At 61.7% G+C, this 57,671-nt stretch carries 45 protein-coding genes, 7 pseudogenes and 1 riboswitch (2 of these 53 cut by a window edge); of the genes and pseudogenes, 38 read left to right on the plus strand and 14 right to left on the minus strand.

From position 1 onward, the window contains the following. The 7 genes from GLR48_RS24150 to GLR48_RS24180 all read right to left on the minus strand — a co-directional run. A protein-coding gene (locus GLR48_RS24150) for an ABC transporter permease (protein WP_237066614.1) crosses the window boundary here: on the minus strand, positions 1-318 show its 5' portion. 717 nt of this gene lie to the left of the window's left edge; the window shows 318 of its 1,035 coding nt (coding positions 1-318); it begins with the start codon at positions 316-318; its stop codon lies beyond the left edge, outside the window. Next, entirely contained in the window at positions 315-1,832 is a 1,518-nt protein-coding gene (locus GLR48_RS24155; protein ID WP_237066615.1) for a sugar ABC transporter ATP-binding protein, read from the minus strand. The genes GLR48_RS24150 and GLR48_RS24155 overlap by 4 nt, the downstream gene beginning before the upstream one ends. Before the next feature lie 93 nt (positions 1,833-1,925). Beyond that, entirely contained in the window at positions 1,926-2,879 is a 954-nt protein-coding gene (ytfQ, locus tag GLR48_RS24160; RefSeq protein WP_237066617.1) for a galactofuranose ABC transporter, galactofuranose-binding protein YtfQ, read from the minus strand. A gap of 279 nt (positions 2,880-3,158) precedes the next feature. Next, entirely contained in the window at positions 3,159-3,908 is a 750-nt protein-coding gene (locus GLR48_RS24165; protein ID WP_237066619.1) for an SDR family NAD(P)-dependent oxidoreductase, read from the minus strand. Continuing rightward, on the minus strand, positions 3,905-5,221 hold the full coding sequence (locus GLR48_RS24170; RefSeq protein ID WP_237066620.1) for a TRAP transporter large permease: 1,317 nt from the start codon (positions 5,219-5,221) through the stop codon (positions 3,905-3,907). Before GLR48_RS24170 ends, GLR48_RS24165 begins: the two co-directional genes overlap by 4 nt. Beyond that, positions 5,214-5,705, minus strand: a complete 492-nt coding sequence (locus GLR48_RS24175; RefSeq protein ID WP_237066622.1) for a TRAP transporter small permease — start codon at positions 5,703-5,705, stop codon at positions 5,214-5,216. The genes GLR48_RS24170 and GLR48_RS24175 overlap by 8 nt, the downstream gene beginning before the upstream one ends. A 57-nt stretch (positions 5,706-5,762) precedes the next feature. Next, complete coding sequence (locus GLR48_RS24180; protein WP_237066624.1) at positions 5,763-6,767, minus strand: DctP family TRAP transporter solute-binding subunit; 1,005 nt, start codon at positions 6,765-6,767, stop codon at positions 5,763-5,765. A gap of 133 nt (positions 6,768-6,900) precedes the next feature. On the opposite strand from GLR48_RS24180, the gene GLR48_RS24185 reads away from it, so the two are divergent. The 4 genes from GLR48_RS24185 to GLR48_RS24200 are packed head-to-tail and all read left to right on the plus strand — an operon-like array spanning position 6,901 to position 11,261. Continuing rightward, positions 6,901-7,728 (plus strand): IclR family transcriptional regulator, encoded by an 828-nt coding sequence (locus GLR48_RS24185; protein ID WP_237066626.1) that lies wholly within the window; start codon positions 6,901-6,903, stop codon positions 7,726-7,728. Continuing rightward, positions 7,725-8,894, plus strand: coding sequence for an acetyl-CoA acetyltransferase (locus tag GLR48_RS24190; RefSeq protein WP_237066627.1), 1,170 nt, complete (start codon positions 7,725-7,727; stop codon positions 8,892-8,894). The genes GLR48_RS24185 and GLR48_RS24190 overlap by 4 nt, the downstream gene beginning before the upstream one ends. Continuing rightward, positions 8,891-10,453: an acyl-CoA synthetase gene (locus GLR48_RS24195; protein WP_237066629.1), complete on the plus strand. Its 1,563-nt coding sequence runs from the start codon at positions 8,891-8,893 to the stop codon at positions 10,451-10,453. Before GLR48_RS24190 ends, GLR48_RS24195 begins: the two co-directional genes overlap by 4 nt. 10 nt (positions 10,454-10,463) lie before the next feature. Next, positions 10,464-11,261, plus strand: coding sequence for a hypothetical protein (locus GLR48_RS24200; protein ID WP_237066632.1), 798 nt, complete (start codon positions 10,464-10,466; stop codon positions 11,259-11,261). Between the two features lie 35 nt (positions 11,262-11,296). On the opposite strand, the gene GLR48_RS26180 is transcribed toward GLR48_RS24200, so the two are convergent. Further along, a complete protein-coding gene (locus GLR48_RS26180; RefSeq protein ID WP_442915875.1) occupies positions 11,297-11,812 on the minus strand; it encodes a hypothetical protein in 516 nt (171 codons plus the stop codon). Between the two features lie 389 nt (positions 11,813-12,201). Next, positions 12,202-12,287: riboswitch (glycine riboswitch) on the plus strand. Positions 12,288-12,450: 163 nt separating this feature from the next. On the opposite strand from GLR48_RS26180, the gene gcvT reads away from it, so the two are divergent. The 24 genes and pseudogenes from gcvT (at position 12,451) to GLR48_RS24325 (ending at position 36,203) form a co-directional block, all read left to right on the plus strand. Continuing rightward, the gene (gcvT, locus tag GLR48_RS24210; protein WP_237066634.1) at positions 12,451-13,572 is read left to right on the plus strand and encodes a glycine cleavage system aminomethyltransferase GcvT; all 1,122 of its coding nucleotides are present in this window, start codon (positions 12,451-12,453) and stop codon (positions 13,570-13,572) included. Between the two features lie 17 nt (positions 13,573-13,589). Beyond that, positions 13,590-13,949, plus strand: coding sequence for a glycine cleavage system protein GcvH (gene gcvH, locus GLR48_RS24215; RefSeq protein WP_237066636.1), 360 nt, complete (start codon positions 13,590-13,592; stop codon positions 13,947-13,949). 14 nt (positions 13,950-13,963) lie between these two features. Further along, the gene (gene gcvP, locus GLR48_RS24220; protein ID WP_237066638.1) at positions 13,964-16,807 is read left to right on the plus strand and encodes an aminomethyl-transferring glycine dehydrogenase; all 2,844 of its coding nucleotides are present in this window, start codon (positions 13,964-13,966) and stop codon (positions 16,805-16,807) included. 490 nt (positions 16,808-17,297) lie between these two features. Continuing rightward, on the plus strand, positions 17,298-19,475 hold the full coding sequence (locus GLR48_RS24225) for a heavy metal translocating P-type ATPase (RefSeq protein WP_237066639.1): 2,178 nt from the start codon (positions 17,298-17,300) through the stop codon (positions 19,473-19,475). Further along, a pseudogene (gene ccoS / locus GLR48_RS24230) lies at positions 19,472-19,606 on the plus strand (cbb3-type cytochrome oxidase assembly protein CcoS); the annotation flags it as partial. The gene GLR48_RS24225 and the pseudogene ccoS, both read left to right, overlap by 4 nt. A 59-nt stretch (positions 19,607-19,665) precedes the next feature. After that, positions 19,666-21,318, plus strand: coding sequence for a cytochrome-c oxidase, cbb3-type subunit I (ccoN, locus tag GLR48_RS24235; RefSeq protein ID WP_237066643.1), 1,653 nt, complete (start codon positions 19,666-19,668; stop codon positions 21,316-21,318). Between the two features lie 4 nt (positions 21,319-21,322). Continuing rightward, positions 21,323-22,099, plus strand: coding sequence for a cytochrome-c oxidase, cbb3-type subunit II (ccoO, locus tag GLR48_RS24240; RefSeq protein WP_237066645.1), 777 nt, complete (start codon positions 21,323-21,325; stop codon positions 22,097-22,099). Positions 22,100-22,102: 3 nt separating this feature from the next. Further along, positions 22,103-22,309: a cbb3-type cytochrome c oxidase subunit 3 gene (locus GLR48_RS24245; protein ID WP_237066647.1), complete on the plus strand. Its 207-nt coding sequence runs from the start codon at positions 22,103-22,105 to the stop codon at positions 22,307-22,309. Next, positions 22,300-23,172 (plus strand): cytochrome-c oxidase, cbb3-type subunit III, encoded by an 873-nt coding sequence (ccoP, locus tag GLR48_RS24250; RefSeq protein WP_237066649.1) that lies wholly within the window; start codon positions 22,300-22,302, stop codon positions 23,170-23,172. The genes GLR48_RS24245 and ccoP overlap by 10 nt, the downstream gene beginning before the upstream one ends. Before the next feature lie 33 nt (positions 23,173-23,205). Then, a pseudogene (locus GLR48_RS24255) lies at positions 23,206-23,670 on the plus strand (SDR family oxidoreductase); the annotation flags it as partial. 81 nt (positions 23,671-23,751) lie between these two features. Further along, positions 23,752-24,726, plus strand: coding sequence for an ABC transporter permease (locus GLR48_RS24260; protein ID WP_237066652.1), 975 nt, complete (start codon positions 23,752-23,754; stop codon positions 24,724-24,726). Positions 24,727-24,737: 11 nt separating this feature from the next. Further along, positions 24,738-25,739, plus strand: coding sequence for an ABC transporter permease (locus GLR48_RS24265; RefSeq protein ID WP_237066654.1), 1,002 nt, complete (start codon positions 24,738-24,740; stop codon positions 25,737-25,739). Continuing rightward, positions 25,736-27,271, plus strand: a complete 1,536-nt coding sequence (locus tag GLR48_RS24270; RefSeq protein ID WP_237066655.1) for a sugar ABC transporter ATP-binding protein — start codon at positions 25,736-25,738, stop codon at positions 27,269-27,271. Before GLR48_RS24265 ends, GLR48_RS24270 begins: the two co-directional genes overlap by 4 nt. Positions 27,272-27,343: 72 nt before the next feature. Then, the gene (locus GLR48_RS24275; protein WP_336886674.1) at positions 27,344-28,708 is read left to right on the plus strand and encodes an amidohydrolase family protein; all 1,365 of its coding nucleotides are present in this window, start codon (positions 27,344-27,346) and stop codon (positions 28,706-28,708) included. 1 nt (position 28,709) lies between these two features. Further along, a complete protein-coding gene (locus tag GLR48_RS24280) occupies positions 28,710-29,618 on the plus strand; it encodes an NAD(P)-dependent oxidoreductase (protein ID WP_237066659.1) in 909 nt (302 codons plus the stop codon). Between the two features lie 15 nt (positions 29,619-29,633). After that, on the plus strand, positions 29,634-30,494 hold the full coding sequence (locus GLR48_RS24285; protein ID WP_237066661.1) for a dioxygenase family protein: 861 nt from the start codon (positions 29,634-29,636) through the stop codon (positions 30,492-30,494). Between the two features lie 63 nt (positions 30,495-30,557). Next, entirely contained in the window at positions 30,558-31,550 is a 993-nt protein-coding gene (locus tag GLR48_RS24290; RefSeq protein ID WP_237066663.1) for a quinone oxidoreductase family protein, read from the plus strand. Positions 31,551-31,642: 92 nt separating this feature from the next. Further along, positions 31,643-31,830: pseudogene (locus GLR48_RS24295) on the plus strand (3-keto-5-aminohexanoate cleavage protein); the annotation flags it as partial. 386 nt (positions 31,831-32,216) lie between these two features. Next, positions 32,217-33,023: an SDR family NAD(P)-dependent oxidoreductase gene (locus tag GLR48_RS24300; protein WP_237066665.1), complete on the plus strand. Its 807-nt coding sequence runs from the start codon at positions 32,217-32,219 to the stop codon at positions 33,021-33,023. A gap of 106 nt (positions 33,024-33,129) precedes the next feature. Continuing rightward, positions 33,130-34,197 (plus strand): maleylacetate reductase, encoded by a 1,068-nt coding sequence (locus GLR48_RS24305; protein ID WP_237066667.1) that lies wholly within the window; start codon positions 33,130-33,132, stop codon positions 34,195-34,197. A gap of 316 nt (positions 34,198-34,513) precedes the next feature. Next, positions 34,514-34,654 (plus strand): annotated as a pseudogene (locus GLR48_RS26185) (hypothetical protein); the annotation flags it as partial. Positions 34,655-34,840: 186 nt separating this feature from the next. Continuing rightward, positions 34,841-35,011 (plus strand): RSP_7527 family protein, encoded by a 171-nt coding sequence (locus GLR48_RS24315; RefSeq protein ID WP_237066741.1) that lies wholly within the window; start codon positions 34,841-34,843, stop codon positions 35,009-35,011. 199 nt (positions 35,012-35,210) lie between these two features. Then, positions 35,211-35,441, plus strand: coding sequence for a DUF1127 domain-containing protein (locus GLR48_RS24320; RefSeq protein WP_237066669.1), 231 nt, complete (start codon positions 35,211-35,213; stop codon positions 35,439-35,441). 384 nt (positions 35,442-35,825) lie between these two features. Further along, the gene (locus GLR48_RS24325) at positions 35,826-36,203 is read left to right on the plus strand and encodes a response regulator (protein WP_237066671.1); all 378 of its coding nucleotides are present in this window, start codon (positions 35,826-35,828) and stop codon (positions 36,201-36,203) included. A 30-nt stretch (positions 36,204-36,233) separates the two neighbouring features. Here GLR48_RS24325 and GLR48_RS24330 read toward each other — a convergent pair whose 3' ends face one another. After that, positions 36,234-37,268, minus strand: coding sequence for a sensor histidine kinase (locus GLR48_RS24330; RefSeq protein ID WP_237066673.1), 1,035 nt, complete (start codon positions 37,266-37,268; stop codon positions 36,234-36,236). Between the two features lie 292 nt (positions 37,269-37,560). After that, positions 37,561-37,815: a hypothetical protein gene (locus tag GLR48_RS24335; protein WP_237066675.1), complete on the minus strand. Its 255-nt coding sequence runs from the start codon at positions 37,813-37,815 to the stop codon at positions 37,561-37,563. A 155-nt stretch (positions 37,816-37,970) separates the two neighbouring features. Between GLR48_RS24335 and GLR48_RS24340 the strand changes: the two genes are divergently transcribed. From GLR48_RS24340 to GLR48_RS24375, 9 genes and pseudogenes are all read left to right on the plus strand, one after another. Further along, positions 37,971-38,729, plus strand: coding sequence for a Crp/Fnr family transcriptional regulator (locus GLR48_RS24340; RefSeq protein ID WP_237066677.1), 759 nt, complete (start codon positions 37,971-37,973; stop codon positions 38,727-38,729). Beyond that, positions 38,699-39,007, plus strand: coding sequence for a transposase (locus tag GLR48_RS26190; protein ID WP_442915876.1), 309 nt, complete (start codon positions 38,699-38,701; stop codon positions 39,005-39,007). Before GLR48_RS24340 ends, GLR48_RS26190 begins: the two co-directional genes overlap by 31 nt. Further along, positions 39,004-39,354, plus strand: coding sequence for an IS66 family insertion sequence element accessory protein TnpB (gene tnpB / locus GLR48_RS24345; protein WP_237066679.1), 351 nt, complete (start codon positions 39,004-39,006; stop codon positions 39,352-39,354). The genes GLR48_RS26190 and tnpB overlap by 4 nt, the downstream gene beginning before the upstream one ends. Positions 39,355-39,413: 59 nt before the next feature. Beyond that, a complete protein-coding gene (gene tnpC / locus GLR48_RS24350) occupies positions 39,414-41,060 on the plus strand; it encodes an IS66 family transposase (RefSeq protein WP_237066681.1) in 1,647 nt (548 codons plus the stop codon). Then, the gene (locus tag GLR48_RS24355) at positions 41,057-41,659 is read left to right on the plus strand and encodes a plasmid pRiA4b ORF-3 family protein (RefSeq protein WP_237064713.1); all 603 of its coding nucleotides are present in this window, start codon (positions 41,057-41,059) and stop codon (positions 41,657-41,659) included. Before tnpC ends, GLR48_RS24355 begins: the two co-directional genes overlap by 4 nt. A 35-nt stretch (positions 41,660-41,694) precedes the next feature. Then, positions 41,695-41,862 (plus strand): annotated as a pseudogene (locus GLR48_RS24360) (helix-turn-helix domain-containing protein); the annotation flags it as partial. Between the two features lie 99 nt (positions 41,863-41,961). After that, entirely contained in the window at positions 41,962-42,114 is a 153-nt protein-coding gene (locus GLR48_RS24365; RefSeq protein ID WP_237066684.1) for a hypothetical protein, read from the plus strand. A gap of 105 nt (positions 42,115-42,219) precedes the next feature. Beyond that, on the plus strand, positions 42,220-43,164 hold the full coding sequence (locus tag GLR48_RS24370; protein WP_237066686.1) for an extracellular catalytic domain type 1 short-chain-length polyhydroxyalkanoate depolymerase: 945 nt from the start codon (positions 42,220-42,222) through the stop codon (positions 43,162-43,164). Between the two features lie 81 nt (positions 43,165-43,245). Continuing rightward, a complete protein-coding gene (locus tag GLR48_RS24375; protein ID WP_237066688.1) occupies positions 43,246-44,343 on the plus strand; it encodes a DUF2254 domain-containing protein in 1,098 nt (365 codons plus the stop codon). A gap of 198 nt (positions 44,344-44,541) precedes the next feature. Here the strand turns inward: GLR48_RS24375 and GLR48_RS25880 are convergent, their stop codons facing one another. Further along, the gene (locus GLR48_RS25880; RefSeq protein ID WP_272911721.1) at positions 44,542-44,988 is read right to left on the minus strand and encodes a fatty acid desaturase; all 447 of its coding nucleotides are present in this window, start codon (positions 44,986-44,988) and stop codon (positions 44,542-44,544) included. Between the two features lie 93 nt (positions 44,989-45,081). Between GLR48_RS25880 and GLR48_RS24385 the strand changes: the two are divergent. Beyond that, positions 45,082-46,326 (plus strand): annotated as a pseudogene (locus tag GLR48_RS24385) (IS3 family transposase). A gap of 351 nt (positions 46,327-46,677) precedes the next feature. Here the strand turns inward: GLR48_RS24385 and GLR48_RS24390 are convergent. From GLR48_RS24390 to GLR48_RS24400, 3 genes and pseudogenes are all read right to left on the minus strand, one after another. Then, positions 46,678-47,025: pseudogene (locus GLR48_RS24390) on the minus strand (IS6 family transposase); the annotation flags it as partial. Between the two features lie 365 nt (positions 47,026-47,390). Continuing rightward, entirely contained in the window at positions 47,391-50,789 is a 3,399-nt protein-coding gene (locus GLR48_RS24395; RefSeq protein WP_237066690.1) for an outer membrane beta-barrel protein, read from the minus strand. Positions 50,790-50,802: 13 nt separating this feature from the next. After that, on the minus strand, positions 50,803-57,671 hold the 3' portion of the coding sequence (locus tag GLR48_RS24400) for a beta strand repeat-containing protein (RefSeq protein WP_237066692.1). It continues 1,774 nt past the right edge of the window; only the last 6,869 of its 8,643 coding nucleotides appear in the window; its start codon lies beyond the right edge, outside the window; its stop codon occupies positions 50,803-50,805.

Genomic DNA, 57,671 nt, shown 5'->3' on the forward strand with positions numbered 1-57,671 from the left:
GACGGCCAGCGCACCGGCCACGGCCGTCAGGAAATGGTGCCCGTCCACGACGAGAGACGCGGCCGTCGCGCCAGCGATGGCCATTACCGCGCCGACGGACAAATCGATCCCCTTGGTCGCGATCACCAGGGTCATGCCAAGGCACAGCAGCGCCGTCGGCGCACCCCGGTTCAGCACGTCGATCAGGTTGCCGAACAGCCGACCGTTCTGCAGTTCGACCTTCAGGAAATCGGGAAAGACCAGCAGGTTGAGGCCCAGCACGATGGCCAAGATGATCAGTTGCGGCGCGATCCGCCGCATCAGGGCGCGGCCCATCATGCCACCGCCTCCCGCACCGGGTCCGCCGCGATGGCGCGGATGATGTTGTCGGAGGTCACGTCTTCGCCGACCAACTCTCCGACCTGTTTGCGGTCGCGCAGCACGACGACGCGGTTGGCATAGGCGACCAGCTCCTCCATCTCGGAGGAGGCGACCAGCAGCGCCATGCCGTCCTGCTGCAGGCGGCCGATCAGGGCAATGATCTCGGCGTGGGCGCCGATGTCGATGCCACGGGTGGGTTCGTCGAGGATCAGGAAATCCGGGTCGGTGGCCAGCCAGCGGGCCAGCAGCGCCTTCTGCTGATTGCCCCCCGACAGCAGCCGGATCGGCATGTCGAGGTTCGCCAGCCGGATGTCCAATGTGCGGACGTAATGCTGGGCGATGGCATCGACCTTTTTGCGGGGCACCGGGCGCATCCAGCCTTGCCGGGCCTGCAGCGCCAGCACGATGTTGTCGCGCACGGACAGATCGCCGACGATGCCTTCGGTCTTGCGATCCTCGGGGCAAAGCGCGAAACCGTGGGCGACGGCGTCGCGAGGATTGCGGATTTGAATGTCCTGTCCGCGCAGGCGCAAACGGCCCTGATCCGCCCTGACCGCGCCAAAGATCAGGTTGGCCGTCTCGGTCCGGCCCGATCCCAGTAGCCCGGCCAGACCCACGACCTCGCCCTCGCGCAGGTCGAGCGTGAAGGCGTCCAGCATCCCGGTCTTCTGCAGACCCTCGATCTGCAACAGCGTGCGTCCGTCGACCTTGGGCGCGGGGGCACGCACGCGGGCGGCCAGCTGGCGGCCCAGCATCAGGTTGATGACGTCGTTGCGCGTGGCACTGGCAAGGTCGAGGCGGCCCACAACCTGCCCGTTGCGCAGAACGGTGGCGCAGTCGCAGATCTCAAAGACCTGATCAAGGAAATGGGTGATGAAGACGACGGCGAGGCCGCGTTTCTTCAGCTGGCGGATCACGCCGAACAGCAGTTGCACCTCGTCATGGTCGAGGCTGGCGGTGGGTTCGTCGAGGATCAGCACTTTGCCCGACATCTCGACCGCGCGGGCGATGGCCACGACCTGCTGGATCGCGACGGAAAAGGTGGACAGCGGCTGCGTCGGATCGATCCGGATGCCGAACCCCCGCAGCGACTCGCCCGCGGCGGCATTCATCCGGCGGCGATCCACGAAGGGGCCGCGCATCGGCTGGCGGCCAAGGTAGAGGTTTTCGGCCACAGTCAGGTTCGGCAGCAGGTTGACCTCTTGGTAAACCGTGCCGATGCCCAGCGTCTGGCTGTGATGTGTCGATTTCGGATCGATGGGGGTGCCGTCGAGCACGATCTCTCCTCCGTCGCGGCGATACACGCCGGTCAGACATTTGATCAGAGTCGACTTGCCGGCGCCGTTCTCGCCCAGCAGGGCATGGATCTCTCCTGCCTGCAGGGTCAGGTCGACGTTGTCCAGCGCGACCGTGCCGGGAAAGAATTTCGAGATGCCCTTGGCGTGCAGCACCGGGCGCGGGGTGTCGGTCATGGAGTCGTCCTCGGGCAGGAAGGAGGGGACGACACCCTGCGCAAGTCGCAGGGTGTCGTCCGACTGATCGCGGGCCGCGGTGGCCCGCTTACATCAGTAGCCCAGACCCTTCTTTGTTTCGTAGACCGCCTGGTTGTCGTCGGCCGCAGTATAGAGCCGCGATTCCGTCTGGATCCACTTCGGCGGCATGGTGCCGTCGGCCTTGTAGGCTGCAAGGGCGTCCAGCGCGGGGCCGGCCATGTCCGGCGTCAGCTCGATCGTGGCGTTCATCTCGCCATTGGCGATGGCGAGGTGGGCGTCCGGCACGCCATCGATCGACACGATCTTGATATCTGTGCCGGGTTTCAGACCCGCTTCCTTGATCGCCTGTATCGCGCCAACGGCCATGTCGTCGTTGTGGGCGTAAAGTGCGCAGATGTTTGCACCGCCTTCGGCCTTGAGGAAGCTTTCCATCACGACCTTGCCCTGACTGCGGGTGAAGTCGCCGGTCTGAGAGCGCACGATCTTGAGGTTGTCATGCCCGGCGATGGCGTTCTCGAAGCCCTTCTTGCGGTCGATGGCGGGCGACGATCCGGTCGTGCCCTGCAACTCCACGATCTTGCAGTCGGCGCCGGCCTCTTCGTCCACCAGCCACTGGCCGGCGACTTCGCCTTCGTGCACGAGATCTGAGGTCACGGCGGTCAGATAGAGGTCCTCTGGCGCATCGACGGTGCGGTCGAGCAGGATGACCGGGATGTCCGCATCCTTGGCCTCCTCCAGCACGCCGTCCCAGCCTGTCGCGACGACCGGTGCGATCAGGATCGCATCGACACCCTGCGCGATGAACGACCGCAACGCAGAGATCTGGTTTTCCTGCTTCTGCTGCGCATCCGCGAACTTGAGGTCGATACCGCGCTTTTCGGCTTCCTGCTTGGTCACGGTCGTCTCGGCGGCGCGCCACCCGGATTCCGAGCCAATTTGCGAGAAGCCGATGGTCATGTCCTGCGCCGCGGCGGCAAGCGGGGACAGGGCAACGGCGCTGGCAAGCAATGCTGATCTGATAGACATGGTGTTCCTCCCAAAACATGATGTTAGGTCATTAAGTATTACTTTAATACTTTTGTAAAGATATTGGTGCGGGGGGAGTTTGCCCGAACATGCTTCTGACGAGACAGCGGGACAGGGTCATGCGCCAGACGGTCAGAGATCTTTGAAGAGAAAATCTATACCCTACGCCGCTTGGCCAGTCCGCTGCATGCGATGCCGCGGCAGGCGTCTCGGTTCGTCAAGGTTCACTGACGGAGTCTGCCGGGCGCTGATCTTCGCGGTCATCTGCGCCGGGCTGCTTTACCGCAATGCGGGCAGGCCGACGCCGGTGGATTCGAATCCGCCATCTGCCGCCACGACCTGACCCGTGACGTAGCTGGCCCGTTCACTGGCAAGGAAGCAGATGACGTCCGCGATCTCGCGCTCGGTCCCGTAGCGGTTCAGGGGAATCGCATCGTGATAGGCGGCGCGGATTTCGGGCGAATGGACCGCGAGCGCCAGTTTCGTGTTCACCGGGCCGGGGCAGACACAGTTGGCACGGATGCCGACCTCGCCCAGTTCCGCCGCCTGCTGTTTGGTCAAGTGGATGACGGCGGCCTTCGACGTGCCGTAGGCGATGCGCAGGGTGGACGCCCGCAGGCCCGAGATCGAGGCGATGTTGACGATGGCACCGCCGCGGGCGGACAGCAGCGGGAGGCAGGCCTGCGACATGAGGAAGACGCCGTCGAGGTTTGTCTCCATCACGCGGCGCCAACGGGCGAAGTCCGTCTCGGCCAGCGGCCCGAAGTCCGCAACGCCCGCGTTGTTCACAAGTATGTCGAGGCGGCCACAAGACTGCTCGATTTCCGCCACCGCCTGCGCCACCTGCAGCGGGCTGGAGACATCGCAGGTGACGGCGAGGGTGCCGGGCAGGGTTGCAGCGACCTTTTCCAATTCCTCGGCGTCGCGGTCCAGCATGACAACGCGGCGGCCCTCGGCGTGAAAGAGGGTCGCTGTGGCGAGGCCGATGCCGCGGGCGGCACCGGTGATCAGGGCAACGGTTTGGGTCATTTCAGCATCTCCGGCAGGAACAGGGACAGGGCTGGGATGGCTGCCACGATGGCGAGGCCGATGACGCTGATCGCCAGGAACGGCAGCGCCGCACGGGCGATACGTTCCAGCGGCATGCGCGTGATATTGGCCGCGACATACAGGTTGATGCCCACGGGCGGCGTGATCAGGCCGATGGCGAGGTTCACCATGACCAGCACGCCAAACCAGACCGGGTCCCAGCCCAGTTCGCGGACGACCGGCATGAAGATTGGGAGAGAGATGAACATGACCGTCACCGGGTCCATGAACATGCCCGCAATCAGCAGGATCAGCATGATGACCATCAGGATCACGGCACCGTTGTCCGACAGGCCCAACAACTGCCCGGAATACTGGCCAACGAGGTCTTCGACCGTGACGACCCAACCGAAGAGGCTCGCGTAAGCCACGACCAGCATGACGACGGCAGAGGATGCGGCAGCCTCTGTCAGTGCATCATACAACGTGCGGACAGTCAGCGTGCGATAGGCGAAGGCGCCGACGGCGATGGCGTAGACGGTGGCGACCAGCGCCGCCTCGGTCGGGGTGAAGATGCCGGAGTAGATGCCGCCAAGGATCACGACGGGGGTCATCAGGCCCCAGAAGGATTCCCGGAAACTGCGGCCCAGATCGCGCCAGTAGCCGTCGCTTGCGGGCGCGGGTGCCAGCTTGTCGAGGCCCGCGCGGCCACGCGGCTTGATGAAGGGCAGGACGACCAGCATCAGCAGGCCCATGAACAGCCCCGGCACGATGGCGGCGGTGAAGAGGGCGGAGATCGAGGTTTCCGCAATCACGCCATAGATCACGAGGCCGATGGAGGGTGGGATCACGATGGAAAACGCGGCCCCGGTGCAGACGAGCGCGGCGGCGGCGGCGCGGGGATAGCCGTCCTCCTCCATCCCCTTGATGATCATCGGACCGATGGCGGCGACGGAGGCCGGGCCGGAGCCGGAGACGGCGCCCCAGAACAGGCAAACGACAGTGCCGACGACGCCCATGCCGCCGGGCAGATCGCCGATCAGGATGCGGAAGAAGCGGATCATGCGCTCCGCGATACCCAGTGTCCCCATCAGCGTGCCGGCGAGGATGAAGAACGGGATCGCCAGCAGCGCGTATTTCGAGATGCCGGTCGCGATCAGGTCGCCGGCGAGGTCAAAGCCGAAACCGATCAGCCACATAGCATACATCGCCGAGAGGCCGAGGGCGAAGGCCACGGGGACCCGCAGGGCCATCAGCAGAAAGAAGACGACGATCATCTGGGTGCCGGCACCCATGCCAAGAATGTCAGACACTGGGGGTCGCCTGAGGTTCGGCGCGGGGCGCGTGCCATGTCTCGGACGCGTGTTGCAGGTAGCGAATGATGATGAGGGCAAAGCCGAAGGGCAGGCCGATCTGATACCACCAGGCGGGCAGGCCAAGGGCATAGCTGCGCATGCCGCTCTCGATCTGGTTCATCGCCGTAACCCAGGAAAACCACGCCGACGCCGCCAGCAGGATCACGGAGAGGATGACCGACAGGATGAAGACCGCCTGTGCCGCGCGTCGGGGCAGGGCGTCCTGCACCAGCGTTACGGCCAGATGCTCGCCCCGCCGGGCGGCGATCGCTGCACCGAAGACCGTCAACAGCAGGAAACCGTTGGTCAGCACTTCCTCTGACGCGGCGAAGGAATAGTGGGTGGCGTAGCGCACCACGACGTTGACGAAGCCGATCAGCGTCATAGCCAGGAACAGCAGGGCGCAGACGATCTTCTCGAATTCTTGCAGCACGAAGCGCACGTTTCTCTCCTCCCCGGATCGGCGCGACCCCTTCCCAAGGGTCGCGCCGCAGTGGTCTTAGTTGGCGGGCGTCGCGGCGATGGCGTCCTGAAAGCTGCCGACGATGTCCGTGCCGACCTTGTCGGCCCATGTGTCGAAGGCGGGCTGAGTCGCGGTGCGGAAGGCGGCAAGTTCCTCCTTGGAGGGCTCGTAGACCTCCATCCCCTTGTCGCGCAGGAAGGCGACGCCGTCCTCGGTGCCCTTGCGGGTAATCTCGCGCTGGTATGCCATCGCCTCGGTTGCGGCGGCGCGCATGTCATCCTGTGTCGCGGCGTCGAGGCCGTCCCACACCTTGGTCGACACGCCAAGGAAGATCGGGTCGTAGGAGTAGTGCCACGTCGTCAGATACTTCTGCACCTCGAAGACCTGCTGCGGGATAATGACGGCGCCGATCGGGTTTTCCTGACCGTCGACGACACCCTGCTGAAGTGCGGTCATCGTCTCGCCCCACTGCATCTGCTGGGGGTTCGCGCCGAGGGCGTTCATCACGTCGATATACATCGGCCCCGCGACGCGCATGTTCAGGCCCTTCATGTCGTCGGGCGACTTGATCGGGCGGACGTTGTTGGTGACTTCACGAAAGCCGTTTTCGCCCCAGGCGAGGACTTCGATCCCCTTTTCGCGCAGGATGTCCTCCAGCAGCTTGGCGGGCTCGCCTTGCGTGGTGGCATCGACCTGCGCGTAGTCCTTGTAGAGGTAAGGAAGAGAGAAGACGGCCATTTCAGGCACCAGCGGTGTCACGTTGATCGCCGAGGTCACGACGAGGTCGAGCGCACCGCGGCCGACCATCTCGGCCTGCTTCATCTGGTCGCCACCGGAGAGCTGTGCGTTCGGAAAGACGCGGACGTCATAGGCGCCGTCGGTCTTTTCCTTCAGTAGTTCCGCGAACTTGTCCGCGCCCTTTTGCCAAGTCGTCGTGTCGCCGGTGTTGTGCGACAGGCGCAGGGTTTCGGCATGGGCCGCCCCGGATAGTGCGGTGGTGGCAAGTATCGCGGCCAAGGTGGCCTTCAAGATCATGTTCATTACAATTCCTCCCTCAAGACTGCACAATGTGGAACAGACATCATGTCGCAGAGCAAGATATTTCTTGCTTTATATGCAGTAATGGGCAGGTCTTGGGGTGAAAGCCGGTGAAGCCAGATAAATGAAACGAAGGATGGTCCATATCGTGAAAGACCTGGAGGCTGGTCCCGTCAGCGGCACGCAATCCGTGGACCGGGCGCTTGTCCTGTTGCAAACGGTGGCCCGCGCGGGGACGCTGGGCGTGTCGCTGTCCGGTCTGATCGCAGGGTCCGGTCTTGGCAAGCCGACGGTGCGGCGGCTGATGCTGGCGTTGATCCGGGGCGGACTGGTGGAACAGGACGCGGGGACACGCCGCTATCATCTGGGCGAGGAAAGTTACGTGCTCGGGACGTTGGCCACACCGCGCCACGGCCTGCTGGAAATCGCGGCGGACGCGGTCGTGCGGCTGGCGCGGGACAGCGGCGACACGGCCTTTGTTAACATGCGGCGCGGGTCCGCGGCCGTTTGCCTGCACCGCGAGGAAGGATCATTCCCGATCCGCACCCATGCGCTGGAGACGGGGGCGCAGCACCCGCTCGGCATCGGGGCGGGATCGCTTGCCATGCTGAGTGCCTTGCCGGATGGGGAGATCGAGATCGTGCTGGCGGACAATGCCGCCCGGATGATGGCGGACTATCCGACCTACGACGCGGACCTGCTGCGCAGCGACGTCACCGCAACGCGGACACGGGGATTCGCGTTGAACCCCGGTCGCATCGTCGGGGGCAGTTGGGGCGTGGGCGTGGCCTTGCGACGGCCGGACGGATCGATCGCAGGTGCCTTGTCCATCGCGGCAATCGACAGCCGGATGCAGCCGCCGCGCGATACGGAACTGGCTGCGCTGCTGAAGCGCGAGGCGCGTGATATCGAGACAAGATTGGCGCGGCGGATGCCGCAGCCCCCATTGGAGGACAAGACATGACCGACCCCAATATCGTGGGCTGGGCCCACACCGCCTTTGGCAGCAGTGACGCGGCGGATACTGAAGCCCTGATGGCTGAGGTCACCGGCCCCGCGCTGGATCACGCCGGTGTCGCGGCAGAGGACGTCGACGGCATTTTTGTCGGTGTGTTCAATAACGGTTTCTCGGATCAGGACTTTCAGGGCGCGCTGGTCGGCATGGGTAACGATGCGCTGAGCCGCGTGCCCGCGACGCGATATGAAAACGCCTGTGCCACGGGGTCCGCCGCGTTGCATGGCGCGATGGATTTCATCGCCAGTGGGCGGGGCAAGATCGCGTTGGTCGTGGGGGCCGAGAAGATGACCGCCACGCCGGGGGTGGAGGTGGGTGACATCCTGCTCGGCGCCTCCTACCGGCGCGAGGAATCGGGCGTGGGTGGCGGATTTGCCGGACTGTTCGGTCAGATTGCCGCAAACTACTTTCAGAAATACGGCGACCGGTCGGAAGAGCTGGCGATGATCGCCGCCAAGAACCACCACAACGGCATGCAGAACCCCTTCGCCCACATGCGGCGCGATTTCGACGTGGCCTTCTGCAATGCCGTGTCCGAGAAGAACCCGCTTGTCGCGGGTCCGCTGCGGCGCACCGACTGTTCGCTGGTGTCTGACGGGGCGGCGGCGCTGGTGCTGGCGGCACCGGAGGTCGCGGCGGAGCTGCATCGCGCGATCCGGTTCCGGGCGCGCAGTCATACGAACGAACCTTTGGCGCTGTCACGCCGCGACATGACCCGGTTCGACGGTGCGCGACGGGCGTGGGATCAGGCCTATGCCACCGCCGGCGTGACCATCGACGACCTGAGCCTCGTCGAGACCCACGACTGCTTCACCGTCGCGGAACTGCTGGAATACGAGGCGATGGGGCTGACAGCACCGGGGCAGGGCGGGCGCGCGATCCGCGAAGGTTGGACCGCCAAGGACGGGCGGCTGCCGGTGAATCCCTCTGGCGGGCTGAAGTCCAAGGGCCACCCCATCGGGGCCACCGGCGTGTCGATGCACGTCATGGCCGCGATGCAGCTGATGGGTGAGGCGGGGGGGATGCAGATTCCCGACGCAAAGCTTGCGGGCGTGTTCAACATGGGCGGGGCGGCGGTGGCGTCCTATGCCTCGATCCTCGAACGGGTGTCATGATGCCCGTCTCGACCCGCGTGATGAACCTGTCGCAGTTCCTGACGGAGTCCGCGCGGCGCCACCCGGAGGACGTGGGCCTCGTCTGGGGTGATGCGACATGGAGTTGGGCCGGGATCGAGGCCCGGTCGACCGCCTTCGCGGCCGCCCTGCGCGACCGCTACAGGATGAAGAAGGGCGACCGCCTGCTGGTGCAATCCGCCAACTGCAACCAGATGTTCGAAGCGGCCTTCGCCTGCTGGAAACTCGGCTGCGTCTGGGTGCCCGCCAACTTTCGCCAGACGCCAGAGGATGTAGCTTGGCTGGCGGCGTCCTCGGGCGCCAGAGGGCTGTTGGCGGGGGCAGAGTTCGCAGAACATATTGCCGCCTGCGACGTGGCGTTTACCGTCACCATCGGAGGTGAGGGCGCGGATGACTACGACACGCTGGTCGCGGAACACGCGGAGGCGACGGTGGTGCCCGCAGCGGTGGACCGGGACGATCCGGCGTGGTTCTTTTTTACCTCCGGCACGACCGGCAAGCCGAAAGCGGCTGTGCTGACCCACGGGCAGATGGCGTTCGTCGTGACGAACCACCTGTGCGACCTGATGCCGGGAACGGGTCCCGACGATGCCTCCATCGTCGTGGCCCCCCTGTCGCATGGGGCGGGGATTCACCAGTTGGCGCAGGTGGCGCACGGGGTGAAGACGATCCTGCCGGGCGGTACGAAGTTCGACGCAGCCGAGGTCTGGCGTCTGATCGCCAGGTGGCGTGTTACGAATGCCTTCACCGTGCCGACCATCGTGAAGTTGCTGGTGGAACATCCCTCCGTGCACGACCACGATCATTCGTCCTTGCGCTACCTGATTTACGCGGGTGCGCCGATGTATCGCGCCGATCAGGTCCGCGCGCTGAAAGTGCTGGGGCCGGTGCTGGTGCAGTATTTCGGGCTGGGCGAGGTTACGGGCAACATCACCGTGTTGCCACCCGCGCATCATTCTGCCGATGATGCGGCGATGCGCATCGGCACTTGTGGCTTTGCGCGCACAGGGATGCAGGTGCAGGTGCAGGATGCCGAAGGCCGCGCGGTGCCAGCGGGCGAGACGGGCGAGGTCGCTGTCATTGGCCCTGCGGTCTTTGCAGGCTACCACGACAATCCGGAGGCCAACGCCAAGGCGTTCCGCGACGGATGGTTTCTGACGGGAGATCTCGGGCACATGGATGCGGAGGGGTTCCTGTATCTGACCGACCGGGCCTCGGACATGTACATTAGTGGCGGGTCGAACATCTATCCGCGCGAGATTGAGGAGAAGATCCTTCAGCACCCGGGCATCAGTGAATGTGCCGTGCTTGGCATGCCCGACCCGGTCTGGGGCGAGGTGGGGATCGCCGTCTGCGTCGCTCGGGGTGATGCGCCGGAGGGGGCTGCCCTGCTGGACTGGCTGGCGGCCAAGGTGCCGCGCTACAAGATGCCGAAAACGGTGGTGTTCTGGGAAGCGATGCCGAAATCGGCCTATGGCAAGATCACCAAGAAGCTGATCCGCGCCGAGCTTGTCGCACGGGGTGACGCGGCCAGTGGCTGAGGGTCGCCACTTGGTCCATCCCGGCCCGGTGGCCGGGGACCGGATCACCGCCGTGCCCTGCGTGGCGACACACCGGCGCGTCAGGTTGCGCGCCGGATCGACCCTGTTGCAGGCCATGACCGACGTGGCAGGCGATATGGGGGCGTGGTTCGACCTGCGCGATCTGCCGGTGGCCACGCTGACCTTCGTTCGCCCTGCCCCTGCGCCCGACGACACCCATGTCGCGTGGTACAGCGACGCCATGACTCTGCCCAATGCCACGATCCGGCGAGCCGGGGCGCATCTGGGCCGGCGGGACGGCGCGTCATTTGCCCATGTCCACGGCTTGTGGTCCGACACTCAGGGCGGCCATCACGCCGGCCATCTGCTGGCCGAGGCGACGGTGCTGTCACAGGATCACGTGGTAGACGTCTGGATCCTGACAGGCGCTCTGATGGACAGCCTGCCGGACGCGGAGACGGGCTTCACTTTGTTCTGTCCCGTCCGGACCGGATGTGTCGCGCGGCCGAACGCCGTGCTTGCCGCCATCAGGCCGAACATGATGATCGAGGACGCTCTTGCAGAGATCACCGCGGCGATGGATGAGCCTGCCGTTGCGGTCAAAGGTCTTGGCAGCATTATAGGCACGCGACTAGAGAGGGGAACCGGACTGGACGACCACGCGACGGAGGTGCTGCTGACTGATGACACGGGCAGGCATGTGGTGTCCGTTGGCTTTGCCGGGCCGGCCGTCGCAGGAGCGCTGGCCAAGGGGGTCAATCGGGTCTGCGTGACTTTCGAGGTTCTGATGCTAGCTAGTTTTGGCTGACGACCGCTGCACCAGGCGCTGGATGTGTAATCCATTCACAATGACGCACTCCGACCTCCAACGACACTCTGGCGCCGCACCGCGCTTTCTGCAGCTGCCAGGACATGCTGGCGCATGAGCGCAACCTTGTGGACGGGCACTTTGATCTGGTGACCATCGCGACGTCCGACGCCAACCACTAAGAGATTACCAAGGCGTCCCTGAACGCAGGCTTCTATTTCTTGTGCGAAAAGCCGATGACCATGACCGAAGAGGAAGGCGAGGACATCGTCGCAAGCGTGCGCGACACCTGCCGCATCTGCGCCGTGAACTAGAGCTATACCGGTTAGAGCCTTGTGTGTCACATGCGGACGATGGTGGCGCGTGATGATCTGGGGGGCGTCCGCGTCGTGTTCGCCGAATTCTCCCATGGTCACCAATCCGGCGCCGCCGAAGCAGACAATCCGCGCGTTCGCTGACGGTATAACCAAGCGCAGGCAGGCGTGTCTGCACAGTTTGCAGACTGCGGCATTCACCCGCTGCACATGGCCATCTTTGACCCGTTTTTTCATGTGGCGCTGATCCATCTGACAGATGAAAAGCCTGACGTCCTGCGCAGACAAATCCGGGACAGCGACGTTCGCATTCTGTCTGAAACTGGAAAGAGAGACGATGCTGGCAACCAGCGCCTCACGTCCCGGACCCGGGGGGTGGCGGGTCCGTTTGACATGTGACGCAGATGGAACTGTTGTGAAGCAGTCCCGCGCCCGGGTCGGTCTGCGACTGAGGCGAATTTGATGGCGGCATGCGAGAGAGCACGGATTATAGACAAATCAAAGGGCATTGCCGGGCCAATATCCCAGGTGCCTTATGCTTGGCGTGCTGCACGTAATGATCCACCCGAATACCCGGTGCCGCGAATAATACCGCTTGCCTGCGACCTTTTGGACAGCTTACTAATCCATAGACGTCGGGAGAATCAGCATAGCTGATGCCGAAGGAGCAACCGCCCCGGAAACTCTCAGGCCCATGGACCGACGTCAAAACGAAGACTCTGGAGAGTGGCATACATAGTGTGCCCGCCGACGGGATAGCAATCTCAGGCACATGGACAGAGGGGGCATCACGCGTGAAAGCCTGGCTTTCACATTGAAGTGGTGCCGCAAGATACCTCAGGTATCTGGACGGCCCGTAGCCGAGAGGGCTGCCGATGTCGGACCTACTGCGTACCCCGCTACATGATCTGCATATATCGCTTGGCGCCAAGATGGTGGAATTTGCCGGGTATTCGATGCCAGTGCAGTACCCGATGGGCGTGATGCAAGAACACACCCACACCCGCGAAAAGGCCGGTTTATTTGACGTCAGTCATATGGGTCAGGTCATCATCAAGGGACCTGATTTCCAGTCGGCTGCACAAGCGCTGGAGACTCTGATCCCCGTCGATATTATGGGCTTGGCGTTGAACCGGCAGCGGTATGGTTTCTTGACCAATGATGCGGGCGGGATCATGGATGATCTGATGCTGGCCAACCGCGGCGATCACATTCTAGTCGTTGTGAATGCTGCATGTAAATCCGATGACATCGCGCACCTGAAAGCCAACCTGAGCGATTGCGCCGTGAGTGAAGTCACGGATCGCGCCTTGCTTGCCATACAGGGCCCAGCATCAGCGGCGGTATTGGCAGCACTCGACCCTGCGGCCGCTGAAATGCGATTTATGGATGTCGCGGTGTTGTCGTTCGACGGTGTTGCGTGCTGGGTTTCACGGTCCGGGTATACTGGCGAAGATGGATACGAAATTTCGGTGCCGGCCCATCAAGCGACAGCTCTTGCTGAACGGCTGCTGGCTCATCCTGATGTGGCACCAATCGGTCTTGGGGCCCGCGACAGCCTGCGCCTTGAAGCTGGGCTATGCCTCTATGGTCACGACATCGATACGCTGACGACACCGACACAAGCGGCACTGAATTGGGCAATCCAGAACGTGCGGCGCCGCGACGGCGCGCGGGAAGGGGGCTTTCCCGGCGCACCCGTTATTCTGGACGAATTGCAGGACGGTGCTGAACGTAAACGGGTCGGATTACGGCCAGACGGGCGCGCGCCGATGCGGGAAGGCGTGACACTTTTTTCTGGAATCGACGATGCTGCGCCTATTGGACAGATCACGTCCGGGGGGTTTGGTCCGACAGTCGGGCGCCCGATCGCGATGGGCTATGTGCCTGTCGCCCACGCCCAAAACGGTACGATTATTTATGGCGAACTAAGAGGTAAACGTCTGCCACTGACGGTCGTGGCCCTACCGTTCACGCCGCACAGTTTCAAACGCTGAATCGACGGAGAGACAAAATGAAATTCACTGAAGAACACGAATGGCTACGTCCAGAGGGCGATGTTGTGGTTGTTGGGATCACTGCACATGCGACCACCCAGTTGGGCGATATCGTCTTTGTGGAACTGCCAGAAGTCGGGGCGATCGTCGCGAAAGATGACGAGGTCGTCGTGATCGAAAGCGTCAAGGCCGCGTCTGACATCATGGCGCCGCTTGATGGTGAAATCGTCGAGGTGAACACCGCCTTGGCTGAAAACCCAGCCCTTGCCAATGAAGCCAGCGGCGACGCGGGTTGGTTTTTCAAGATCAGGCCGTCGAACCCGTCACAGATGGACGCTTACATGGACGAAGCCGCCTACAACGCAATGATTGCCTGAACGCCGGAGCTGACATGACTTTCGCCCCCACAGACTACTTGCCGTATGACTTCGCAAACCGGCGTCACATCGGACCATCCCCTACGGAAATGGCCGAGATGCTCAACGTCGTGGGGGCGAAAGATCTTGAGGCTCTCATGGATGATACCCTGCCGCAAAAAATAAGGCAGAAAGCACCGCTTGATTTCGGCAAACCGTTGTCCGAGCGCGAACTGCTGCATCACATGAAGGTCACCGCGTCCAAGAACAAAGTGCTGACCTCTTTGATTGGACAAGGCTATCACGGCACGGTTACGCCACCTGCGATTCAACGCAATATTTTCGAGAACCCGGCGTGGTACACGGCCTATACGCCGTATCAGCCTGAAATATCCCAGGGGCGGCTGGAGGCGCTGCTGAACTTTCAGACGATGGTGTCCGACCTGACTGGACTGGAAATTGCAAACGCGTCGCTGCTGGACGAAGCCACGGCCTGCGCCGAAGCGATGACGATGGCCCAACGCGTCGCCAAGACAAAAGCGAAAGGGTTCTTTATCGACGAAAACTGCCATCCGCAGAACATCGCCGTGATGAAAACCCGTGCGGCCCCTTTAGGAATAGAGGTGACAGTCGGTAATCCAGACGATCTGGACGCCACTGCTGTGTTTGGCGCGATCTTTCAGTTTCCGGGGACCTTTGGGCACCTGCGGGACTTTACCGCGGCGATCGCCAAACTGCACGAGGCCGCAGCGATCGGTATTATCGCCGCGGACCCATTGTCGCTGACGTTGTTCAAGGAACCCGGCGCAATGGGGGCTGACATTGCGATTGGCAGCACACAACGCTTTGGTGTGCCTGTCGGTTTTGGTGGTCCGCACGCGGCCTATATGGCCACAAAGCGCGGCTACGCCCGGTCGATGCCGGGGCGTATTGTCGGTGTGTCCATAGACAGTCATGGCAACCGGGCGTACCGATTATCACTGCAAACCCGCGAACAGCATATCCGGCGTGAAAAGGCGACGTCGAATGTTTGCACGGCGCAGGCACTGCTGGCAGTCATGGCAGGATTCTATGCGGTCTTCCACGGACCAGAGGGTTTGCGCGCCATCGCCCAGCGGATTCACCGCAAGGCGGCTCGTTTGGTTGACGGTCTGAAAGAGGGCGGCTTTGACGTGCGCCCGGCGACGTTCTTTGACACGATTACTGTCGACGTCGGCCCGTTGCAGGCGGCCGTGATGAAATCGGCGGTGGACGAAGGTATTAACCTGCGTGCCGTAGGCACGACACGTGTCGGCATCACTGTGGACGAACGGACGCGTTCAGCAACGATAGAGGCAGTCTGGCGCGCCTTCGGCATCACCCGCGAGGATAAAAATTATACGCCGCACTATCATGTGCCGGGAAAATTGCTCCGCACGACGGATTACCTGACGCACCCGGTCTTTCACATGAACCGGGCCGAAACCGAGATGATGCGCTATATGCGCCGCTTGGCTGACCGTGACCTTGCACTTGACCGGGCGATGATCCCTTTGGGATCCTGTACGATGAAGTTGAATTCTGCTGCTGAAATGATGCCAGTCAGTTGGGATGAATTTTCTTTGTTACACCCCTACATCCCGCGCGATCAGGCGGCGGGATACATGGAAATGATCGACGACCTGTCCGCCAAGCTTTGTGAAGTGACGGGGTATGATGAAATATGCATGCAGCCCAATTCTGGTGCGCAGGGTGAATATGCCGGTCTGCTGACCATTGCAGGTTACCACCGGGCGAACGGTCAGGGGCAGCGCAATATCTGCCTGATCCCGATGTCCGCGCATGGCACAAATCCCGCCTCGGCCCAGATGGTCGGCTGGACAGTTGTGCCAATCAAGTCGGACGCTAAGGGTGACATCGATCTTGCGGATTTTCGTGCGAAGGCAGCGGAACATGCAGACAACCTAGCAGGCTGCATGATTACCTATCCGTCGACACACGGCGTGTTTGAAGAGACGGTGATCGATGTCTGCCAGATCGTGCATGATCATGGCGGGCAGGTCTACATCGACGGCGCAAATATGAATGCGATGGTCGGCCTGTCTCGGCCCGGCGATCTGGGGGGTGATGTGAGTCACCTGAATCTGCACAAGACGTTTTGCATCCCCCACGGCGGCGGCGGCCCCGGCATGGGGCCGATTGGGGTCAAGAAACACCTCATCGCGCATCTGCCGGGCGATCCAACCTCGGGCGAAGGTGCGGTATCCGCCGCCCCCTTTGGTTCACCGTCGTTGCTGCCGATTTCGTGGGCCTATTGCTTGATGATGGGCGGCGAAGGTCTGACGCAGGCGACGCGCGTTGCGATCCTGAACGCTAACTATATCGCCAAGCGCCTCGAAGGAGCGTTCGATGTCTTGTACAAAGGCCCTACCGGGCGCGTTGCCCATGAATGCATCATCGACACCAGGCCCTTTGCCGATAGTGCCCATGTGACGGTCGATGATATTGCAAAGCGGTTGATCGATTGCGGCTTTCACGCCCCGACGATGAGCTGGCCCGTGGCGGGCACGCTGATGATCGAACCTACGGAATCTGAAACCAAGGCTGAACTTGACCGCTTCTGCGACGCGATGCTGGCAATCCGGGCAGAGATTTCTGACATCGAGAGCGGTAAAGCCGATCCCCACAACAACCCCTTGAAAAACGCGCCCCATACGATGGAAGACCTCGTAAAGGACTGGGACAGACCCTATTCGCGCGAAACCGGTTGCTTTCCCCCCGGAGCGTTCCGGGTCGATAAATACTGGCCTCCCGTCAATCGGGTGGACAACGCGTGGGGTGACCGGAACCTTAACTGCACTTGCCCGCCGATGTCGACTTATGCAGACGCCGCGGAGTAGAGAACTGCCAAAGTCGTGTTGCCGACGATTTTAGCTGCGGGCCGACAGCGTTTCTAGAATCCTGTGTGACAGGCCTCCGTGGCACAGGGGTCGTACGGGATCGCGTTTGCTATGCGTATTTTCGTCCGTGCGACGGCTGATGGCAGGATAAAACCGCAAGGTTCAAGACTGGCCGACTAAAAGATGAAGCTCAGCGCAAACATTGCACAGATCTTTCAGGTGAATTCAAACCGCATATGCGGGGCCTGCGGGCTTTGCACTGTGCCTGACCGGACGGTACCGGACGGACTGTCAGCCTTCTGTCATATTCTGTGACGGCGTTGATCCACATCAATCGGTGCTCCGATCCTTCGTGTAAAACTTGAGGTCACATATCACGTAATCAGGAATAAACGGGGTGTCAGGGATCGGAACACATCCGCGAACATGCAGCGACGACATCTTGCAGTTGTCTTCGCGTGCATGGCGGGAAGCCGAGGCCCGTTCCACTGTGCGCACGCTGTCCGACGGTCGGGGGCAGTGCGTCCTGTCGATCCCGGACTTGCGATGCGGGGGGTGCGTCGCCACGATCGAGCGTGCCCTGAATGCACGCACGGATGTCGCATCTGCGCGGGTGAACCTGACCCTGAAGCAGGCGGTTGTGACCTTCGCCGATGCAGACACTGATCCCACATCCGTCATCTCTGCGCTGACCCTGCTTGGATATCCTGCAATCCCTGCGGATCAGGGCCAATCGCAGGAAGGCGATACCGACACCGTCGGTCGCGGCCTGTTACGCGCGATCGCCGTGGCCGGGTTCGGTGCGATGAACATCATGATATTGTCGGTCGCCGTCTGGTCAGGTGCCGCTGGTGAGACGCGAGACACGTTTCACCTGATCTCTGCACTGATCGCCGTCCCGGTCGTGGCCTATGCCGGTCAACCGTTCTTCCGGTCAGCGTTGCAGGCATTGCGGGTGGGGCGGCTCAATATGGATGTGCCGATCGCTGTCGCCGTCATTCTGGCTTTGGCATTGAGCCTGGTCGAGACGATGCGGGGCGGCGAGCAGGCCTTTTTCGACGCTGCCGTGACCCTGCTCTTCTTTCTTCTGTCGGGCCGTTACCTTGATCATCTGATGCGGGAACGAGCACGCAGTGCGGTATCCGGGCTCGCGCGATTGTCGCCACGCGGGGCGATGCTGCGCCAGTCCGGTGGGATGCTGACCTATGTGCCGCTCAGCGCGATTTCACCCGGTGCGATCATAGCGATTGGCCCGGATGAACGTGTACCGGTCGACGTGCGGATTGTCGCGGGCTTCACCGATCTGGACCGGTCCCTTGTGACCGGCGAGGCGATGCCGGTGCCGGCTGGCTTTGGTGACACGCTGGAGGCCGGAACGCTGAACCTGACCGGTGCCGTCGAGGCCGAAGTCCTGCGGTCTGCGGAGCAGTCATTTCTTGCACAGATGATGCACATGCAGTCAGAGGCCGAGACCGGTCGTGGCACCTACGTGCGCATCGCCGACCGCGCCGCGCGTCTTTATGCGCCGGTCGTGCATCTGCTGGCACTGGCGACATTCGTCGGATGGGTCCTTGCCACAGGGGACTGGCACACGTCGGCCTTTGTCGCGATCAGCGTTCTGATCATCACCTGTCCATGTGCACTGGGTCTGGCTGTGCCGGTGGCGCATGTGGTGGCCGCCGGACGACTGATGCGCATGGGCATCCTGATGAAAGATGGATCCGCGCTGGAGCGGCTCGCCGATATCGACCGCGTGGTTTTCGACAAGACGGGGACGCTGACCATAGGCACGTCAGCTGTCGGTTTAGGCCCCGATGATCCGGCACTCCGCCCCGCAGCCAAGGCCTTGGCTTCGAAGTCGGTCCATCCTGCCGCCCGTGCGATCGAGATGAGTATCGCTGAACGGCCCTGCCAGCTGGACGATGCAACCGAAGTGCCGGGGTTCGGCATCGCTGGTTGCGTGGACGGACGTGCCGTGAGGCTGGGTCGTGCGGACTGGGTCGCGGACATCAGTGTGCAGGCCAAAGGTCGTGCAAGTCCCGTCTTCGCCTTTGCGGATGGACCTGCGATGTCGTTCGACCTGACAGAGACTCTGCGCCCCGGTGCAGTCGATGCGATCAGGTCATTTGCCGCGGCACGGATTCCCGTTGCCATGCTGTCTGGCGATATCGCGGCGCGGGCAAACAGCATTGCGAACCAACTGGACATCTCCGACGTGAAGTCGGGTCAAACACCCGCCGATAAGATTGCGGCGCTCAATGACCTGCGGGACGGTGGTTCTCGTGCGCTGATGGTCGGTGACGGATTGAACGATGCGGCGGCGCTTGCGGCCGCGCACGTGTCAATGGCACCCTCCAGCGCGTCGGACGCCGGACGGACGGCCGCGGATTTCATTTTCCTGCGGGATGGGCTTGATGCCGTGCCGGCCGCCTGGCGCATGGCACGCGCTACCGCGCGGATCGTGCGGCAGAACTTCGCGCTCGCCATCGCCTACAACTGCATCGCGATCCCACTGGCCATGGCTGGTCTGGTGACGCCCTTGATTGCAGCACTCGCGATGTCGGCGTCGTCGCTTCTTGTGATCGGCAACGCCCTTCGGCTGAACCGCGCCGCACAGCCGCGCCAAACGCCTGCACCCCGCCTTGGCGGGTCGCAGGTGCCCGCATGACAATTCTGGCGTTCCTGATCCCGATTACGCTGGGCATGGGGGCTGTCGGGCTGTGCGTCTTCTTCTGGTCGCTGCGCAGCAACCAGTACGACGACCTGTCAGGCGACGCTGAACGCATTCTCTTCGACGACGACTACCCGCTTCCGGCTGCATCTGCACGCCCGTCCAACACGACCAAGGAGACCGCGCCATGATGTCCAACCTCACCAGCACCGAACGCGCGAGGGCCATGCTGATCACGGGCGCGGGCGTGCTGATCGGCCTGACGATGGCCGCCGTGGGCCGCAACGATCCCATGGGTGCACATGGCTGGATCATCCTGCTGTTCTGCGGCGTGCTGTTCTTCCTCGTAGGCCAGAAGCTTTACGATGCAGAGCCTGTCGAGGATCGCAGCACATCCTATTACGACGATCCCACGAAGGTCGGAATCCTTCTCGCCCTGTTCTGGGCCGTCGTCGCGATGGGCATGGGTGTGTGGGTGGCGTCGCAGCTGGCCTGGCCGGATCTGCGGTTCGACGCGGCCTGGTCCAGCTTTGGCCGCATCCGCCCGGTGCATACGTCCGGCGTCATCTTTGGCTTTGGCGGCAATGCCCTGATTGCCACATCCTATCACATCATGCAGCGCACCAGCCGTGCACGGATGCCGGACCAGGTCTCGCCCTGGTTCGTGTTGCTGGGGTTCAACCTGTTCTGCGTGGTTGCCGCCAGCGGCTATCTGATGGGCATCACGCAATCCAAGGAATATGCAGAGCCGGAATGGTATGCCGACCTGTGGCTGGTGATCGTCTGGGTGGTTTATTTCGTGCTCTACATCCGCACACTCGCCCGCCGGAATGAGCCGCACATCTACGTCGCCAACTGGTATTACCTTTCGTTCATTCTGGTCGTGGCGATCCTGCACATCGTCAACAATCTGGCGATCCCGGCGTCCTTCTCTGGCGCCAAGAGTTATTCGGCCTTCTCGGGCGTGCAGGATGCGATGGTGCAGTGGTGGTATGGCCACAACGCGGTCGCCTTCTTTCTGACGACCGGTTTTCTTGGCATGCTTTACTATTTTTTGCCCAAGCGGGCAGGGCGGCCGATCTATTCCTACCGCCTGTCGATCCTGTCGTTCTGGGGCATCGTATTTTTTTATATCTGGGTCGGATCGCACCACCTGCATTACACGGCACTGCCGCAATGGGTGCAGACGCTGGGTGTCACGTTTTCGGTCATGTTGCTGGTCCCCAGCTGGGCCTCGGCGGGCAATGCGCTGATGACCCTCAACGGGGCGTGGCACAAGGTCCGCGACGACGCGACCCTGCGCTTCATGATGGTGGCGGCCGTGTTCTACGGGTTGTCGACATTCGAGGGGTCGTTCATGGCGATCCGCCCGGTCAACGCCCTGTCGCATTACACCGACTGGACGGTCGGTCATGTCCACTCCGGGGCGATGGGGTGGGTCGCGATGATCACGTTCGGGTCGATCTATGCGCTGACGCCCATGCTGTGGCGACGCGAGGCGATGTATTCATGGAAAGCGGTCGAGTGGCACTTCTGGTTGGCCCTTTCGGGGACGGTCATCTACGTCTTTGCGATGTGGAACGGCGGCATCACCCAAGGCCTGATGTGGCGGACATATACCGAGAGCGGCACACTTCGCTTTTCATTCGTCGATACGCTGATTGCGATGCATCCCTACTATATCGCACGGGCCTTTGGCGGGCTGCTGTTCTTTGCGGGGGCCTGCATCTGCTTCTGGAATGTCGTCATGACGATCCGGCGCGTGCCGCATCACGCCCTGGCCATCGACTATCCGACCACATCCGAAGCCATGGAGCCGGCAGTGCCGGCGGCGGAGTAAGCTCATGTTGAAAACCCTTCTCAAGCCCTTCGCCCGTGTCTTCGAGTTTCAGGCCAAGACCCATTACCGGATGGAACGGCATTCGATGGCGCTGACTGGAGGCATCATCCTTGCCGCCGGTGTCGGTGGCTTTGTCGAGATCGCACCCTTGTTCACCATCGACGACACGGTCGAGGATGTGGCGGACATGCGGGTCTACACACCGCTGGAACAGGCCGGGCGCGATATCTACATCCGCGAGGGGTGCTATGCCTGCCATAGCCAGATGATCCGCACTCTGCGCGACGAGGTGGAACGCTACGGTCCCTATTCGCTGGCCGTGGAATCGAAATACGACCACCCGATGCTGTGGGGATCAAAGCGCACGGGACCGGACCTCGCGCGGGTCGGAGACAAGTATTCCGATGACTGGCAGGTGCGTCATCTGATCAATCCGCGCGATCTGGTACCGCAATCCGTGATGCCACAATACGCCTTCCTGCTGGAGACCTCGCTGCGCACCGACGACCTGCCGGGCAGGCTCGATGCGCTGCGCATGGTGGGCGTGCCCTATACCGATGACATGATCGCCAACGCGGCCGACGATGCGCTGGGGCAGGCGCGGCCCGATGGTGACCGCGCGAGTGGTGTGCTGGACCGATACGGTGAGGCGACCGCAGTGCGCGCCTTTGACGGGCAAGGCGATCGTCTGACCGAAATGGACGCGCTGGTCGCGTATCTTCAGATCCTCGGGAATCTGACCGATGTGGCGCAGAATACCCAGCCGATGGCAGAGGAGTAGATGATGGACATGACCCACGAATGGTATGTCGCGCTGTCCAAGTCGTTTGGCCTGTTCTGGCTGCTGGGCCTGTCGGCCGCGATCACGGCCTATGCCTTCTGGCCCTCGCTTGGCGGCCGGTTTGACAAGGCTGCCAACAGTATCCTCGACGATGAGGACGGGCCAGCGCAGCCTACCGCGACCAAGCCGGAGGACGAGGCATGTCGGTAAAGGATCGCGATCCCCTGACCGGGCACCAGACGACCGGGCATGACTGGAACGGCATCACGGAGCTGAACACCCGAGTTCCACGCATCGTGTGGTTCTTCATTATCGTGACACATCTGTTCGCGCTGCTCATGTGGATCCTGCTTCCGACGTGGCCGCTGGTCACGACCTATACAAAAGGTCTTCTTGGTTTCGATCAGCGCGACGTGGTCAAGCAGGATATCGTGCTTGCGAACCTCGCCCGTGCCGACTGGGCAGACCGCATCGCGACGCTTCCCACGGCTGACATCCTGAAAGACCCTGAACTGATGGCCCGGGTGACGGGGACCGCCCACCAGATTTTCGGTGATAACTGCGCCGGCTGTCATGGTGTCGATGCGGCCGGTGGTCCGGGGTTTCCGAGCCTTATCGATACCGCCTGGCTGTGGGGCGGTGACACCGACACGATCATGGAGACGCTGCGCGTCGGCATCAATGCGACCCACCCCGACACGCGGTATGCACAGATGCTGGCCTTTGGTCGCGACGGTATCCTACCGCGCGACGATATCCGTCTTGTCATCGATTACGTCCAGTCGCTGTCCGGTACGGCCGCACCCGCAGACCGGATCGCCGCGGGAGGAGAGATTTTCGCGAATAACTGCGCCGCCTGTCATGGAGAGAATGGTCACGGCAACACGGACCTCGGCGCACCAAACCTGACCGACGCGTTCTGGATCTACGGTGGTGACGACAAAGCAATGTACGAAACGATCTGGGGCGGTCGGCAAGGCTGGATGCCCACTTGGGAGGACCGCTTGTCCCTGACGGAGCGCAAGATTCTCGCCGTTTACCTGCAACATCTGGGTCAGGAGGCACTGCAATGACGGACATCATCCGCCCGCTTGCGGGCCGCCCCGAACTTCATCCTGCGGGTCAACGGGCTTGGCTGCCTGATTGGCATGCAGGAGGCGGCAAAGCAATTCATCCGCCAGGGCACGCCCGGCAAGATCATCAATACCGCGTCGGTCGCGTCCCGTCAGGGCTTTGACAATGTCGCGCCGTACTCGGCCTCGAAGTTCGGGGTCGTTGCACTGATCCAGTCTGGCGCGAAGGATCTGGCCAAGCACGACATCACGGTGACCGGATTCGCGCCGGGCGTGGTGGCCACGGAAATGTGGGAAGAGGTCGACCGTGACCTTATCGAGATCGGCGCGGCAAAAAAGGCCGGACAGGCGATGGAAGCGTTTTCGGCCAATATCCTGAAAGGCCGCGTCGCGAAGCCCGTAGATATCACCGGCACGACGACATTTCTTGCGTCGAAGGACAGCGACTACATGACCGGCCAGATCGTGATGATCGACGGAGGAATGACGCTGGTGTGACGGAGCACCGCGACAGAAAGGCCATGACGGTTTTCGCGTACTGATACGAGCGCCCCTTTGGGCATGGTGGGAGAGAGACTGATGGCAGCCATTACCAAACAACAGATCGGCGGAATTCTAGCGCGTCAGGGGATTCTGATAGCTTTCGCGGTTTTCATGATCGGTTTCACACTGGCCAACCATCGCTTTCTGGCCCCGGACAACATCATGGGGGTGGTCCGGTCCTCGGCGATCCTCGGTGTGATGGCTTTGGGCGTCACATTCGTGGTGATCAGCGGAAATCTGGATCTTTCGGTCGGATCGATGATGTCTTTCTCGACAATCGTAGTATTGGATTTGCACGACAAGATAGGTCCAACGCTGGCCATTCCCGTCATGTTCGCCATGACAATTTGCCTGGGTGCCTTCATCGGATTCCTGGTCGGTTACCTCAAGCTCAATTCGTTGATCGTGACGCTGGGTATGTTGTCGGCCATCCACGGGCTGACGCTGACTTATTCTGGTGGCCAGAACATGGACATCGCCGATAAGGAAGGCACCTGGTTCAGCGTCTTTGGTCAGGGCGATGCGCTTGGCATTCCCGTGCCCATTCTGATATTCGCGCTGCTGGCGGCCTTTCTGGGTATTCTGTTGGCAAAGACCCCTTTCGGACGCAAAGTTTACGCCGTGGGCGGAAATGGCGTGGCTGCCACCTTTTCCGGTATTCGTAGGCCCCGCGTGGTATTCACCTGCTACCTGCTGTCGGCCTTTTGCGTCGCAACAGCGGGACTGATCCAGGCCAGCCGTTCGCTGGGCTCGCAGAACACTGTTGGTCAGGGGTTGGAGCTTGAAGTTCTGGCCGCGGTGATCCTTGGCGGAGCTTCGCTTCTCGGCGGGTCCGGGACGATCTTCAAAACGGTGATCGGCGTGCTGATCCTGGGTTTCATCCAGAACGGCCTGTTGCTCGTCGGTTTGCAGTTTTACGTCCAGTTCGTTGTGACCTGGGTCATCATCATCCTTGCTGTCTGGCTTGATATCGCGGCCAAGCGCGGCAAGCTTTTGTCCCCGATTGCGTGAGGTAAGAGATCATGGAAGCTGGAAAACTCAGCAAGTTTCTCAAGAATGGCGCGATCTGGGGCTTTATCATCCTAGAGCTGATCTTCTTCACAATCGCGGGTGAATTCCTGTCCCTGTCGGACAAGGCCTTCATCGATGCCGACAACATGCTCTTGTTGTTCAAGCAATCCGCGCCGATTGGGATCATCGCCATGGGCATGACAATTGTCATGATCAACGGAAATATCGACCTGAGCGTCGGCGCCATCTACGCGATTGCTGCTATTGTTTTGCTCGACTCCATGTCCTGGCCGATCTTTGCGGGGTTTGGCGACTGGGTGATCCCGATTGCCTGGATATTGGCCTTGCTGGTCGGCACAGTGCTGGGCGCGTTGAACGGGCTGATCGTATGGAAGACCGGCGTCGATGCCTTCATCGTGACACTTGGTTCGATGCTTGGATATCGCGGGCTGGTGTTCATGTATAACGGCGAGCAGCCGACCAGCCACCTGAACTGGACCCTCGTCGACTTCGCAGAGTCGCAGTTCCTTTTCCTCCACACGCCGACCTGGTTCCTGATCATCGTGACGGCGGCGATCTGGTTCCTGATGAACAAGACGGTGCATGGCCGAAACGCCTATGCCATCGGTGACAACCGCACCGCGGCAGTGAACGCGGGCATCAAGGTCGGGCCGCACATGATGATCAACTTCATGATCATCGGCTTTCTTGCGGCACTTTCGGCGGTTGTTTTTTATTCTGAAAGCGGCTCGGTCAATCCGAATGACGGCGAGCTTTACGAACTCTGGGTGATTACGGCAGTCGTGCTTGGCGGCACAAAGCTGACCGGCGGCGCGGGCTCGATCCTTTCGACCTTCGGCGGTGTCCTCGCGATCCAGCTTCTGCGCAAGGGGCTTAGCCACATTGGCGCCGATACGTCGACGGTGAACCTTGTCATCGGCCTCATTCTGATCGCCGTTCTGTTCCTTGACCGTCAGCTGAATGTCAAAGGCAAAGAGGAGTTGAAGGTATGAGCAGTCAAACACCTGTCCTGCGTCTGGAAGGCATCGTTAAGACCTTCCCGGGCGTGCGTGCCCTCGACGGCGTATCCTTCTCTGTCATGCCCGGTGAAGTGCATGCACTGATGGGCGAAAACGGTGCCGGCAAATCGACTTCGATGAAGGTGCTTGGCGGTCTGTATCAGCCGGACGAAGGCACGATCTATGTCGATGAAGTGCCCACCATCATGTCGTCGCCGTTGGACGCCAAGGCCAAGGGTATCGTCTTTATCCACCAGGAGCTGAGTTTGGCCGAAGAACTTTCGGTGGCCGAAAATGTGTATCTGGGCGAACTGCCGAAGAAGCGGTTCGGACTGGTCGATTGGGACATGCTTTATGCGCGCACCGACGCGATCCTCGATAAGCTGAAGGTTGGCTTCAACGCCCGCACGCGGGTCGGTGACCTGTCGATTGCGAACCAGCAGATGGTCGAAATTGCCCGTGCCCTGACGGTGGAAGCCAAGGCGGTGTTTTTCGACGAGCCGACCGCCTCGCTGACCGATGCGGAAAAGGTGGTGCTGTTCGAGGTCATCGACGACCTCAGATCGCAGGGCGTTGGCATCGTCTATATCTCGCACCGGATGGAAGAGATCTTCAAGATCACCGACAAGATCAGCGTGTTGCGTGACGGTGGCTATCGCGGGACCGTCAACACCGCCGACACTGACGAAGAAGCGGTGACCCAGATGATGATCGGCCGGAAGCTGGACCTCAGCCGAAGTGAGAGTCGCCACACATTGGGTGACGTCGCGCTGGAAGTGCGCGGGCTCACCTGCGGGCAACTTTATAGCGACGTCAGTTTCGAGGTCCGGCGCGGCGAGGTCGTGGGCTTTTATGGGCTTGTCGGTGCGGGCCGGACAGAGATCGCAGAAACATTGTTCGGATTGCGTGATCCGAGCCGCGGCACCATCCTGCTCGACGGAAAAGAAACCAAAATTCACTCTCCCAGAGATGCGATTTCCAAGGGCATCTCGCTGGTGCCCGAGGACCGCAAGGGACAAGGGCTGGTTTTGGGCATGAACTGCCGGGACAACATGACCCTGCCGCAGATTGACGATCTGACCGCCGGACCGTTCGTGGCCGAAGGTTCTGAGATCGCGATTTTCGACCAATATCGTGACAAGCTCGATATCCGTACGCCGGGCTGGAAGCAGATCGTCGGCAACCTGTCCGGCGGTAACCAGCAGAAGATTGTCATCGGAAAATGGCTGTCGATGCATCCCAGCGTGCTGATCGTGGACGAACCGACGCGTGGCATCGACGTCGGATCTAAATCAGAAATTCACAACCTGATCCGGGAACTGGCGGCGCAGGGCTATGCGGTGATCGTGATCTCTTCGGAAATGCCCGAAGTGCTGCATGTCTCTGACCGGATCGTGGCGATGTACTCCGGCAAGGTGATGCGGACGTTCACATCCGAAGAGGTCACCGAGGACAACTTGATCCAGGCCATCTCGGGTATTTCCGCCGACAAGGCAGCATCGAGCGGTCCTGCCGTCGTGGCCTAGCCAGACGTCCAAGACCAACGCCCTGAGGGGCCTTGGCGGCCGGGGCCTGACAATCGTTTTAAGGAGTCTGCAGTGCGAAGAATATTGTTCAAGGACGCAACGATCGTCACGATGGATGACGCATTGGGCGATTTCGCCAAGGCGGACCTGCTGATCGAAGACGACCGGATTGCTGCCATCGGCCCGGATATCGATGGCGGCGATGCCGAGGTGATCGACGCAAGCGACCGGATCATTATGCCTGGCCTCGTCAACGCGCATATGCACACTTGGCAGACCGGCCTGCGCGGGCTGGCGTCGAACTGGACGCTGCTGGAGTATTTCCGCAATGTTCATCGCGGCCTCGCGACATTGTTCACGCCCGATGACCTGTATTATGCGCAGTTGCTTGGCGGGTGGAACCAGATCGATTGCGGAGCGACGACGCTTGGTGACTGGTGCCACAACAACCCGACCCCGGCGCATACCGATGCCGCGCTTGACGGGCTTATCAAGTCGCAAGTGCGCGCGGTGTTTTTCCATGGCTCACCGAAACCGGACGCCAAACCGGGTCAGCCGCATTTCAGCGAAGTGCCGCATCCGCGCTCGGAAGTGGAGCGGCTTTTGAATGGTCCGCTCCGTGATGCCGAAGGTCGTGTCACTTTGGCCTTGGGCATTCTTGGACCGCATTATTCAACGATGGACGTTTCGCAGCATGACTTCCGTTTGGCGCGTGAATTCGGTCTGGTTGCTTCGATGCATCAGGGCGGTGGCGAAGCCAAGACTCCCGGCGGCTGGGATCAGCTTGAAGCGGACGGTCTGGTTGGTGAAGGCTGCAATATCGTGCACGGCCATGGCCTTAGCGACGACCAGATCAAACGGTTCTGCGACGCGGGTGTCAGTTTCTCGACCACCCCGGAAAACGAAATGACCCAAGGGCATGGTTTCCCGGTGACCGGCAAGGTTCGGGCGGTCGGTGGCCTGCTGTCGCTTGGTGTGGATCTCGAATCCGTTCTGTCGGGCGACATGTTCACAGTTGGCCGGATGGCGCTTGGGATGCAGCGCGCGCTGGATAACGATGCCAGCCGCCGCGAATCCGGGTCCATTCCGCAAACGACGACGATCCCGGTTCGCGAAGCGCTTGCCTGGATCACGATAGACGGTGCGCGGGCCATCGGGTTGGGCGACCGGGTCGGGAGCCTTACACCCGGAAAGCAGGCGGACATCGTCGTGCTGCGCAGCAGCGATCTGAACATGGGTCCGCTGCATGACCCGATTTCGACCGTCGTGATGCAGGCCGGACCGCGCAACATCGACAGCGTGATGATCGCTGGTGAATTTTACAAAAGAGACGGTCAGTTGATGGTCGGAGACGTTGAGCCAGCCAAGCAGGCGCTCGCCGAATCCGGTCACCGCATTGCCGCTGAATTGCGCCGCCTCGGACAAGAAGGAAAATGACATGACAGGCAAACAACAGGCAGCATGGATCGGCCTCGGCAAGCTTGGCTTGCCCATGGCGGCGCGACTCGCAGAAGAGTTCAGTGTGACTGGCTTTGACCTGAGCGAAGAGCGCCTTGCACTGGCGGAGGCGCGCGGAATCAAACGCGCGACCGACCTTGCCAGCGCGGTGGCAGATGCCGCGGTCGTCTTTGTCTCGCTTCCCGACGACCGAGCGCTGCGCGCTGCGGTATTGGCGGATGGTGCATTGCTGTCGCACCTCTCGTCCGGAATGATCTTGGTCGAAACCAGTACAGTCAGCGTCCACGCCTCCCAGGATGTTGACCGTGTGGCCGGAGAAATTGGCGTTTCCTACCTTCGGGCGCCAGTCTCTGGCAATCCGGTCTCGGCCGAAGCCGGGACGCTTTCCGCGCTGGTGTCGGGACCGGAAGAGGCATTCAAGAGCGTGTCACCGATGCTGGCCACGTTCTGTCAATCGCAGAGTTGGCTCGGCGACGCCGACCAGGGACGCTACGCCAAGCTTGCAATCAACCTGATGATCGCGGTCAGCGCAGGCATGATGGCCGAAGCGCTCGCACTGGCGCGGCGCGGCGGTATCGATTGGCATGACATGCTGAACCTGATGGAAAACAGCGCGGTGGGCTCGCCAATGGTGAAGTACAAATGCGCACCAATGCACGACCGCGACTTTACCTCGACGTTTTCCGGCAGGCAGATGGCAAAGGATCTGGATCTGATCCTTGAATGTACGCGTGCCTCAGATGTGCCCGCGCCGCTCGCCGCTCAGATGCGCGAAATGTACACCGCGATGATCGCCGCCGGTGACGGTGACGACGATTACATCGCGACGATACGCCACCAGGAACGACTTTCCGGTCTGGCCGATATCGAACCCAGCAAGACAGCCTGAACAAGGGAGTTTGTCGTGAGAAATCTGAACGAAAACAACATCACCGATGCCGTTGTCGCGATGGCGGACGCCTGCGGTGACGGTCGGATCAAGCAGACGGTCAACAGTTTGGTGCGCCATCTTCACGCCTTCATCCGCGAGATCGAGCCAACCGAGCAGGAATGGGAACAGGCCATCGCATTCCTGACCGAGACCGGTCAGAAATGTGATGATGTGCGTCAGGAATACATCCTGTTGTCCGACGTACTGGGCGTGACGATGTTGGTCGATGCGATCAACCATCGTTCGGCAACCGACACCACCGAAACCACAGTTCTTGGCCCGTTCTATGTCGAGGGCCCGCCCGAAACGCCGATGGGCGAGGCAATCGACTGGAACGTTGAGGGTGAGCCGTTTTATGTGGAAGGCCGCATCACGTCGGACAACGGACAGCCACTGGCCGATGTGTTGGTGGACGTCTGGCAGTCCGACAGCGAAGGTTTCTACGACGTTCAAAAGGAAATGGAAGGGGCCTCGCTCAGGGCGCGTTTCCGGACTGGTCCAGATGGTCGCTATGCCTTCTGGACGGTCACGCCTTCGCCTTATCCAATCCCCACGGATGGGCCAGTCGGGCAATTGCTGGAGCGGCTGGATCGCCATCCGTACAGGCCGGCGCATGTCCATTTCATGCTGCACGCCAAGAACCACCAGAAACTGGTGACGCAGATCTTTGCCGAAGGCGATCCCTACATCGACAGCGATGCGGTGTTCGGCGTGAAGGATTCACTGGTCAAGTCTTATGCCCTGAACGAGCCGGGCAAGGCACCGGATGGAAAGGTTCTTGATCGGCCCTGGCGCCACCTCGTCTTTGATTTCGGCATGCGTCGGATGGGCTAGGGCGTTTGAGAAAGACCACTCGAGAATTCTCGAGAAGCACATGTTACAAGAAGGAAAGTAGAGATGAATACGCAGTCAGGACATGGACTTTGGGCAACCGAAAAGTCCCCCGATATCGACAACCTGAAGATCGAGGTTGCCGCGCGCGACGCGGGTCAGCCTGGCCCGGGTCAGGTCACGGTCGAGATCAAGGCAGCGGGTGTCAATCCATCTGACGTCAAGGCGGCGCTCGGTTTCATGCCCCATGCGGTCTGGCCGCGTGTACCGGGGCGGGATTTTGCAGGCGTTGTTTGCGGCGGTCCGAAGAAGCTTTTGGGGACTGAAGTCTGGGGTGGCGGCGGCGAGCTTGGCATCACGCAGGACGGAACGCATGCGAAATACCTAACGCTGCCGGCAGCAGCGGTGACCGCCAAGCCCGCCAACCTGTCCTTCGAGGAAGCAGGCTCGATCGGCGTGCCCTTCATTACTGCCTTCGAGGGCCTTCAGCGGGCCGGTGGGGTCCAGCCATGGGATAACGTGCTGGTCTGCGGCGCGAATGGCAAGGTGGGGCAGGCGGCGATCCAGCTCGCCACGCTGGCAGGCGCCCGCGTCTTTGGCGTGGAATACAAACCGATGGACTATCACGGCCATTCAAATGGCGACATTGAGATGCTCGATAGCTCGTCTCAGGACGTGGCTGCGGTGATCCGCGAAAAAACTGGCGGTCATGGCGCGGATATCGTGTTCAACACGGTCGGCAACCCATATTTCGAGATCGCGAACAACGTGATGGCGGGCAAGGGCCGCCAGATCTTCATCTCGACCTTCGAGTTCACGGTGCCGTTCAATATCTTTAATTTCTTCCGGTTGCAGCACCAGTTCATCGGCCTGAATACGCTGGAAATGGACAGCGTATACTGTGCTGCGATCTTCAAGAAATTGAGCCCGCTGTTCGAAACCGGACGTCTGAAGCCTTTCCCGATCAACCCCGCGACCGTGCATGGGCTGGGTGACGCGGCCAAGGCCTATGCCGCCGTCAACAACTCATCACCGGATCGGGTCGTGTTGAAGCCGTAACTGCCGCAGCAGCGCCCCGCCGGGCTTCTCGCACCAAGAGTCCGGCGGAAGCGTATGAACCAACCCTGACGATGTTATCGAACGGAAATACGATGGCTGATCCTTGCATCATCTGTGTGGCAATCACGGGTCAGCTGCCAACCAAGGCGACCAATCGGCTGTGCCGATCACGATTTCCGAACAGATCGAGTCAACTCTCGAGGCATTCGAGGCCGGCGCAACGATTGCCCATTCCGATCGGGCCGTCGGTCAAATGAGCAATGATACGGACCATCCAAGCGGTTGAACAGTCGCGGTTGAGCCCGATGAAACGGCGCCGCCTTAAAAACAATTGTTTTGGATAAAAATTAACCGCGAGACCAGATTTCGAGGGTAAATATTTGGGCACGTCTTTTTCAACTTTGCCTACGCACTACTTCTGGTCAACCAAAAATTACCGAATTGAACCTGCCTGGCGGTGTTCGACCCTGTGAACGGTGCCTTGGACCTCGTGGCGCCCCATGAAAGTCCGTATTGGATATATCTTGGCTGTGCCCTCTTCCGCGATGCTGCTAAATTGTTTGTAAGTCGTCAATTGGCTGGCTGGAACACTGAAATCCGACCAATTCACGAAGCGGATATTGTTGCTGGTCTCTGATGAGATTGCGAATAGGGAGGACTCTAAAAATGGATGTCAAAAGGTTAAGTGGCAAGAACATCTTGATCACAGGCGCAGCGCGCGGCATGGGTGCCGCAAACGCGGAGAGTTTCGCCGCGCAGGGCGGCAATGTCTGCCTCGCCGATCTTGATGGCGATGAGGCGCAGAAGGTCGCTGACAAGATCAACGCGGCGGGCAACGGTCAGGCAATTGCGGTCCGGTGCGACGTGACCAAGCGTGAGGACAACGCCGCAGCCGTCAAGGCCGTCGTGGATGAATTCGGCGAGTTGAATGTCGCACTTTTCAACGCCGGTCTCAACAAGCCCCGCTTTTTCATGGACATCGATGAGGACAATTGGGACCTTATCATGAACGTGAACACCAAGGCGATGTGGCTTGGCATGCAGGAAGCCGCGCGGCAGATGATCGCGCAAGGCAAGCGCGACTATCCTTATAAGTTGATCAACGTGGGCTCCATCGCCTCGCGCAAGCCGCTGATCGACGTGACCGTTTATTGTACTTCGAAATACGGCTGCCTTGCGCTGACCCATTGCGGCGCGCTCGGTCTGGCAGAGCACAACATCACCGTGAACGGCTATGCGCCGGGCGTCGTGGTGACCCCGCTCTGGGAACAGCTAGACAAGGATCTGGTCGAGATCGGTTTCAAGGAGAAGGCAGGCCAGGCATATGACGACATCGTGCGGGATGCGCTGCAGATCAAGCGCGTGTCCTACCCCAGGGATATCGTCGGCACCGCCTCGTTCCTCGCGTCGGACGACAGCGATTACATGACCGGCCAGATGATCCATATCGACGGTGGATGGTGCATTCAGTAATCGATCGTGCCCGGCGGATTTCAAGGCCGACCAAGGCGTTTCGAATGGCTTGGTCCGCTTCCGTCGCCGGGAACGGCTTCCTTCGCTCAACTGTAAGGTGGGTATCATGGTCCAGCCGTTCACTTATTCCGGTCTGCCGACGCGTGTTCGTTTTGGATGGGATATGCTGGGCGAGGTCGCTGAGGAAATCCGCAGGCTGAACTGCTCCCGGGCCCTTGTCCTGTGCACGCCCCAACAGGAACAAGACGCCCGAAATCTCGCGGAGCAGCTGGGGGATCTTGCCGTCGGCCTGTTCCCCGGCGCCGCCATGCACACGCCGGTGCAAGTGACAGAGCAGGCGCTCGCGCTCATGAACCAGCTGGGCGCAGATTGCACGATTGCCTTGGGCGGGGGGTCGACGATCGGCCTTGGCAAGGCGTTGGCATGGCGGCTCGACACACCGCAGATCGTGATCCCGACATCCTATGCCGGGTCCGAGGTTACGCCGATACTTGGGCAGACCGAAGACGGCCGGAAGACCACCGTATCCGATCCAAAAATCCTGCCCGAAACCGTCATTTACGACGTCAACCTGTCTGCGACACTGCCGGTCCCGATGACGATCACCAGCGGCATGAACGCCATGGCCCACGCGGTTGAGGGCCTTTACGCGAAAGAACGCAATCCGATCGTCTCGGCGATGGCGCTGGAGGGTATCGCGGCCTTGGCGCGTGCCTTGCCCGCAGTGGTGGAGAAACCAGATGACCAGGTGGCGCGCGGCGACGCACTTTACGGCGCGTGGCTCTGCGGCATGGTGCTGGGGCAGGTGGGCATGGCGCTGCACCACAAGCTTTGTCACACGTTGGGCGGGACGTTCAATCTGCCCCACGCCGAGACGCACTGCGTCGTGCTGCCCTATGCCATCGCCTTCAACGCCGTGGCTGTGCCGGAGCTGCTGCGCCCGGTCGGGGAAGTCTTCGGAGACAGCCATGACCCCGGCGCGGCGCTGCAGGCCTTCGCCCGCAAGCTGGGAGCGCCGACGGCATTGCGCGACTTGGGCATGCCCGAAGACGGCATAGAGAAAGCAGTCGCGATTGCGACCCAGAACCCATACTGGAACCCGCGCCCACTGGTGGAAGATGACCTCAGAGACCTGATCACCCGCGCTTGGTCTGGCGCACGGATCGGGGAATGATCGCCGGACTGTACCTCAGGGACTTGCGCAAGTTCGGCCCGCGCCCTGCGTAAGCGACCAATAGGCATAGGAATTTGTAAAAAGCCTGCAGGAACAGAACGCGGGCAGAGCAGACAATCGTGCCCGTGCACGGTGCCTATTTGGCTACGCGCCAAAACCGGTCTTGGGCGGGACGGCAAGTTGACCGATATGACTGATCGGGATGCTTTAGCTTACCATGTGGCGAAGCCGCGCGGCCAGCGTCAGGTTATGCCCAGCAAGCCGATGGCAACCCGGTACGACCTGTCCCTTGCATATAGCCCGGCATCGCCGCGCCATGTCCGGAGATAGCCGAAGACCCTTTCAAGGCCAGCGACTAGACCATGGGCGGCAATGTCGCCGTGATACGAACGGCATCGCCGTTTCGGGGCTTGGGAATATCGGACCGTTGGCCTCCACACCAGCGGTGGAAGGCAAGGCAGCGCTGTTCAAGACGTTTTTCCGCATCGCCGTGTTCGACATCCAAGTCGATGCCCCTGATGGTCGTAGTCCATCGCGTTCTTGGCCATGCAGCAATAGCATACCGTCTATGATTAGGGATTTGGCGTTTGGCCCATATCTTTGCGTCAAGCAGAGACGCACAGTCAATACGAAAGACCCGACCATGAATACGCAGCCACAATGCAAGACACCCATCCCGGCCGACGTCCAAAAGATCATCCATCGGGCGCACAGGATGCGCAGCGAATATCTTAACAAGTCGATCAAGGCTGGATTGTCCCACCTTCAAGGGGTTTTTGGTCACAAGAACCCTGTAGCCAAGGCAACCGCCTGACCTTTGGCGTCCACTCCTGCAGATGCAATGATCGCGGCTTGTCCGGGCCCGATCACTCTCAAGCTTGGTCCACCTCTCCGGCTTGCTCGACGCTGAGGGTACAGTGACGGTCAACGTCCATATCCTGAATGAGCCAAGTGCCGTCATAGGCAATATGCGGTGGGTCAAATTCCACCATTTGAAACGAAAGACCGAAGACATGAAATTTCAGAACATTCTCACCGCCCATCCCTTCGAGGGATTCCACAATACGATCCAGCAGTTTAGGGCCGACCACGCAGAGCGGCGCAGGGCAAGAGCCGTCTACGACCGGACATGGCGCGAGCTTTCGGCAATGTCCGGTCGGGACCGAGCGGAGATCGGCATCCACAGTTCCGACATTCCCCGGATTGCCTCTGAAGCCGCCGTAATGAGCCGCAAGACATCGTAGCTTTTCGAAGGTTGCGGCGGCTGCCAATCTGCACCGCAGATACCCGATACCCGTCCTATGGCATGCTTTGAGGATCGACCCTTTGGCACATGAGATGCCTGGATGAATGTCTTCAATGTCGAATCAGACCACCGCACCACCGAAAGGGCTCTGTTCGCGGCCTACGATGGCGAAGAGCATGACAATGCTTTCATAAGCGGCCTGATGATGCGTTTCCGCAGGTCCACGAACCTCACCAGTTTGCGACGTCGTGAGCGCCGGTTCACAGCCGTCCGCTGCGCAGACATACCACTTTGAACGGTCCGCACGGGAAGCAAGACATTGACGCTCGGCAACGGCATCCTAACTTAGGTTAGGATGCAATTACGGAAGTCGACCCAGATTATGGACAGCAACACGCGGCCGGCCGTCCTGATCGTGGAGGACGAGCCCCTCATCCGCATGGATGCTGTCGACATGATCACAGAGGCAGGCTTTCGGACCTATGAGGCGGCATCGGCTGATGAGGCCATCGCGCTCATGGACAAGCATCTCGACATCGGCATCCTGTTTACGGACATCGATATGCCGGGCACGATGGATGGAGTGAAACTGGCGGCCTATGTGCGCGACAGGTGGCCTCCGGTCGTGATCATCATCGCTTCTGGTGCGGTAGGATTGGACAGGGCGACGTTTCCGGACGGAGCATCGTTCTTTCCAAAACCTTACACGGCCCGTCAGATCACAGCCAGCTTGCACGAAATCTCTCGGCAGTTTGGGTAAGGCCACGCGTCTGACCAGCGGCAGGTCGACTCAAATCCTGGAAAGTTCGCCGTTCGGGATCGCCAGGCTGTGCCGGGTACCGTGCTGGTCGCTGGTTTGGGTCAAGACGCCACCCAACTGCTGGACAAAGGCTTCTACCAGCTTCTGACCCAGCCCCGAGTCCACACGCGCAGTCTTGTCGATGCCGGACCCATCATCCCAGAACGTGATTTCGATGCCATCAGGGGTCTTGGCAAGACCCAACCCGAGTTTGCCGGTGTCGCGTCCATTGTAGGCGTACTTCAGGCTGTTCGTGACCAGTTCGTTGGTGATCAAACCCAGAGGCACCGCTGTCCGTGTCGAAAGCTGAATGTCGCTGACCGACAGGTCGAGCGAAATTGCTCCCGGCGATGCTTCCATGGCTGCGACGGCATCGCGCATGATCGCATTCAGATAGTCATCCGCCTCCACGCAATCGACGGCCCCTGTCCGGGACAGGACACGATAAAGAGTTCCGATGGCCTCGATGCGGGTTCGCAGTCGTGTGAACGCCGCCCGGCACGCCACGTCGGTCTGTGCACGGCCTTCCATTGAAATCACAGAACCGATCATCGACATCGAATTCATCACGCGGTGGTTCAGCTCTTCGAGGAGTCGGGTGGATTGTGCCAGAGCCTTGTCACGCTCGGTTTCCAAAAGGCGCCGCGCGGTTACGTCTTCGATCGCCAGCAGGATTCGCCTCGCGTTATCACCTGCCCGGACCGTCTTGCGCACATTCAGACGCATCACCTTGCGTCCAATGAGTTCGAAGTGATGGTCGACTTCGAGATTTTCGAGTGTCACGTCCTGTGTAACGACGGCTCTTATCGGCTCCAGCAGGGCAGGGATGTTCCATCGGCCGTCACCCATATCGGCAAGAGATCGCCCCACCGTCCCCATTCGGTCGACCTGAAACATCGTCAGAAATTTGTCGCTGGCATATGCGATTGTCAGGTCTTCAGTCAGAACGAGAAGCCCCTCGCGGAAGGTTGCAACAATGTCGGACAGGTCCATCGCCGTCAGGGCTACCGATGAAATGTCGTCCATTGCTTTCATCTTTCGCGCAAAGGGTCCTTAAACCCAAATTGGTGAGAACAATGCCGTCTTCGAGGACAACCTCGGTTCTGGCCGCGAATACTTAGTCTTTGGAAATGATCACGATGACGGATTCGCCAACGTTCTGGGTCACCTTGATATCGCTGGCCCTCTGGTTCCCGTCGTGGATACTGATGGGGCAATTCGGGCGGCAGGACTGTCGATGCCGTACTCTTTCTAAGCCAGCACAGGGCGCGTTGAACGAAACCCCTAAGATTGAAAATCCAGTCGAGCCCGCGTCACATCACGGTCTGCGCACAGCGTTACCGCCGGCAATGATGCCCTTGATCATCAGAGCGACCTGCTCGTGCATTTCCTTGGCGTTGTCCAATCCGGCAGCATTGTCATGGGCATTTGCGGCGTCTTGCAGAATGCCCACAAATTCCTTTTCCGGAAGAATATTGTGATCATTCAACGCCAGCATGAGGGCTTCGCAAATTGAAAGCGCCGCGATGCCGGAGTATCTCTCCTGATCAAGGACCTTGGGCTCGTCTTTCATCTGGGGATCGTCCTTCAGTGCATGAGGTCTTCGGGATACAGGAAGCATCCTGAACGACTTCCATACTCTGGCATGAACGAATGTCCGCCCGACTGATCGATGTTAGGGCGGAAGGCCATTTTTCGGCCTAGTAATAGTAACGGCCGGAGACATGCATGCACGCCATCGAGACCAGTCCTCTCACGAAAAAGCTGGCAGCATTCGTTGCCTTGTCTGATGGTGACCTTGCCGTTCTCGCGCGACTGCACAAGAGGCGTCGATCCTTCCTCGCCGGGCGCGATCTGGTTCACGAAGGGCAGACCAAGCAGTCCGCCTATGTTCTGGCCGCGGGCTGGGTGTGTTCCTACAAGCTGCAACCTCACGGCAAACGCCAGATCATCGATTTTCAGATACCGGGTGATTTCCTGGGGCTGCGCAGCATCCTGCTGCGCACATCCGACCACAGCTTCGAGCCGATTGTCGACATCCAAGCCATCGAAGTGCCCAAAGGCGATCTGCTCGACGCCTTCTCCGAGACCCCAAGACTGGCCACGGCCATACTGTGGGCCGCCTCGCGTGACGAAGCGATGGTCGTCGAACATCTGGTTCGGCTTGGCAGCCGTGACGCTGACAAGCGTCTCGCTCATTTCCTGTTGGAGCTCTTTTCGCGACTAACGCTTGTCGGCATGGCGGACAGTTCGGGGTACGCCTGTCCGCTGTCGCAATATCACCTTGCAGATGCGTTGGGGCGTAAACATTCGCCGGGGGCCGTCTGGCTGCTTGTGGGTGTGATTGTTTATCGAGTGTTCTTATGGACGCACACGAGAACACCCCCCGCATTCAAGTTTTATCAGTCTCTGATACTGGGCGGCGTCGCCGCTGGACAGATGACGAGAAGGTCCGGATCGTTGAGGAAAGCCTTGTCAATGGCGTGACCTTGGCCGAGGTCGCGCGGCGCCATGACGTTTCGCGGTCCCAGCTTTACGATTGGCGCTATCGTTGTCGGCATGGTTTGCTGAGTTCTGGCCCGAAGTTTTTGCGTGTTTTTAACATCGACGAAGCTCCAGGTGGGCCTGATCCTGATAATATGCCGGCTCCGCCGGCACCTGTGATGACTGTCGATTTTGGCGCGCGCTGTCGTGTGTCGATCCCGTCCGACTTTGACATGGAGGCTGCAGCGCGTTTGCTCAACAGTCTGTCGGTGGGGCGATGATCGCGTTTCCGGCGGGCACGAACGTGTGGATCGCGGGTGGCGTGACGGACATGCGGCGCGGGATGAATACCTTGGCGTTGTCGGTCCAGCAGGGCCTTGGACGTGATCCGCATACCGGTGAGATCTTCTGCTTCCGGGGGCGAAAAGGCGATCTGGTTAAACTGCTCTGGCATGACGGTGTCGGCATGTCGTTGTATCTGAAGCGGCTTGAGGCGGGGAAGTTCATCTGGCCGGTCAGCCAGGATGGGACGGCTGTTTCGATATCCGCCGCCCAGCTCGGCTATCTTCTGGAAGGGATCGACTGGAGAAACCCACGCTGGACGCAGAGGCCCAAAACGGCTGGGTAAATTACGGTGAAACGCCTGTTTTTATTGGCGCTTCATGCTGTCTGTGGTAAATATTTGCCATGTCAGATGCCGCTTCCGAAATCGCCAGATTGAGTGCCGCCCTTGCCGCGCAGACAGCCCGCGCGCACGCGGCGGAGGTCGAACTGGCACAGGCCCGCGCCCTGGCCTCTTGCACGCAAGCAATGATCCGGGAATTGAAGCTGGAGATCGCAAAGTTGCGGCGCGATAAATACGGCATCTCTTCCGAGCGTCGCGCGCGGCTGATCGATCAGCTGGAATTGCAGCTTGAGGAATTGGAAGCAGCTGCCACCGAGGATGCGTTGGCGGCTGAACAAGCCGCAGCGCAGGACAAGGCCAGCACCGTGCGCGCCTTCACGCGGCGCAAGCCGGTGCGCAAACCCTTTCCCGAGCATCTGCCGCGCGAGCGTGTGGTGGTTGAGGCGCCGACCAACTGCACCTGCTGCGGCTCGGACCGCATCGTGAAGATGGGTGAAGACATTACCGACACGCTGGAAGTTATTCCGCGGCAGTGGAAGGTGATCCAGACCGTCCGCGAAAAGTTCACTTGTCGGTCATGCGAGAAGATCAGCCAGCCGCCAGCGCCTTTCCACGCCATTCCGCGCGGTTGGGCCGGGCCGCAGCTGATCGCCATGATTGCTTTCGACAAGTATGGACAGCACCAACCACTGAACCGCCAATCCGATCGGATTGCGCGGGAAGGTGTCGATCTCAGCCTGTCTACCCTGGCTGATCTGATCGGTCATGCCTGTATAGCACTGGCCCCCATTCATGCGCTGATCGCGCGCCACGTGCTGGACGGTGGCCGTTTGCATGGTGACGACACGACCGTGCCGCTTCTGGCGCGCGGCGGCACCAAGACTGCGCGGCTCTGGACCTATGTGCGCGATGACCGACCATGGGATGGGGGTGCGCCGCCTGCCGCGCTCTTCCACTTCTCAACAGATCGTCGCAAGGAACACCCGACACGGCATTTGGCCGGGTGGCATGGTGTGCTGCAATCGGACGTCTATGGCGGCTACAATGACCTGTATCTGGCAGATCGTAGTCCGGGCCCGGTGCGCTCTGCGCTGTGTTGGAGCCATGCCAGACGCAAGTTATTCGAGCTGGCCGACATCAAGTCCATCGCCCGTAAGGGCAAAAAGGTGGCAGAAGAAATCTCGCCCATCGCGCTGGACGCTGTGACCCGGATCGATGCCATCTTCGCTGTCGAGCGCGAGATCACCGGCCTGTCAGCTGCAGCGCGTCATGAAGTCCGGCGCCAGCGGGTCGCGCCGCTGGTCAAGGATCTTTATGACTGGATGCTGGCCGAGCGGGCGCGGATGTCAAAGCACAACCCTGTCGCCAAGGCGATCAATTACATGCTCGACGGGACAGGTCGCTGGGAGGCCTTCACCGCATTCCTTGATGACGGGCGCCTCTGCCTGACGAACAATGCCGCCGAACGCGCTCTGCGCGGTATCGCATTGGGCAGAAAGTCATGGCTTTTTGCAGGGTCAGAGCGCGGTGGCGACAGGGCGGCCTTCATGTATACCCTCATCGTCACGGCAAAGATGAATGATATCGATCCGCAGGCATGGATGGCCGATGTGCTCGCGCGCCTGCCGGATTTGCCCGTGTCACGGCTGCCAGAGCTGCTGCCATGGCACTGGAAGTCAGCAACGCAAATGGGGAGGATTGCTGCATGATACCGGTCGCGCGCCTCAAGGTCACATTATCCGATGTCGCACCTCAGGTGCTCCGGCGCTTCGATGTGCCCCTCAAGATCAAGCTGAACCGCCTACATGATGTGATCCAAGCCGCCATGGGATGGACCGACAGCCATCTCTATGAGTTCCGGGCCGGCGGAGTCGGCTGGGGCGTGCCAGATCCTGAATACGACTACGATGATCCGCTGCCCGCCAGCAAAACAAGCTTGCTCGATGTGCTCGAAGATGTCGGCACCAAAACCATTCATTACGTCTATGACTTCGGCGACAACTGGCACCATGTGGTCAAGGTCGAGAAGATCGATGACGCCATCCCGGGCGCCGCATATCCGCGCCTTGTCAGGGCTATCGGTGCTTGTCCCCCGGAAGATGTCGGTGGCGTGCCCGGTTATGCTGAATTCCTTGATGCAATGACCGATCCCAAGCACGAGGAACACGACCGGATGCTGGAATGGTATGGCGGACAGTTCGACCCAGATGAGGCAGAGATCGGCCGCATCCTCGACAACTTTGAGCGCCTCGCCAAAAAATGGGCACCAAAGCCACGCAAACCAAAAGCGGTTCCGAAGCCCGTCTGATAGGGCACAGCGGCGGCCTTCGGCGGATGCTTACGTTGGGGCTGACATCCGTTCATGTCAATCGGACTCTGCGCAAACTAAGAGAAGCCGGTCTTGTCACGATGAGGGAGGGTCGGGTCGAAATCATGGACCTCGACGGGTTGGTGAAACTGGCAGAATTCGATCCGGCCTACCTGGATCAGACCGGTCCGCTGCTCATGTGACGGCGTCCCGGATCTTATGCCGCAATCTGCAGTCCAGGCCGATCTGGTCAGAAAACATCTTGGTGGAGTTCGACACCCCGTCATTCCTATATCGCGATCGTGAAAGACCTTGTCGATGTCATCACGGCCGGCTGCGATGGCGGCGTGCGCGGTGACGGTATCCTCGAACCGCATATGATTTTTGTCTCCGTCTGGCTCAAGACACAGAAGGTCGCCCTTTCTGCGGCCATCGGGCACTGGTTGAGTAAATGACGTCGCAAAAGTGGACGAAATTAATCCATCCAAAACTGATCGAAATCAGCCTGGGCTGCCATCATTGGCATAGTCCGGAGGAAATCTCGCGCAGCAGGATATCCCATGACCATGTACACAGATACGAATAATCGCCTCACGGCGCTGCCACACTTCGGGACCGACCCCGGGTCGTTGAGCGCCGACATCTATGTTCCAAAGAACTTCCCCAAAAACGGCCCGCTTGTCGTCGTGCTGCATGGCAGCACCCAGTCACCAGCTGACTACGATCTCGGATCAGGCTGGTCGATGCTCGCCGATGAATGCGGGATCGCGCTCCTGTTTCCGGGGCAGCGACTGATCAACAACATGATCGGCAGCTTCAACTGGTTCAAGACCGGCGACAGCCAGCGTGGGGAAGGAGAGCCGCTGTCCATTCGTCAGATGATCAAACAGGTCGTCGACGATCATGCCATCGACCCGTCGCGCGTTTTCATCACCGGCATGTCCTCTGGCGGTGCCATGACATCCGTTATGCTTGCGACCTATCCAGAGGTCTTTGCCGGTGGGGCGATCATCGCCGGGCTGGCTTACGGAAGCGCGAGCAACATGATCGAGGCGGTTATGCGCATGAATGGCATTGGAAGCCCGTCGGACAATCGCCTCGACGCGCTTGTCCAAGACGCGTCGGACTTCGACGGACCCTGGCCCACGATCTCGGTCTGGCAAGGCGGCAGCGATACGACTGTCGCCAGTTCGAACGCCGGGTCCATCGTTGCGCAATGGCAGAAGATCCACGATGTCGAAGGCGAACCTACACGGGTGGAGACGGTCGATGGTTTTCCCCGCAAAGTCTGGTGCGCCGCGGACGGGCGCGTGATGATCGAAGAATATATCATCGAGGCCATGGGCCACGGCACACCGATTGGCGCAGAAGGCGACAAAGGCCTCGGAGAAGCAGGCGATTACATGCTGGAAGTCGGCATCTCTTCGACCCGCCACATCGCGAATTTCTGGGGTTTGACGCAGGCCGATGCCGCAATTGCGGATGAACCGAAAACCGCAGCATAAGGCGGGTCGGAATGTCAGGGCGATGCACCGTCCAGCGTCGGTCAACGGGTTAGTCTCGTCGATTGGCTGCGCATCGTTGACATGGTGGCCAGCCTGATCTTTTCCATTACCATGCTGTCGTTGCAGCTTGCGTCCTCCCAGTTCGGGCCGCGGGTTCTGGAAAACTTCATGCGCGACCGCAGCAACCAGATCGTGCTGGGCACTTTTGTGGCGACGTTCCTCTATTGTCTGGTCGTACTGCGTGCGGTGCGGGGAACGGCTGACTCCAGTTTCGTGCCGCACCTGACTGCGGCATTTGCGGTCGTTCTCGCGGCGGTTGGTGTCGCGGTGCTTATCTACTTCATCCATCATATCGCCACCTCAATCCGCATCGAAACGTTGCTCGCTCAACTGGCCGACGACGGGTGTATTGCCGTTGACCGGCTCTTTCCGGAACGGCTTGGGCACTGCCCGGCGCGCGACAAGGACAAGCCTGCGGCGCAACGGCTGCCAAACGACTTTGATGCGGGGTCCAGACAGGTCCGTGCCGATGGGAGCGGGTATGTGCAGAATGTCAGCATGGACGCGCTCATGCGGATTGCCAAGAAACATGAACTTGTCTTGCGGATCGAGACCCCGCCAGGTCGTTTTGTGGCCAAAGACGGTTGCATGATCACAGCCTATCCGCGTGATCGGGTGTCGGACGGGATCGCCGACAGCCTGGGTGGCGCAATTGTCATCGGGCGGGATCGATCAGTCCATCAGGACCTCGAGTTTGCGATCCGGCGTATTGTCGAACTGGCCCAGCGATCCTTGTCGCCCGGCATAAATGACCCCACGACAGCACTCTACTGCATTGACCGACTTGGAGAAGTGTTCGGCCGATTGTCTGGCCGGGATATCCCATCGCCAGACCGCTACGACGATAAAGGACAGTTGCGTTTCCTGACTGAAGTCATCGTCATCGCTGATCTGGCATGTAATGCCTTCTCGGCAATCGCACGCTACGCGATGTCCGACGTCAATGTGGTGAAGCGGCTGGTCAACACGATGGACAAGTTGAGCCAGTCATTCCCGCCCGCAGCACGTGAAGCCATAATGACGTTAAATGAACAGGTGCTTATCGCCAGCGAGCAGAGCACTTCTCTGAGTTTTGATCGGGACGTGCTTCAGGACCTGCTCGCTCGACAGAGGTTCTGAAGCGGGGGGCCTGATGACTTTCGAACGCCTCCTGACGCCGAGCATGTCAATTCTTTACGGGCCAGGCCGTCTCAACCCCGACTGGTGCGCCATGCAGGCCGGAGCGACCTCGCTTTGAACCCGTTTCACGTCATGGCCGCGGCACCGAATTGCCGCCCGCGATGATGCGATTGATCCAAGGGTGAGGGTAGCAGGGCCTCATACGCGTCGTGCCTCGGCGAAGGAAATGAGCTTGCGGCTGTTCTCGTCCCAGAGATGTCGTCGCGTACAGTCAAAACTTTGACGCATTGTCAGGCGTTGGGCGCTTGCGAGCACGGGATGGTCACGCAGCACCTCTGACAAGCGGTAGAACGGTATCCGGCTATAGAGGTGATGAACATGGTGAATTCCGATATTGCCCGTCAACCACCGCAGGATTGGCGGAAGGACGTAATGTGAACTGCCCTCCAAGGCAGCATCGTGCAGTTCCCAATCAGACGCCCGGTCCCAGGATGTCTCTTCGAACTGGTGCTGAACAAAGAACAGCCACACGCCGGCGGAGGCCGCGACCAGCGCTGTCGGCAGAACCGTCACCAGCACCGGGACAATTCCGGCCATCCAGACGGCCACACCGATCAGGCTTGCCAGAACTGCATTCGTTGCCATTGCGCTGAGCCAGGATGTAGCTGACCTCAGTGAGCTGCTGCCGGTTTTGTGGACACGAAGATAAGATCGTGACCATTGAACTGGAGAGTGGATATGACGAGACGGAAGTTTAGCCGCGAGTTCAAGATCGAGGCGGTAAGGCTGGTGACCGAGCGAGGCGTTGCGGTCGCTCAGGCGTGCCGGGACCTGGATCTTGCGGAGAGCGTGCTGCGTCGCTGGATGCGGGAATTGATGGGAGCGCCTGTTGCGGCGTTTCCCGGCAATGGCTTGCAACGCGCAGAATTGGCCGAGATTGCGACCCTGAAGAAAGAGGTCGCCAAGCTCAAGGCGGAGCGTGACATCCTAAAAAAGGCGGCAGCTTACTTCGCGCGGGAAGCGACATGACGTTCGCTTACGTGGCAAAGCATCGGCACATTTGGCCGGTCAGCTGGATGTGCGCGGTGCTGGGCGTCTCCCGATCCGGCTTTCATGCCTGGCTCAGAAGGCCGATAAGCGAACGCGCGGCTCAGGATGCAAAGCTCGTCCAGTCGATCGACAAGAGCTTCAAGGCCAGCGATCGCACCTATGGCGCCCGCCGGGTCTGGCGTGACGTTCTGGAAGAAGGTCTCGCATGTGGACTGCACCGGATCGAACGCTTGATGCGGCTAAATGCAATGAGAGCGCGGCCCAAACGCCGCGGGAACCCGAAGGATGACGGCGAGCGGTCGGTCATCGCCGACAACATCCTTGACCGCGACTTCACAGCAGACCGGCCGAACCAGAAGTGGCTTGCCGACTTCACCTACATCTGGACCGCAGAGGGCTGGCTCTACGTGGCGGTCGTGCTGGACCTGTTCTCCAGGGTTCGCCATTGTGCTTGAACCAATGGCGCATCAATGGCTCACCGTCGGCTGGTCCATGAAGGCGGAACGGGATGCTTCACTGGTCATGGATGCGCTGATCCCTCTCATGGTTTGCCAGTCATTCCACCGGAATGACCTGCAAACCACTGCCGGGCAGCGGATGGCCGTCTGGCGGCGCGGAAAGGCTGACGCGCTGCTCCATCACTCAGACCAAGGATCGCAATATACCAGTGAGCAGTTTCAGCGCCTGCTGCTGGACAACGGCATCATTTGCCGGGTGAGCCGTGCGGGCAATGTGTGGGACAACTCAGCAATGGAGAGCTTCTTCTCGTCGCTGAAGATCGAACGGACAGCCCGCAAGGTCTACCGCACCCGTGACGCGGCACGCGCCGACGTGTTCGACTACATCGAGCGCTTTTACAATCCGAGGCGACGGCATTCGAAGCTGGGCTATCTCAGCCCTATGGCGTTCGAGGACCGAGCTATGCAAACCTAACCCGGTGTCCACGAAACCGGCAGCAGCTCACAGAGTTCCGCGACGGTCGCAGCCACCTTCAGACCGCCGCATGATTAGGCGTCACCAACCTTTGCCCATATCTCCTGCGGTAAGTTGGATCCTGAGAAGCGGCAGCTTTGAATAAAATTTAGTCCGTTCAACCCGAACGATATAGGCATGAAGATCAGCCGCAATTTGCTACACAGTGTGAAAGAATATTACATAATTTCACTTATACGTTATGTCAGCAATGTTGACATACCTTGTCTTTCTGCTGTCTTTCTGCTGTCTTTCGCTTGGTCAGCGCTGTGCCGGAAGGTTGCATTAGCTTTCGTCGATAATTTGGAGGATAGCGTTTCGTCGCGATTGCACGAGAATGTCGAGGACGTCCCCTTCCGCGTCGATGGCACGCCACAGCCAATGTTTCTTCCCTCGAATCGAGATAACGGCCTCAGCCAGATGCCATTTGTCGTTGGAGCGAGGACGATTGCGCCGGACGCAATTTACGAAATGTGGACCAAAGCGATTGACCCACAACCGGATCGCTTCCCGGCTGACAATCACACCGCGCTCGGCCAGCAGGTCTTCGACGTCGGCCGTGCTCATTGCGAAGCGATGGCAAGCCCAAACAGCGTAGGCGATGATTTCCCGAGGGAACCTAAAGCCCTTCAGGCGCAGCATACTGGTTAGGACTTTCATGATGTAGAAATAGCCCGATCATGCCGGTTGAACAACTTGGCAATGCCCTTCCGCGTCATAGCCAACGAGAACTTTCGGGTTTTGAAGTAAGAGCAGTATAACCTGCCAAAGCTCCCCGGACGACAAGAAGCCCTCAGGCGCCGTTATCGTCGGCCGCTACGCACTCAGAAGGACCCTCAGGGCCGCCGCGGTGCGCAAGCCAGGGGCAGACGGTTTACCGTCTGCATACCCTGTTATCGGACAGGTGGGCCATTTGGACGCAATGAATGCGAACCGCGGCACCAAATGGAAAGGCATCGCTGCAACTGGTTTGGCAACGGCACTTTGACCAAGGCAAGCGACAGATGATGGACATGGGGCGGCTATCAGTATTTCGCCACGATGTTCAGGAACAGTCCCTGGTTGTCAAATGTGAGGTCCGTCAGGTCGTCGGAGAACCGGCTAAAGTTATAGCCCGCCCCGACTTGCAGATTGGCGTTGATCTGTTTGAACGCGGCGACCAAAGCACCCGTCTCGGTGACATCAGCCGTGGTCAACGCCAAGTGGCGCACCTCTGCCATCATGTCCCAGTCGTTCGCTAGATGATAGCGGGCGCCAACCACCGCCAGAACGGCGTCGTTGCGCGCAAAGGTGGAGTCGCGGTCCGCAGCGGTTTCAGCGCTGCGATAGCCGATCTTGCCGTTCAGCGTCCAGAACCGATCCAGGTCGTAGGACGCATCGACGCTGACCACGTGGCTGCGCTGAACCGGACCCAGATCGTCCGTGCCGTCCAGCCGCTGGCCGACCTGATCGTCAAGGTAACGGTAGCGCGCCAGCATGTTAAAGCGGTCGTTCTCGACCGGGCGCAGGGCATATCCCAGCGAGACGTCGGTGTAGTCGCCGTCGCGGAACGCGGTCTCGTCGCTGCGCGACCGCAGGCTGTCGGCGCTGAACAGGATGCGCTGGGTCTCGTCGATCTTGTAGGCCAGGTCGACGGAGGCCAGCACCGTGTCGTTGTCCAGTGGCGCGTCCGACAGAGTGCCGGTTTCCGTGCGGTATTCGATCCGTCCCTTGGCCGTCAGGTCCTCGGTCGCGTAGGCTACCCCGAGCGAGATCGCCTGCCGGTCGAAGTCGTCCGACGCGCTCTCCTGCACCTGCCCCAGCTCATAGGCGAGGGTCGTCGTCAACGCCGCGTTCGGGCGGTAGGTCACGCCGTAGGCCGATGTCAGCGAGTCGCGCTGGCCGAACATGTCGTAGGTGTTCTCGCCGAAGACCGAGACGGTCTCGGACAGGGTCCGCCGGCCGCCCACAACGACGCGGCCCCGGTCGCGGCCGATCAGGTCCACGCCGTTCAAGTCCCTGCCGGGATCGAGGGTGTAGCCGATGTACTGTGTATCGCCCGCCGCATCGGTGCGCACCGCCAGCACGCGCGCGCCGGGACCCTGATTCCCGTCCGAGACCTCGCCCTCGAGCACCCAGCCGGTGCCCGTGTCGTAGGTCAGCCCAGTCCCCACGCGATCGTCGCGGTCAAGGCCGTCGCGGTTCACCGTCGTCTGGCCGAAGACGTAGACCGACAACTGGTCGTCCAAAGCGTAGGTCAGGCGGGCCGCGACATCGGTGCGATTGCCGGTCTCGTCGGCGTCGTCCCGGTCGATGCGAGCGGCCGCCAGCGTGTAGGAAAGGCGCTCCGTCAGCTGGCCGGCCAGTTCCGCCTCGCCCTCCAAGTCCTCGTCGCCGGCCGCGTTGGTGTAGCTGTCGTAGGTCAGCTTCAGCGTAGTCGTCTCGGACAGGCTCACCTCGGCGAAGACGCCCCACAGCTCCTCGTCCCCCGTCGTCGCGGTGACCTGCGTGTCGAGCGAGGAGAAGCCTGCGTCGCGATGTTCGGCGTAGCCGCCGACGACGCCGTCGCGCCCAAGGCCCAGGTCGGCCAGATCGGCGCGCCCCTCAACGCGCAGGGACTGGCCCTGCCCGCTAGCGGCGTCCTGGGTCTGGCTGTCGAGGCCGCCGTTGTAGGACAGCAGAGTGTCGATGCCGCGGCCCTCGCTGCGGGCGGCATCGATGCGCAGGTAGGTGCGCTCTGTCGGGGCGAACAGGATGTCGCCGCCGACCAGCTGGTGATCGCGCAGGCCAGTGTCGTCACGGGTAGCCGCGACGCCAAGGCGCAGCTGCGGCGTGACCCAGCCTTCGACCCGGCCGCCGGTGGCATAGCCGCCCACGTCGCCCGCGACGGGGGTGTATTCGTACTGCGCGACAAGGACCACGTCGTCGCGCCGCGCCCCGGTGGAGGAGATCAGGCCGTCGCCGGTGGTACCGAACAGCGGCCGCGACAAGGTGACGATCCCCTGGATATAGTTGATCTGGTAGTCGACGCCGGGCACCAGCGCCTGGCTGTCGATAATGCGGTCAGACTGCGGATCGCGGACCTGCACGAAGATCTGCTCGGTGCCGCGGGCGATGTCCTGCTGGCGCAGGAAGTAGACCGACCCGCCGGTGCCGACGAAGGCCTCGCGCTGCGGAATCCGGTCGGGCTGTGCGGCATGCACGGTCGCTTGCCGGATCGGCGTGCCATAGGTCGTCTGGACGCGCGATTCCACATGCGCCTGCGCGCCGTAGAGCGTGCGATCGTTGCGCACGAAGGCATTGTCGCCCAGCGACGCCACGAAGTCGCCGAACTGGACGAAGTTCCCTTCGCGCGCGATGCGCACATAAATCTTGCCAGAGGTGGGCGTCAGGTCGACGATCTTGGAGTCGTCGCCGAATGTCGGATAATAGTCGTCCGGATCGACGCGCAGCAGCAGCTGGCGCGGATCCTTCTCGTCAAGGTCGCCGATCAGGTCGCGGAGTGGCCCCTCGCCGCTGTCGACCGAGGCCGTGACCTCGTAGCCAGTGGCGGTGCGCCCGTTCACGAAACCCGCGATGCGCCCGGTGGCATAGGTGTCAGAGCTGTCGTCGCGCCCGTCCGTGCGCAGGCCGAAGGTCAGGTCCGCCGTTCCGACTGCGAACCAGTCGGCCGCGGGGATGGTCACATCGCGCACGAGGCCGGTGGCCTGCCCCGGCCCCGCCACGCGCACGTCGACCGCATAGGTGCCCTGCGGCAGGATCCGCTGAATCACGAAGCGGCCCGCGGGATCGGGGCGCAGGGTCTCACCCAGCGCCTGCACCCGTGCCCCCGGCACGACATTCGCTCCCGAGACGGTAACCGCCCCGCCAAAGACCGGAATGCCCCGCCGGCGCACGGTATCGCGGCCTTCCTCGACGCCCGAGACGCTGCCCATCGGCAAGGCCGCGCCAAGGGCCTGGGCCGCGGTCTCGTCGTAGCGACCGGCGGCATCGTAAACCCTGTGGACGACCATCAGGTCGCCATCCTGCGGCAGATCGACGGTCACGGTGCCGTTCGGATCGACCGGCACCACCGAAACCACCCGCGGCCCGCCGAGGGCGGCAGGGTCGATGATCCGCATCTCGCCCCGGTTGACGTAGGCCGGGTAGTTCAGCGCCGATTGCAGGACGACCGATCCCTCGGCCGCGCCCGGCGACTGTTCAAGATCGAGGCGCGGTTCAGCCCCGAGCCCGTCGAATGTGACGCGGATGTCGGCCGCGGCCAAGGCCACATCGACCTTGCGCACCTGCTGGGCCACGGCTTTGTCGCCCGCCACAGGCGCCCCGTTCAGCGAGATCGCAAAGCCAGCATCGGACTGCGCCAACGCCGTGCCGCCGGCCCCCGACAGGGCCGTGGCCGCCAGCAAGGCCTTCAGGACGGAAATGCCACGATTGGACTGTCGCATGTTCGTTTCCATCCTATTGCAGTGCCTGGATCGTTCGGTCGATCTGCAGGCGGTACGGTGCGTCCCTGCGCCAGCGCGACCGGATCAGGTCCTCGACGGCATCCAGACGGGAGCGGGCCAGCGCCTGCCCCTCGCCCTGCGTGTAGTAGCTCAGCCTGATCATCGAGGGCTTGTCACGGATCTGCGCCAGCAGCGCGTCGATTCCCGCCGGCAGCGCCGGAACCGGTTCCGCCGTCGTCCCCGCGAAAGCCGCCGCCGTCAGGTCGATGTCGACCACATTGGCGATGGCCGCGCCGAAGTTCAGCTTGGTCACGGTGCCCGGCGTCAGGCGCACTGTGCGCGGGTTCTCGGTCGTGACGCTATAGCCCGTGGGTAGGGTCCGCGTGTCCAGCTTCAGCGTGAAGTTCGACCCGATGTCGGCCGGCAGTTCCGCGCAGGGCACGCTGAAGCGGCCGTAGGCATCCGTCGTGATGATAGTGCCGCTGACGGTCGCCAGGCGCACCCCAGCCAAACCCGGCTCCCCGTCCGGCAGCTGTGCCGTCGGTGTGCGGAACTTGTCCTCCACGTAGGTCTGGTCGGTGATCGCGCTGCGGTCCACCGGGGCCACGCCATCCTGATAGCCATTCAGGTTGCGGTCATCGAAGACCTTGCCGATCACGTCGCCGCAATCGAACACTGCTTCGGGGCGTCGCGACACCGTCGCCTCGGCCCGGTTCGAGATCACACTCTGTCCGGGATCCAGGACATAGGCCGTGTTGGTCAGGTCGCCGTCGCCGCCGGTCACCCGCGCCTGCAGCGTGACCGTCACCTTCTGACGCGGCGCCAGCGTGATGTCGCGCCATTCCAGGCGACGACCTGCCACGTTCGGCTGCGGCGTGTCCGCGCCGTCGTAACGCGCCGTTCCGGGCGTGAAGCTCAGCCCGTCCGGCAGCGCGTCCACGAACGTCAGGCCGGATTCGAAAACGTTATTCAGGTTCTCGAAGGTCAGGGTATAGCCGACCGCTCCGCCCAGCAGCGCCGTCTGACTGTCGGCTACCTTGACCACCCGCACGTTGGCGGGGGCCAAGGCAGGCACCGTGACCGCGCCCGTCGCCGGATCGATGATCTGGTCAGAGGTCACCGCCGCCACGTTGTCCTGCGCCGGGAAACCCTGCGTCGGATCAAGAACGACGGTCAGCCGCACCGTACCCGTCTGGCCCGGCGCAAGCGACACGTCGCCCCGCAGCGTGCCGGTCCGCCCGGAGCCGTTGAAGTCGCCCGCAGCACCGCCGGGGCCGGTGAATCCCGACACCTGCGGCACGCTGACCGACACGACCCGCGCAGGCGCGGCAAAGGCGGCAAGGTTGTCGCCAACCTGCACCCCCGTCTGCGTCACGTTGCCGGTGTTCTCGACCGTGATCGTGAAGGGATAAGCAACACGGTCCGCAGCCAACCGCCGGGGAATGCCGGCCTCCTTCGTCACCGCGACAGAGGCGTCGGTTTCCAGCACCACCACAGTTGGATCGTCGACGGTGTTGCCGTCCGCGTCGTCGCCGTTGTCTGAGGTGTCTGACAGCACGCCACCCGCCGTCAGCACAGCCGTGGCCTCGGCCACGTTCGTCAGGCCACCCGCGTCGAAATCGGCTTGCGTCAGGACGTAGTTCACTGCGTAGATATTGCTCTCTCCGACACCCAGGGTGGCGGCATCGGCCCCCCGCAGGAAGATGACGTCGCGGGTCCCGCGCGGGGTTCCATCCATCGCCGTCATCGTGTCGGTGACGACGATGTCGGTCAGCGTCACGTTCCCCGTGTTACGCACCGCGATCTCGTAGACCACCGTGTCGCCCACGGCGGTTCCGGGCGTGGCCACCGTCTTGGTCACCTCGATCCCGGGGGCGCTGCCGATCGGCAGCAGTGTCGGGTCGTCCACCGTGTTGCCGTCGTCATCGATCCCGTTGTCCGACACGTCCGTCACCGGGCCGCCCGTGGGGTCGCTGGCCGTGACGATCGCCGTGTTGGCAAGGCCGCCCGCGTCGATGTCCGCCTGGGTTAGTTCATGTTCTAGCGTCCAGACCCGTGCCACGCCCGGCAACAGCGGATCGTCCATTGTCGCAGGATCGGCAGGCAGAACGGCTGCCCCCGTGATGGCTGTGCCGTCGACGCGGGTGAACGTATCCGTCAGGGCCAGGTCAGACAGGCTGACGTTGCCCGTGTTGGTCGCCACGATGGTAAAGACCACCGTGTCGCCCGCGACCGCGCCAGACGTCGTCAGACGCTTTTCCAGCGCGATCGCTGGCCCTGCGAGTAGCGGCAGCACGGTCGCATCGTCGACCGTATTGCCGTCGGCATCGTTCCCGTTGTCCGAAATGTCGCTGACAGGCGCATTCGCCGGATCCAGTCCGCTGACCGTGGCAGAGTTGCGCAATCCGCCCGCGTCCACATCCACCTGCGTCAGCACATGCGTCAGCGTCCAGACACGGCTCTGCTGCGGAGGCAACGGATCGGCGGCAGCACCCGGTCCGACAAGCACGAGGTTCTGTTGCGTCACGTCGGTTCCGTCGAGCCGGGTGAAGCTGTCCACGATCGCGAGGTCGCGCAGCGTCACGACACCGCTATTCAGGGCCGTGATCTCGAAGACCACCGTGTCACCGACGTTGGCACCAGACTGGGTCAGCACCTTTGTGACGTCCAGACCGCCAGCGCGCGGCTGGCTTGGCACGACGGCCGTGCCCTCTGATGCGACCGGATTGTTCTGGGCGTCCCGACCCGCAACGAAGGCGGTGTTGGTGATCGTGCCGGTGTCGACGTCGGCCTGCGTCACGGTCCGCGACACCGCGCAACTGCTGTCAGAGGCACCCGGTGCGAGGTTGGCGACGGTGCAGCCATAGGCGGCGTCAATCGCCGGATCGGTCAGAACGAGGTCGCGCAACGTCAGGTTACCGTTGTTCGTCACGATGAGGTCGAAGGTCACGACGCTGCCCACATTACCAAAGGCTGCGGTGTCGGCCACCTTGTCCAGCTGCAGGTCGTTGGATGCCGCCGGCATGTCCACCGTCAGGCTGTCGGTCGCCTGAACCTGCGCGCCCCGCGGCGTGATCGCCGTCACGTCGGCGGTGTTCACAAGGGTCCCTGTATCCACATCGGTCTGCGTCACCACGTAGGTCCCGTCGCAGGCCAGAACCCCTTGCGGGGCCAGCGTCGCCTGGTCGCAGACCAGGACCGGCAGCAGCGGATCCGTCGCCGTGACATTGCGGAGCGTCTGGTTGCCCGTGTTCTGAATCGTCAGCGTATAGGTCAGCACCTGACCCACAGCCGTCACCGGCAGGTCCGCCGCCGTCTTGACCAGGGACACGGCCGACACTGTCGCTGCGGGCGACAGCACCTGTGCAGGGGTCGAGGACACAATCGTCGTGTCGCCGTCCGGCCCGAAGATCGTGCTCGCCACCGCCTCGTTCAGAATGCTGCCCGCGTCTAGGTCGGCTTGTTTCACCACATAGGTTCCGTTGCAGATGGCCTGCTCCGTCGGTGCGAGGTTGACCGTGCTGCCTTGGGAATTGAAGCAGACCAGCGGGCCCGACAGCCGCGCGTCGTCCACCACCACGTCGCGCGCATAGGCCGCGTTGCCCGTGTTCGTCACTGTGAACTGGTAGGTCAGCACGTCGCTAACCGCGTCGAACAGCAGGTCCGCCTGCGGGCTGCCGTCACCGTTCGCAACCGTCACCAGCGCCTTGTCCAACGCCAGCGCCGGCGTGCCGCCCTGCGGCACCGTCTCGCTGGCCGACGGGCTGGTCGTCGTGCCGTCGCTGGCGCGCGCCACGTTGGTCACCGATCCCAGCGCCACGTCGTTGCCATTGACCGTGTAGGTCGCCGTGCAGGTGATCGCCGCCAACGGCGCAAGACCGCCGGGCGTCGCCGGACACGACACCGGGTTGAGGTTGTCCGCCACCGTGATCGGTGCCGTGATCGTCGTGTTGCCGGTGTTCGTGACAACGTAGTCATAGGCCACGACCGCACCGATCTGGAAATTCTGCGGCTCGATCGTGGTGAAGGTCTGGCCGCCGGTCGTGATCGACACGCCGGTCTTCACCGTCTCCAGCGCCGGTGCGCGCTGAGACGGCACCGTCACCGCGTCGGGCGCACTGGTGGTCGCACCGCTCGCCGCCGTCGCCGTGTTCGTCACGCCACCCGCGTCGATGTCCGCCTGCGTCACCGCATAACTGCCCGTGCAGCTGACCAGCGCGCCAGGTGCCAGCGGGCCCGCCGGACAGGTCACGGTGCCGCCCCCGCCGGTGATCAGTGGATCGTCGATCGTGACCGGATTCGTCAGCGTCACGTTGCCCGTGTTGCGCACGTCGAACCGGAACGACAGCGTGTCGCCCACCGCCCCGAACGTCGGCCCCCCCGACACAAGAACCTTGTCCAGCGAGAGTGCGGGATTGATGGGGATCGCCAACTCTGTCGGGTCGATGGCGGGGTTGCCGTCCGCCTCGTCCGTGTCGCGGGTCTGTACCGTGACGGGGTTGCCCGTCGCCGGTGTGCCCGTCGCGACCGCGATGTTGCGAATGCCGCCGGCGTCGATGTCGGCCTGGGTCAGGATGTAACTTGCGCGCCAGATGCCGGTTTCTTCGACGGCCAGCGTCCCGGCCGGTGATCCCTGGCTGGTCGATCGCAGCACTGGACTATCGGTCAGGGTCAGCACCGTCCCATCGGCGCGGGTCAGCGTGTCGCTTGCGATTGCGACCTGCCGCAGGGTGACGTTGCCCGTGTTCGTGACGCGGATGTCGAAAACGACGCGCCCGCCCAAGGTCACGGGACCAGCCACGATTTCCTTGACCGCAGACAGCGATGCTACGACCGCGACCGACAGGTCCGTCGGATCGTTTGTCGTGTTGCCGTCCGCATCGTCACCGTCATCCGAGACATCGCTGACCGTGCCGCCCGCCGGTGCCGTGGCCGACACCGTGGCGGTATTGCGCAGACCGCCAGCATCCAAGTCCGCCTGGGTCAGGATATAGGTAAGGGTATACGCGTTGCTGGCACCCACAGCGAGGACCGACTGGGACGCACCGGCGACAAACACCGGGGCCGCCGTCGTCCGGGCGTTGCCGCTAAGGTCCGTCAGTGTGTCGGTTATCACGGGATTGGTCAGGGTCACGTTGCCGACGTTGGTCGCCGTGATCGTGAATTCCACGCTGTCGCCCACGGCCGCGCCGCCGCGCAACACGACTTTCGTCACATCCAGCAGCGGTGCCGGTGCGATCAACAGTTCGGTGGGATCGTTCGTCGTGTTCCCGTCGCCGTCGTCGCCATCGTCCGACACGTCGGTGACAGGGGTCCCGCCGGGGGCGGTGCTGCTGGCCAGCACCGTATTCCGCAATCCGCCTGCATCGATATCCGCCTGCGTCAGTGTATGGGTCAAGGTCCAGACGCGCGACTGGGCTGGCAGCAGTGGGTCGTTCACCGTCGCGGGGTCTGCGGGCACCGGCGTGGTGCCTTCAATCGCCGCACCATCGGCGCGGGTGAAGGTGTCGGTCAGGGTCAAGTCCGACAAGGTCAGCGTGCCCGTGTTGCTGGCCGTCAGCGTAAAGACCACGGGATCCCCTGCCACGAGGCCGGCGGTCGTCACGACCTTCACGATCTCGAGCCCCGCATTCCCCGCGATCGGCAGGTCGGTCGTGTCGTCCACCGTGTTGCCGTCGCCGTCGTCGCCATCGTCGGACACGTCGGTGACGGTCGCGCCGCCGGGTGCTGTGGCCGTCAGCGTCGCGGTGTTGCGCAGACCGCCTGCGTCCACATCGGCCTGTGTCAGCACATGGGTCAGTGTCCAGACCCGGCTGTCGTGCGGGGCAAGCGGATCGCCCGCAGCTCCGCCGCCGGTCAGAACCGGCGTGGCCCCCGTGATCGCGGAACCGTCGAACCGGGTGAAGCCGTCCGTCAGGACCGGGTCGGACAATGTCACGTTCCCGGTGTTCACCGCGGTGATGCTGAAGATCACCGTGTCGCCGACGGCAGAACCCGTCTGCGTAATCACCTTCGTCACATCGAGGGCCGGGGCCGGGGCTACCGCAAATACGGTGGGATCGTCGGTTGTGTTGCCGTCGGCATCGTCGTTGTCATCCGACACGTCGCTGATCGGGCTGCCAGATGGATCGGCCGTCGCGGCGGTCACGCTGTTGGTCAGACCTCCGGCGTCGATGTCGTCCTGCGTCAGGGTATGGCTGACCGTCCAGCGCCAGACCTCTGCCAGATCAAGGGCGCCGTTGCCGTTCGTGTCGCTGGCCGCCACGAAGGCGGGCTGCGGTTGCGGCGTGATCGGGGTCGTGTCGGCGCGACGCAGATCCTCGGTCAGGACGGGCGCGGTCAGGGTAACATTGCCGGTGTTCGCGACGCGGATCTCGAACGTCACGACACTTCCCGGGATTACGGGTGCGGGTTGCGACTGGATGACCTTGACCACATCGATGGCGCCGGCGGCCTGCACCGGCACGACGGTCGGGTCATCGCCGTCCCCTGCCCCGTTGTCGGACACCTCCGTCACGGGATTGCTCAGTGGATCGTTCGCCGTGGCCGTCACGCTGTTGGTGATGCCACCCGCATCGATATCGGCCTGCGTCAGCGTGTAGGTCACCGTATAGATGCGCGCCTCGCCCACCTCGAACACGCCGGTCGCGCCGTCGTCACCGCTGACAAGCGTCACGGTCGGTGTCCCCACGACATCGGTGCCGCCGATACGACGCACGGCGTCGGACAGGGCCGGTTCGGTCAGGGTGACGTTGCCGGTGTTGGTGAGCGCCACCTGAAACACGATATCCGTTCCCGCCGCGAAGCTCGCCGGAAGCGACGGCACAGTCTTGATCGCCGTCATCGCCGGCGCGGGTGGCGCCAGATTGACACGGGCACGCG

The organism is Loktanella sp. M215 (genome assembly GCF_021735925.1).
Classification (GTDB): Bacteria; Pseudomonadota; Alphaproteobacteria; order Rhodobacterales; family Rhodobacteraceae; genus Loktanella.

Bases quoted from the DNA above. Each gene is read 5' to 3' on its own strand.
- GLR48_RS24155 (WP_237066615.1), bottom strand. From the start codon at position 1,832: ATGACCGACACCCCGCGCCCGGTGCTGCACGCCAAGGGCATCTCGAAA.
- ytfQ (WP_237066617.1), bottom strand. From the start codon at position 2,879: ATGTCTATCAGATCAGCATTGCTTGCCAGCGCCGTTGCCCTGTCCCCG.
- GLR48_RS24165 (WP_237066619.1), bottom strand. From the start codon at position 3,908: ATGACCCAAACCGTTGCCCTGATCACCGGTGCCGCCCGCGGCATCGGC.
- GLR48_RS24180 (WP_237066624.1), bottom strand. From the start codon at position 6,767: ATGAACATGATCTTGAAGGCCACCTTGGCCGCGATACTTGCCACCACC.
- GLR48_RS24185 (WP_237066626.1), top strand. From the start codon at position 6,901: ATGGTCCATATCGTGAAAGACCTGGAGGCTGGTCCCGTCAGCGGCACG.
- GLR48_RS24190 (WP_237066627.1), top strand. From the start codon at position 7,725: ATGACCGACCCCAATATCGTGGGCTGGGCCCACACCGCCTTTGGCAGC.
- GLR48_RS24195 (WP_237066629.1), top strand. From the start codon at position 8,891: ATGATGCCCGTCTCGACCCGCGTGATGAACCTGTCGCAGTTCCTGACG.
- GLR48_RS26180 (WP_442915875.1), bottom strand. From the start codon at position 11,812: ATGAAAAAACGGGTCAAAGATGGCCATGTGCAGCGGGTGAATGCCGCA.
- gcvT (WP_237066634.1), top strand. From the start codon at position 12,451: ATGTCGGACCTACTGCGTACCCCGCTACATGATCTGCATATATCGCTT.
- gcvH (WP_237066636.1), top strand. From the start codon at position 13,590: ATGAAATTCACTGAAGAACACGAATGGCTACGTCCAGAGGGCGATGTT.
- gcvP (WP_237066638.1), top strand. From the start codon at position 13,964: ATGACTTTCGCCCCCACAGACTACTTGCCGTATGACTTCGCAAACCGG.
- ccoN (WP_237066643.1), top strand. From the start codon at position 19,666: ATGATGTCCAACCTCACCAGCACCGAACGCGCGAGGGCCATGCTGATC.
- ccoO (WP_237066645.1), top strand. From the start codon at position 21,323: ATGTTGAAAACCCTTCTCAAGCCCTTCGCCCGTGTCTTCGAGTTTCAG.
- GLR48_RS24245 (WP_237066647.1), top strand. From the start codon at position 22,103: ATGGACATGACCCACGAATGGTATGTCGCGCTGTCCAAGTCGTTTGGC.
- ccoP (WP_237066649.1), top strand. From the start codon at position 22,300: ATGTCGGTAAAGGATCGCGATCCCCTGACCGGGCACCAGACGACCGGG.
- GLR48_RS24260 (WP_237066652.1), top strand. From the start codon at position 23,752: ATGGCAGCCATTACCAAACAACAGATCGGCGGAATTCTAGCGCGTCAG.
- GLR48_RS24265 (WP_237066654.1), top strand. From the start codon at position 24,738: ATGGAAGCTGGAAAACTCAGCAAGTTTCTCAAGAATGGCGCGATCTGG.
- GLR48_RS24270 (WP_237066655.1), top strand. From the start codon at position 25,736: ATGAGCAGTCAAACACCTGTCCTGCGTCTGGAAGGCATCGTTAAGACC.
- GLR48_RS24280 (WP_237066659.1), top strand. From the start codon at position 28,710: ATGACAGGCAAACAACAGGCAGCATGGATCGGCCTCGGCAAGCTTGGC.
- GLR48_RS24290 (WP_237066663.1), top strand. From the start codon at position 30,558: ATGAATACGCAGTCAGGACATGGACTTTGGGCAACCGAAAAGTCCCCC.
- GLR48_RS24300 (WP_237066665.1), top strand. From the start codon at position 32,217: ATGGATGTCAAAAGGTTAAGTGGCAAGAACATCTTGATCACAGGCGCA.
- GLR48_RS24305 (WP_237066667.1), top strand. From the start codon at position 33,130: ATGGTCCAGCCGTTCACTTATTCCGGTCTGCCGACGCGTGTTCGTTTT.
- GLR48_RS24315 (WP_237066741.1), top strand. From the start codon at position 34,841: ATGAATACGCAGCCACAATGCAAGACACCCATCCCGGCCGACGTCCAA.
- GLR48_RS24320 (WP_237066669.1), top strand. From the start codon at position 35,211: ATGAAATTTCAGAACATTCTCACCGCCCATCCCTTCGAGGGATTCCAC.
- GLR48_RS24325 (WP_237066671.1), top strand. From the start codon at position 35,826: ATGGACAGCAACACGCGGCCGGCCGTCCTGATCGTGGAGGACGAGCCC.
- GLR48_RS24330 (WP_237066673.1), bottom strand. From the start codon at position 37,268: ATGGACGACATTTCATCGGTAGCCCTGACGGCGATGGACCTGTCCGAC.
- GLR48_RS24335 (WP_237066675.1), bottom strand. From the start codon at position 37,815: ATGAAAGACGAGCCCAAGGTCCTTGATCAGGAGAGATACTCCGGCATC.
- GLR48_RS24340 (WP_237066677.1), top strand. From the start codon at position 37,971: ATGCACGCCATCGAGACCAGTCCTCTCACGAAAAAGCTGGCAGCATTC.
- tnpB (WP_237066679.1), top strand. From the start codon at position 39,004: ATGATCGCGTTTCCGGCGGGCACGAACGTGTGGATCGCGGGTGGCGTG.
- tnpC (WP_237066681.1), top strand. From the start codon at position 39,414: ATGTCAGATGCCGCTTCCGAAATCGCCAGATTGAGTGCCGCCCTTGCC.
- GLR48_RS24355 (WP_237064713.1), top strand. From the start codon at position 41,057: ATGATACCGGTCGCGCGCCTCAAGGTCACATTATCCGATGTCGCACCT.
- GLR48_RS24370 (WP_237066686.1), top strand. From the start codon at position 42,220: ATGACCATGTACACAGATACGAATAATCGCCTCACGGCGCTGCCACAC.
- GLR48_RS24375 (WP_237066688.1), top strand. From the start codon at position 43,246: ATGGTGGCCAGCCTGATCTTTTCCATTACCATGCTGTCGTTGCAGCTT.
- GLR48_RS25880 (WP_272911721.1), bottom strand. From the start codon at position 44,988: ATGGCAACGAATGCAGTTCTGGCAAGCCTGATCGGTGTGGCCGTCTGG.
- GLR48_RS24395 (WP_237066690.1), bottom strand. From the start codon at position 50,789: ATGCGACAGTCCAATCGTGGCATTTCCGTCCTGAAGGCCTTGCTGGCG.